This window comes from Alteromonas sp. S015 (assembly GCF_036864485.1).
GTDB lineage: Bacteria > Pseudomonadota > Gammaproteobacteria > Enterobacterales > Alteromonadaceae > Alteromonas.
This window is the reverse complement of record NZ_JAZETO010000005.1, coordinates 115,344-173,014: the sequence shown is the minus strand read 5'-3', so window position 1 is coordinate 173,014 and position 57,671 is coordinate 115,344. Positions and strand designations below refer to the sequence as shown.

51 protein-coding genes (2 of these 51 cut by a window edge) are annotated in these 57,671 nt (G+C 43.9%); 24 read left to right on the top strand and 27 right to left on the bottom strand.

Annotated features, from left to right (window positions below):
* The 7 genes from V7R42_RS11270 to V7R42_RS11240 all read left to right on the top strand — a co-directional run.
* Positions 1 to 916: the 3' portion of a glyceraldehyde-3-phosphate dehydrogenase gene (locus V7R42_RS11270; RefSeq protein ID WP_334020311.1), read on the top strand. Its footprint begins 530 nt before the window's first position; only the last 916 of its 1,446 coding nucleotides appear in the window; the start codon falls outside the window, past its left edge; its stop codon occupies positions 914 to 916.
* Positions 917 to 1,083: 167 nt separating this feature from the next.
* Positions 1,084 to 2,223, top strand: a complete 1,140-nt coding sequence (locus tag V7R42_RS11265; protein ID WP_334020310.1) for a M14 family metallopeptidase — start codon at positions 1,084 to 1,086, stop codon at positions 2,221 to 2,223.
* Between the two features lie 109 nt (positions 2,224 to 2,332).
* Positions 2,333 to 3,991: an alanine/glycine:cation symporter family protein gene (locus tag V7R42_RS11260; protein ID WP_334020309.1), complete on the top strand. Its 1,659-nt coding sequence runs from the start codon at positions 2,333 to 2,335 to the stop codon at positions 3,989 to 3,991.
* Between the two features lie 254 nt (positions 3,992 to 4,245).
* The gene (locus V7R42_RS11255) at positions 4,246 to 4,572 is read left to right on the top strand and encodes a zinc ribbon domain-containing protein (protein WP_014949837.1); all 327 of its coding nucleotides are present in this window, start codon (positions 4,246 to 4,248) and stop codon (positions 4,570 to 4,572) included.
* On the top strand, positions 4,573 to 4,866 hold the full coding sequence (locus tag V7R42_RS11250) for a YeaC family protein (RefSeq protein ID WP_334020308.1): 294 nt from the start codon (positions 4,573 to 4,575) through the stop codon (positions 4,864 to 4,866).
* A complete protein-coding gene (locus tag V7R42_RS11245) occupies positions 4,856 to 7,798 on the top strand; it encodes a DUF349 domain-containing protein (protein ID WP_334020307.1) in 2,943 nt (980 codons plus the stop codon). The genes V7R42_RS11250 and V7R42_RS11245 overlap by 11 nt, the downstream gene beginning before the upstream one ends.
* Positions 7,799 to 7,811: 13 nt before the next feature.
* On the top strand, positions 7,812 to 8,030 hold the full coding sequence (locus V7R42_RS11240) for a hypothetical protein (protein ID WP_334020306.1): 219 nt from the start codon (positions 7,812 to 7,814) through the stop codon (positions 8,028 to 8,030).
* A gap of 84 nt (positions 8,031 to 8,114) precedes the next feature.
* On the opposite strand, the gene V7R42_RS11235 is transcribed toward V7R42_RS11240, so the two are convergent.
* From V7R42_RS11235 to V7R42_RS11180, 12 genes are all read right to left on the bottom strand, one after another.
* On the bottom strand, positions 8,115 to 8,309 hold the full coding sequence (locus V7R42_RS11235; RefSeq protein ID WP_014949833.1) for a hypothetical protein: 195 nt from the start codon (positions 8,307 to 8,309) through the stop codon (positions 8,115 to 8,117).
* A 38-nt stretch (positions 8,310 to 8,347) separates the two neighbouring features.
* Positions 8,348 to 8,524: a DUF1328 domain-containing protein gene (locus V7R42_RS11230; protein ID WP_025255564.1), complete on the bottom strand. Its 177-nt coding sequence runs from the start codon at positions 8,522 to 8,524 to the stop codon at positions 8,348 to 8,350.
* A 431-nt stretch (positions 8,525 to 8,955) separates the two neighbouring features.
* Complete coding sequence (locus V7R42_RS11225; protein ID WP_334020305.1) at positions 8,956 to 9,600, bottom strand: phosphoribosyl-AMP cyclohydrolase; 645 nt, start codon at positions 9,598 to 9,600, stop codon at positions 8,956 to 8,958.
* 733 nt (positions 9,601 to 10,333) lie between these two features.
* The gene (locus tag V7R42_RS11220) at positions 10,334 to 10,912 is read right to left on the bottom strand and encodes a CC0125/CC1285 family lipoprotein (RefSeq protein WP_334020304.1); all 579 of its coding nucleotides are present in this window, start codon (positions 10,910 to 10,912) and stop codon (positions 10,334 to 10,336) included.
* Between the two features lie 24 nt (positions 10,913 to 10,936).
* Positions 10,937 to 11,194: a hypothetical protein gene (locus V7R42_RS11215; RefSeq protein ID WP_334020303.1), complete on the bottom strand. Its 258-nt coding sequence runs from the start codon at positions 11,192 to 11,194 to the stop codon at positions 10,937 to 10,939.
* 48 nt (positions 11,195 to 11,242) lie between these two features.
* Positions 11,243 to 11,782 (bottom strand): hypothetical protein, encoded by a 540-nt coding sequence (locus V7R42_RS11210; RefSeq protein ID WP_334020302.1) that lies wholly within the window; start codon positions 11,780 to 11,782, stop codon positions 11,243 to 11,245.
* 4 nt (positions 11,783 to 11,786) lie between these two features.
* The gene (locus V7R42_RS11205; RefSeq protein WP_334020301.1) at positions 11,787 to 12,116 is read right to left on the bottom strand and encodes a DUF883 domain-containing protein; all 330 of its coding nucleotides are present in this window, start codon (positions 12,114 to 12,116) and stop codon (positions 11,787 to 11,789) included.
* 231 nt (positions 12,117 to 12,347) lie between these two features.
* Positions 12,348 to 14,432 (bottom strand): response regulator, encoded by a 2,085-nt coding sequence (locus tag V7R42_RS11200; RefSeq protein ID WP_334020300.1) that lies wholly within the window; start codon positions 14,430 to 14,432, stop codon positions 12,348 to 12,350.
* Positions 14,433 to 14,520: 88 nt separating this feature from the next.
* Positions 14,521 to 14,973, bottom strand: a complete 453-nt coding sequence (locus V7R42_RS11195) for a response regulator (protein ID WP_014949823.1) — start codon at positions 14,971 to 14,973, stop codon at positions 14,521 to 14,523.
* Positions 14,963 to 16,477 (bottom strand): sensor histidine kinase, encoded by a 1,515-nt coding sequence (locus V7R42_RS11190; protein WP_334020299.1) that lies wholly within the window; start codon positions 16,475 to 16,477, stop codon positions 14,963 to 14,965. The genes V7R42_RS11195 and V7R42_RS11190 overlap by 11 nt, the downstream gene beginning before the upstream one ends.
* Before the next feature lie 4 nt (positions 16,478 to 16,481).
* Positions 16,482 to 16,706, bottom strand: coding sequence for a hypothetical protein (locus tag V7R42_RS11185; protein WP_014979579.1), 225 nt, complete (start codon positions 16,704 to 16,706; stop codon positions 16,482 to 16,484).
* Positions 16,707 to 16,722: 16 nt separating this feature from the next.
* On the bottom strand, positions 16,723 to 18,054 hold the full coding sequence (locus tag V7R42_RS11180) for a sigma-54-dependent transcriptional regulator (protein ID WP_334020297.1): 1,332 nt from the start codon (positions 18,052 to 18,054) through the stop codon (positions 16,723 to 16,725).
* A gap of 546 nt (positions 18,055 to 18,600) precedes the next feature.
* On the opposite strand from V7R42_RS11180, the gene V7R42_RS11175 reads away from it, so the two are divergent.
* A complete protein-coding gene (locus V7R42_RS11175; RefSeq protein WP_334020296.1) occupies positions 18,601 to 19,209 on the top strand; it encodes an exopolysaccharide biosynthesis protein in 609 nt (202 codons plus the stop codon).
* 5 nt (positions 19,210 to 19,214) lie between these two features.
* On the opposite strand, the gene V7R42_RS11170 is transcribed toward V7R42_RS11175, so the two are convergent.
* Both V7R42_RS11170 and V7R42_RS11165 read right to left on the bottom strand, forming a co-directional pair.
* On the bottom strand, positions 19,215 to 20,138 hold the full coding sequence (locus V7R42_RS11170) for a LysR family transcriptional regulator (protein WP_334020294.1): 924 nt from the start codon (positions 20,136 to 20,138) through the stop codon (positions 19,215 to 19,217).
* A gap of 56 nt (positions 20,139 to 20,194) precedes the next feature.
* Positions 20,195 to 20,545, bottom strand: a complete 351-nt coding sequence (locus V7R42_RS11165; RefSeq protein WP_334020292.1) for a rhodanese-like domain-containing protein — start codon at positions 20,543 to 20,545, stop codon at positions 20,195 to 20,197.
* 195 nt (positions 20,546 to 20,740) lie between these two features.
* Here V7R42_RS11165 and V7R42_RS11160 point away from each other — a divergent pair, with 195 nt between their 5' ends.
* Positions 20,741 to 21,052, top strand: a complete 312-nt coding sequence (locus tag V7R42_RS11160) for an ArsR/SmtB family transcription factor (RefSeq protein ID WP_334020291.1) — start codon at positions 20,741 to 20,743, stop codon at positions 21,050 to 21,052.
* Between the two features lie 101 nt (positions 21,053 to 21,153).
* On the opposite strand, the gene V7R42_RS11155 is transcribed toward V7R42_RS11160, so the two are convergent.
* Together V7R42_RS11155 and maoP are read right to left on the bottom strand one after the other, a co-directional pair.
* A complete protein-coding gene (locus V7R42_RS11155) occupies positions 21,154 to 21,897 on the bottom strand; it encodes a PRC-barrel domain-containing protein (protein WP_334020289.1) in 744 nt (247 codons plus the stop codon).
* Between the two features lie 192 nt (positions 21,898 to 22,089).
* Positions 22,090 to 22,446, bottom strand: a complete 357-nt coding sequence (gene maoP / locus V7R42_RS11150; protein ID WP_334020288.1) for a DUF413 domain-containing protein — start codon at positions 22,444 to 22,446, stop codon at positions 22,090 to 22,092.
* A gap of 399 nt (positions 22,447 to 22,845) precedes the next feature.
* Here maoP and V7R42_RS11145 point away from each other — a divergent pair, with 399 nt between their 5' ends.
* The 7 genes from V7R42_RS11145 (at position 22,846) to V7R42_RS11115 (ending at position 32,472) form a co-directional block, all read left to right on the top strand.
* On the top strand, positions 22,846 to 23,013 hold the full coding sequence (locus V7R42_RS11145) for a hypothetical protein (RefSeq protein WP_014949813.1): 168 nt from the start codon (positions 22,846 to 22,848) through the stop codon (positions 23,011 to 23,013).
* Between the two features lie 126 nt (positions 23,014 to 23,139).
* A complete protein-coding gene (locus tag V7R42_RS11140) occupies positions 23,140 to 23,970 on the top strand; it encodes a LysR family transcriptional regulator (protein ID WP_334020287.1) in 831 nt (276 codons plus the stop codon).
* Positions 23,971 to 24,043: 73 nt separating this feature from the next.
* Positions 24,044 to 24,394: a DUF2750 domain-containing protein gene (locus tag V7R42_RS11135; RefSeq protein ID WP_334020286.1), complete on the top strand. Its 351-nt coding sequence runs from the start codon at positions 24,044 to 24,046 to the stop codon at positions 24,392 to 24,394.
* A 125-nt stretch (positions 24,395 to 24,519) separates the two neighbouring features.
* Positions 24,520 to 24,753, top strand: a complete 234-nt coding sequence (locus V7R42_RS11130) for a DUF2789 domain-containing protein (RefSeq protein ID WP_014949810.1) — start codon at positions 24,520 to 24,522, stop codon at positions 24,751 to 24,753.
* A 68-nt stretch (positions 24,754 to 24,821) separates the two neighbouring features.
* Entirely contained in the window at positions 24,822 to 26,210 is a 1,389-nt protein-coding gene (locus V7R42_RS11125) for a ribonuclease J (RefSeq protein ID WP_334020285.1), read from the top strand.
* Between the two features lie 216 nt (positions 26,211 to 26,426).
* Positions 26,427 to 30,599, top strand: coding sequence for an EAL domain-containing protein (locus V7R42_RS11120; RefSeq protein WP_334020284.1), 4,173 nt, complete (start codon positions 26,427 to 26,429; stop codon positions 30,597 to 30,599).
* A gap of 193 nt (positions 30,600 to 30,792) precedes the next feature.
* A complete protein-coding gene (locus tag V7R42_RS11115; RefSeq protein ID WP_334020283.1) occupies positions 30,793 to 32,472 on the top strand; it encodes an AMP-binding protein in 1,680 nt (559 codons plus the stop codon).
* A 182-nt stretch (positions 32,473 to 32,654) separates the two neighbouring features.
* On the opposite strand, the gene V7R42_RS11110 is transcribed toward V7R42_RS11115, so the two are convergent.
* Positions 32,655 to 33,308, bottom strand: a complete 654-nt coding sequence (locus V7R42_RS11110; RefSeq protein ID WP_334020282.1) for a dUTP diphosphatase — start codon at positions 33,306 to 33,308, stop codon at positions 32,655 to 32,657.
* A gap of 620 nt (positions 33,309 to 33,928) precedes the next feature.
* Between V7R42_RS11110 and recC the strand changes: the two genes are divergently transcribed.
* From recC to recD, 3 genes are read left to right on the top strand one after another with little or no spacing between them, the layout of a single operon-like run.
* A complete protein-coding gene (recC, locus tag V7R42_RS11105; protein WP_334020281.1) occupies positions 33,929 to 37,573 on the top strand; it encodes an exodeoxyribonuclease V subunit gamma in 3,645 nt (1,214 codons plus the stop codon).
* On the top strand, positions 37,570 to 41,628 hold the full coding sequence (recB, locus tag V7R42_RS11100; protein WP_334020280.1) for an exodeoxyribonuclease V subunit beta: 4,059 nt from the start codon (positions 37,570 to 37,572) through the stop codon (positions 41,626 to 41,628). The genes recC and recB overlap by 4 nt, the downstream gene beginning before the upstream one ends.
* Before the next feature lie 33 nt (positions 41,629 to 41,661).
* Positions 41,662 to 43,887: an exodeoxyribonuclease V subunit alpha gene (gene recD, locus V7R42_RS11095; protein WP_334020279.1), complete on the top strand. Its 2,226-nt coding sequence runs from the start codon at positions 41,662 to 41,664 to the stop codon at positions 43,885 to 43,887.
* 52 nt (positions 43,888 to 43,939) lie between these two features.
* Here the strand turns inward: recD and V7R42_RS11090 are convergent, their stop codons facing one another.
* Both V7R42_RS11090 and V7R42_RS11085 read right to left on the bottom strand, forming a co-directional pair.
* Entirely contained in the window at positions 43,940 to 44,347 is a 408-nt protein-coding gene (locus tag V7R42_RS11090; RefSeq protein ID WP_334020278.1) for a hypothetical protein, read from the bottom strand.
* 106 nt (positions 44,348 to 44,453) lie between these two features.
* The gene (locus tag V7R42_RS11085) at positions 44,454 to 45,977 is read right to left on the bottom strand and encodes an aminotransferase-like domain-containing protein (protein WP_334020277.1); all 1,524 of its coding nucleotides are present in this window, start codon (positions 45,975 to 45,977) and stop codon (positions 44,454 to 44,456) included.
* Between the two features lie 162 nt (positions 45,978 to 46,139).
* On the opposite strand from V7R42_RS11085, the gene V7R42_RS11080 reads away from it, so the two are divergent.
* The 3 genes from V7R42_RS11080 to V7R42_RS11070 all read left to right on the top strand — a co-directional run bounded on the left by V7R42_RS11080 (position 46,140) and on the right by V7R42_RS11070 (position 47,601).
* Entirely contained in the window at positions 46,140 to 46,760 is a 621-nt protein-coding gene (locus V7R42_RS11080; RefSeq protein WP_334020276.1) for a LysE family translocator, read from the top strand.
* An 85-nt stretch (positions 46,761 to 46,845) separates the two neighbouring features.
* A complete protein-coding gene (locus tag V7R42_RS11075) occupies positions 46,846 to 47,226 on the top strand; it encodes a VOC family protein (RefSeq protein WP_334020274.1) in 381 nt (126 codons plus the stop codon).
* A gap of 39 nt (positions 47,227 to 47,265) precedes the next feature.
* Complete coding sequence (locus V7R42_RS11070) at positions 47,266 to 47,601, top strand: hypothetical protein (protein ID WP_334020273.1); 336 nt, start codon at positions 47,266 to 47,268, stop codon at positions 47,599 to 47,601.
* A gap of 15 nt (positions 47,602 to 47,616) precedes the next feature.
* Here V7R42_RS11070 and V7R42_RS11065 read toward each other — a convergent pair whose 3' ends face one another.
* The 3 genes from V7R42_RS11065 to V7R42_RS11055 form a co-directional block, all read right to left on the bottom strand.
* Positions 47,617 to 48,216, bottom strand: coding sequence for a DNA-3-methyladenine glycosylase (locus V7R42_RS11065; RefSeq protein ID WP_334020272.1), 600 nt, complete (start codon positions 48,214 to 48,216; stop codon positions 47,617 to 47,619).
* A 27-nt stretch (positions 48,217 to 48,243) separates the two neighbouring features.
* Positions 48,244 to 48,462: a DUF2945 domain-containing protein gene (locus tag V7R42_RS11060; protein WP_334020271.1), complete on the bottom strand. Its 219-nt coding sequence runs from the start codon at positions 48,460 to 48,462 to the stop codon at positions 48,244 to 48,246.
* Between the two features lie 118 nt (positions 48,463 to 48,580).
* Positions 48,581 to 49,465, bottom strand: a complete 885-nt coding sequence (locus V7R42_RS11055; RefSeq protein ID WP_334020270.1) for an EamA family transporter — start codon at positions 49,463 to 49,465, stop codon at positions 48,581 to 48,583.
* Between the two features lie 202 nt (positions 49,466 to 49,667).
* Here V7R42_RS11055 and V7R42_RS11050 point away from each other — a divergent pair, with 202 nt between their 5' ends.
* A complete protein-coding gene (locus V7R42_RS11050) occupies positions 49,668 to 50,129 on the top strand; it encodes a GyrI-like domain-containing protein (protein ID WP_334020269.1) in 462 nt (153 codons plus the stop codon).
* 272 nt (positions 50,130 to 50,401) lie between these two features.
* Here the strand turns inward: V7R42_RS11050 and V7R42_RS11045 are convergent, their stop codons facing one another.
* From V7R42_RS11045 to V7R42_RS11035, 3 genes are all read right to left on the bottom strand, one after another.
* A complete protein-coding gene (locus V7R42_RS11045) occupies positions 50,402 to 51,442 on the bottom strand; it encodes a methionine synthase (RefSeq protein WP_334020268.1) in 1,041 nt (346 codons plus the stop codon).
* 138 nt (positions 51,443 to 51,580) lie between these two features.
* A complete protein-coding gene (locus tag V7R42_RS11040) occupies positions 51,581 to 52,555 on the bottom strand; it encodes a DUF1852 domain-containing protein (RefSeq protein WP_438823652.1) in 975 nt (324 codons plus the stop codon).
* A 162-nt stretch (positions 52,556 to 52,717) separates the two neighbouring features.
* The gene (locus V7R42_RS11035; protein ID WP_334020266.1) at positions 52,718 to 53,296 is read right to left on the bottom strand and encodes a GrpB family protein; all 579 of its coding nucleotides are present in this window, start codon (positions 53,294 to 53,296) and stop codon (positions 52,718 to 52,720) included.
* Between the two features lie 175 nt (positions 53,297 to 53,471).
* Here V7R42_RS11035 and V7R42_RS11030 point away from each other — a divergent pair, with 175 nt between their 5' ends.
* Positions 53,472 to 53,681 (top strand): sterol desaturase family protein, encoded by a 210-nt coding sequence (locus V7R42_RS11030; RefSeq protein WP_334020265.1) that lies wholly within the window; start codon positions 53,472 to 53,474, stop codon positions 53,679 to 53,681.
* Positions 53,682 to 53,752: 71 nt separating this feature from the next.
* Here the strand turns inward: V7R42_RS11030 and V7R42_RS11025 are convergent, their stop codons facing one another.
* Positions 53,753 to 56,086: a CehA/McbA family metallohydrolase gene (locus V7R42_RS11025; protein WP_334020264.1), complete on the bottom strand. Its 2,334-nt coding sequence runs from the start codon at positions 56,084 to 56,086 to the stop codon at positions 53,753 to 53,755.
* A gap of 120 nt (positions 56,087 to 56,206) precedes the next feature.
* Positions 56,207 to 57,671 carry the 3' portion of a TonB-dependent receptor domain-containing protein gene (locus V7R42_RS11020; protein WP_334020263.1) on the bottom strand. It continues 899 nt past the right edge of the window, so 1,465 of the gene's 2,364 nt are visible here — the last part of the coding sequence; the start codon falls outside the window, past its right edge — the gene reads right to left on this strand; the stop codon is at positions 56,207 to 56,209.

Sequence of the window (57,671 nt, the reverse complement as noted above, 5' to 3'; positions counted from 1 at the left end):
CGCAAGCTTACTGCGCCGCGATTCTGTGCATGGGCCGTTCAACGGCAGCATCACCGTTGACCACGAGCGAAACGCGCTAAAAGCAAACGGTTCGTACATTCAAGTCATTTATGCCAACAGCCCAGATGAAGTGGATTACACTCAATATGGCATCGATAACGCCATCATTGTAGACAATACGGGTATTTGGCGTGACCGCGATGGCCTAGGCCTTCACCTCAAAGCTAAAGGCGCTGCGAAAGCCATTCTTACAGCCCCTGGTAAAGGAGACATTAAGAACATTGTGCACGGTGTAAACGACGAAGAAGTCACACCAGAAGATACAATTGTTTCTGCTGCAAGCTGTACGACTAACGCGATAACGCCGGTACTTAAAGCGCTAGACGAAGAATATGGCATTGAAAACGGTCACGTTGAAACCGTTCACTCTTACACCAACGACCAAAACCTTATTGATAACTACCACAAAGGTGACCGTCGAGGACGTAGCGCGCCACTTAATATGGTTATTACCGAAACGGGCGCTGCGAAAGCAGTTGCCAAAGCGTACCCGAAACTGGCAGGTAAACTTACCGGTAATGCTATCCGCGTACCTACGCCTAACGTATCGTTAGCGATTTTGAACCTAAATCTTAAAACGCAGGTAGATCGCATCGGGGTAAATGAGTTTTTGCGTGACACAGCGCTGTTTTCGAAGCTTCAACATCAAATTGACTACACCGCAAGTAAAGAGATTGTATCTACAGATTTAGTCGGCTCTCGCGCTGCGTCTGTGGTTGACTCTCAGGCAACCATCGCCGCAGATAACCGCCTGACACTATATGTGTGGTACGACAACGAGTTTGGTTACAGCTGTCAGGTATTGCGCGTAGTTCGTGATATGGCAGGGCTAAGCTTCCCTACGTTGCCGCTTTAAGTAATACGCATTTTAAGAATTGTATAAAAAACCGACCTAAGTGGTCGGTTTTTTGATGGTGTAAACATTTTGTATACTTTCGATAGTACAAAACCCGCTGTACGCGTGGAATTTGTGTTTACGTCTATGCTAAATTAGCGCTCAAATAATGAGGAAAACGACAGTCTATGCATATTTCCAGTCAATTCGACAGCGGTAACATTGAAGTTGTTAGCGCACAATCACCAGACGATATCCGTCTAACTATTCCCAACGACAACCAATCTGAATTTGCTCAGTGGTTCCATTTTCGTTTAGTGGGCGAAACTTTTGTAACTCACACAATGACCATTGGTAATTTGGCAAAATCAGCATATCCAGAAGGTTGGAAGGGATATAACGTTCTCGCGTCTTACGACCGTCAAACTTGGTTTAGAATTCCTAGTGAATTTGACGGTGACAACCTTACGTTCTCACTAACGCTAGAACAGCCAAGCGTGTACTTCGCGTATTTCATTCCTTACAGCTACGAACGTCACCTTGATCTCGTGCACGACGCGCAAATGTCACTACTTTGCGAGCACAAATTCTTAGGCCTTACCCTTGATGGCCGTGATATGTCTATGCTGGTTATCGGTGAAGAAACACCAGAGAAGAAAAAAGTCTGGATCACGGCACGTCAACACCCTGGCGAAACCATGGCCGAGTGGTGTGCAGAAGGTATTATTTACCGTCTGCTCGACGAGCAAGATGGTTTGGCGCGACAGTTGCTTGATAATGCTGTTTTCTACATTGTGCCAAACATGAACCCAGACGGCAGTGCACGTGGTCACCTGCGCACTAATGCTGTAGGAACCAATCTTAACCGCGAGTGGGCGACACCATCGCAAGAAAAAAGCCCCGAAGTACTTTACGTACTTAACGCAATGAGCGAAATTGGTGTAGACATGTATCTTGATTTGCACGGTGATGAGGCACTGCCCTACAACTTTGTCGCAGGAAGTGAGGGTAACCCAAGCTACAATGACACCATCAAAATGCTTGAAAATACGTTCAAAGATGCACTGTTAAGTGCAACGCCAGAGTTTCAAGACGAGTTTGGCTACGATAAAGACGAGCCGGGTAAGGCTAATCTGACTGTAGCGTCAAATGCGGTGGGTGAGAAGTTCAAGTGTATGGCGTACACAGTAGAAATGCCGTTTAAAGATAACGCTGATGTACCAGACGACATTTACGGTTGGTCGGTACAGCGCAGCCGTCAGCTAGGTGAAGATTTACTTATTGGTGTGAATGCAGTTGTTAAAAAGCTAAAAGCACCGGAGCAATAAAATAGAAATAAGGAAGCAAAAGCTTCCGCAAAAAAGGCCTCGACAATAAGAGGCCTTTTAATTATCAAAATAAAACAACAATTAAACATAATAAAAAAGGGGAATAACGTTGGAAGGGTTATATGGTTTTCTAACTATGCTCGATGGTTTCTTAGGGGGCGCGTTCTGGTTTCCTTATGTACTGTTAGGCGTAGGTCTTTTCTTTACGGTTTATCTTAAGTTTCCGCAAATTCGTTTCTTTAAACACGCTTGGCAGGTTGTTACTGGTAAGTTTGATAAGGAGAGCGACCCTGGTGACACCACGCACTTTCGCGCGCTAACTACCGCACTGTCTGGCACGGTAGGTACAGGTAATATATCAGGTGTTGCTTTTGCTATTTTCCTTGGCGGCCCCGCAGCACTATTTTGGATGTGGGTAACGGCCTTTTTGGGTATGACGACAAAGTTTGTAGAAGTTACCCTGTCGCATAAGTACCGCGTAAAAACGGAAGACGGCACCATGGCGGGTGGCCCCATGTATTATATGGACCGTCGCTTAAACATGAAGTGGTTAGCGGTTGCATTTGCTGTTGCAACGGTAGTCAGTTCATTTGGTACCGGCAACCTTCCTCAAAGTAACGGTATTGCGCAGAGTATTGAAGCCACTTTTGGTTTTGAACCGTGGGTAGTAGGTAGTGTACTGGGTATTCTTCTAGCCTTGGTCATTCTTGGTGGTATCCAACGCATTGCAGCGTTTACGGCGCGCGTTGTTCCAGTCATGGCTGTTATTTATCTTATTGGTGCCCTTGCCGTTATTTTCGCTAATCTAGAAAATATCGGTCCATCATTTGCGGCAGTTATTGGTGATGCGTTTACCGGTTCAGCAGCCGCAGGTGGCTTCTTAGGGGCGTCGTTAGCTTATGCATTTAACCGTGGTGTAAACCGCGGCCTGTTTTCAAACGAGGCGGGTCAAGGTTCTGCGCCTATTGCCCACGCAGCAGCAAAAACGAAAGAGCCTGCGTCAGAAGGTATGGTGTCACTGCTTGAACCCTTCATCGACACTATTTTAATTTGTACTGTAACGGGTTTGGTTATTCTGTCGTCAGGCGTGTGGAAAGAAAAACACGAAAACGTGTTCGATCGTTCCGATATGTATTTCGTGGCAGGAAAATACGACGATACCAACCAAGCTGATGTCGATAAATTATATGGCTATCTAAACGAGATTGAAGGTAACGTAGTTGAACCTTACACGGGTTCAATTACCGTTGTTAACGGCACGGCGGTAAGCGATGGTTTTACTCTGCTTAACGCTAGGTCTGTAGCAGAAGACGTAAAGTACGCAGTAGGCAGTGAAGACTTGTTTACCGGCACGCTTAAGATTGTCGACGGAAAACCGGTTAAAGAGAATCTTGAAGTAAGCGGTAAGTCGCTGGTTCACTCAGCAGCGCTTACTACCATTGCCTTTACCCGTGGTTTCTTTGGCGATTTTGGTCAATATATCGTGTCAATTGGCCTTATGTTGTTCGCTTTCTCAACCGCCATTGCCTGGTCATATTACGGTGACCGCGCCATGACCTATTTGTTTGGTCCACGTTCGGTAATGCCGTATCGCGTCATCTATGTCGCTGGTTTCGTTTGGGCAGCATTCTCTGACACCACATTAGTTTGGGCACTTTCAGCTGTGGCTATCGTGGTAATGACCTTGCCAAACCTGTTCGGCATCATGTTGCTTTGTAAAGAGATGAAGGAAACCGTCAACGACTACTGGTCTCGACATAAAAAATAAGGTGAGTATTGTCTTTTCTTGAGTTTTATTGAGAGAAAAGGCAAGTCGGTCACCAGATAAAAATGCGTAGCGGTGAACTTTGTACAAAAGTTAACACCCTGCGCATTTTTGTTTTATGGCGATAAGGTTAATCCACAGAATCGACTTCATTGTTGTGATGAACTTAAGTATGATACCCATCCGCGTAAAAATGCTTACTCGCTTAAAGGCGTATAGCGCATTTCCATTTCGCACCCAATAAATAGGAGCAACATATGGCATTAGTTGACTGTCCTTCATGTAACAAGAAAACGTCTGATAAAGCTAAGACGTGTCCTCACTGCGATTTTAAAATCGGAGATGCGACTTCAGAAGATATAGAGCGCAAACAAAGCTTACAAAGATTTAAAAAATTAGCCAGTATCCAGAACCAATCGCTTCTTGCTATGCTGATATTTGTTGCCAGTTTTGGTTTTATGTATTGGGGCGGAACTCGTCCAGGTGACTTGCAACATAATTTAGCTATTTTGGGCGCTGTGGTTGGCTTTGTATGGTACTTAGTAAACCGAGCGCGAATTGTTTACATAAAGCGTTTTTCCTAAATGAATATAGAAGCACTATTATCCAGTATGACGCCGGAGATATACGAGCGTCTGCGCCAGGCTGTTGAAACAGGTAGGTGGCCTGACGGTACGCCTTTAAACGAAGAGCAAAAAGCAAGCAGCATGCAGGCCGTAATGCTGTATCAAGCGAAAATAGAAAAATCCTCTGAGCATATGACAGTAGGTGAAAGCGGCGAGATTGTTCATAAGAGCAAAGCCGACTTTAAACGCTCGTTACGAGATGAGCAGGAAAATGAAAACACAATAGCGCGGTTTAAACAGGATGATATTTAGTCGTATATTTGCGCCTTCACACCAAAGCCCAAAGCCTGAAAAACGGATGCAGGCGATCGAGAGTCTTTCTCCCGACAAGGCACAGGAAAAAACAATTCTTCACGAACTGGCATTTAATGACGAAGATGCAAATGTCAGTTTGGCCGCACTTGAAAAGCTAAATAGCTTTGTGTTGTGGCTTAAAATGTCGCAAATTGCCAAGCAGTCTCGCGTTAAAAAAACCGCTGAAAAAAAGGTAAACGCCGCACTACTGGGTGAGGGTGATGTGACACTTTCCCGTCAAGAGAAGTTCTCTTTTTTAACTGAAACGGCCAGCGCTGATTTAGTGGTGCAGTTAACACCACAAATATTGAAAAAAGAGCCTACGCTTTTACAAGACGACGACTTAGCTAACGCACTAATTGAAAAAGTGGGGAAGCCGTCTTTTACTCAGTTTGTTTTCTTAGAAGGTGCGAGTACCCAACTGCAAACCCAGCTAATTAATGCTCATTCAGACGTATCGGACTTGCAGAAGCTTGCTAAGAAAGTGTCAGACGATGCGCTTACTACGCAAATTAGTGCGCGGATCGATGCTATCAAAGAGGCTGCAAAGCGCCCGGTAGAGCTCAAAAAACAGCTTACTTTGGTGCTGTCTAAATATCAGGCTTTACTCGACAAGTCAGATGTAGAGACTATTGATGAAAAACGCAATGAGCTGGAGAGCGAGTTGACAGGGCTGTTTGCTCAAATTGATTTACTCACTCCAGAAGACGGCGCTGAATACGAAGAAAAGCGCGCCCGTATAGGTGAGCAGCTTGAGCGATATTTAAGCCGTATTCGCCCTGCATGGGAAGAAAAGCAACAAGCGTCGCAACGTGCCAATACCAAAGCTTTGTGCGAGCAGCAGCTGACTTACGCCAAAGAGCAGGTTGCCTGGCTGTATAATAACCGGCTTTGTGAAGCGACACTTGCTGATGTTGCAACGGTTAATGAAAGCGTACGTGGTGTTGAAGCAACCCTTGAGCAGCTAGCGCGTTTAGATAAAGAATCTGCTATCGATAAGCGAATTACGGAGATCAAGCGCGTTGTCGACGGACTAAATGCGCAGCTTGATCGCTTTTCTATGCAGCAACAATACGGTCAGAAGCTGTTAATTAAACTTCAGTTGCTTGAAGATATTGCCGCTAAGATCGTATCGGTAAACGATAGCGGGTCGGATAAAGGTACTCGTGACGTGAGTGTTGAAGAAGCTAGCGCATCGACTGAGGATTTAAGTCAAGTAAACGGTAGTGATGAAGCACAAAACAGCAGCGTAGTGGCTCTTAAAGCGGAGTTTGACGAAGCACGTCAAGCGTACAAAGCGCTTAGTCGCGAAGTCGATGCCATTCCTAAGGTGTTGTCTAAACGTTTTAACGCAGCGACAAGCAGTGTAAATGCCAAAGATCGTGCTCAAAAATCCAAAGAAAATGAGCAAGTAAAACACATTAGAAAGCACATTAGTGTTATCGACAACTTAATTGCCCAGGGTAAGTTTCGCGTTGCAATTTCTAAGTTTACAAAGCTTCAGGTAAGTTATTCTGCGCTGCCAGATTCAGCGAAAAAGTATGTGGAAAAGCGCTTTGAGAAAACGGCAGCTGATGTGTCGCGCCTAGAAGGGTGGCAGGATTACCTAGCTGCGCCGCGAAAGCCAGCGCTTGTGGAAGAAGCAATCGCGCTGGCAAATGCCGATGTCGATAACATAAAGCAGAGAAGTGAAGCTATTAAGTATCTGCGCAAGCAATGGTTATCTTTAACGTCGTCTTCGTCTGATAGTGAAGAAAGCAGTGAAGATATGTTGTTACAACAGCAATTTGATAATGCACTTGAAAAGGCCTTCGAGCCTTGTAGAGCGCATTACGCAAAGTTAGACGCACAGCGGGCCGCTGCGCGTGAACAGCGCATATCGATTATCGCTACGGTGAAGGCAATGGACATTAACATGCCGGAAGCTGAGTTAGTGAAGGCTTTTGATAGAGTTTCTAAACAGTGGCATGGTACTGGTCAAGTTGAGCGTGAAATATATGAGCAACTGAAGCAAGAGTGGAAGGCGGTGTCATCGCCAATTCAAGCTAAAGTGAATCAATGGCAGAATGACAACCAAACACAAAAGCGTGCGCTGGTTGCTCAGGCTCGTCAACTTTCGTTGCAAGATGATGTGGCTGACGCTGCCGACAAAGCTCAGCAACTGCAAAGTCAATGGAAGGAAGTAGGCCACGCAGGTAAACGCGAAGAAAGCAAGTTGTGGGCAGAATTTAAAGCCGCAAATGATACTGTGTTTGAACGTTTAAAAGCTGAGCGCAAAGTCCAGAACAATGCGTTTAATGCGTTAGTAGATTCGCTACTTAAGCAAGTGGAAGCTATTGACATAAACAGCGATAATATCACGTTCGGTCAATCAATAAATGACATTCGTGCTCAGTTTACCGACTTGCCTAGAGCGCAGCGTACACAAGTTGAGAAAAAGATAGATTCACTTGAAAGTAAGCGTGCTGCGCAAGTTAAAAATGCGCAATCTCAAGCCCTATTGGCGCGGGCTCAGGCTCTGATTTCTTTACTACAGCTTAGTGTAGGTGAGGGAAGTGGTGATGAGCAGTCTCTAGCTGAAACGTTAGGGAAGCGTTGGGCGAGCGTATTAGGTCAGTCTACTGGAAATGAAACAACTCAGCACGACAGACAATGGTTAACGGTAGCCTTGGAAGTCGCAACTGGTATGCCAAGCCCTGATGCAGATGCATCTATACGCTCTAGCGTACAGTTACAAATGATGACAGCTAAGTTGGAACAAGGTGAGGCAGCAGCGCCCCCCGACATTCTTGCAGACTGGTTATCGTACGATTCGATAAGCGAAGCAGATAACCATTACCTTCAACGGGTTATTTCAGTCATTGAAGCGCATCCTGAAATTGTCGCTTAAACGGAAAGCTTATATGGAAAACAGTGTTGAGTTTCAATTTGAAACAGAAATGTTTGCTTATCGGTTTTTTAATACCGTTAAGCATATTGATGCTGAAGGGCTAAAAGTGAAGTTTGGGCGCTCTGATCATCACGTGAGCGTAAAATACCGATATAGGCTTGGTGAGTTTGATTCCACGCTATCTTTACTCGACGATCTTGCCCGTGAGTTAGGTGGTGAGGAAGTGTCTTAACCAACACAGTCAGGTTAAGCGTTTTCGACGACAAATACAAAAAGGGCCAGACATTGTCTGACCCTTTTTTTGATAAAAACGTGATTAACAGTCTTTATCTTCAGCGTCTACGCCTTCTTTCACATCTTCACAAGCGTCTTCAACGGCATTGCCTGCATCGGTAACAATTTCGTCTAATTCTTCGCCTGCGTCTTCGGCTTCACCGTCACCGCATGCTGCTAGTGATAGTGCAAATGCTGATGCTACTAGTACCTTTGAAAGGTTCTTAAATGAAAACATATCCTTACTCCTTTTTCCTATTTAAATACTTTTTACTTTTATGCTCTTGGTGCTTTTCCACGTAGCGCATTTGCGATAAGTGAAATTACGAGCAACGCGATAAACACAAAGAACAGAAATTGTGCGATACCTGTTGCTGCACCTGCGATGCCACCGAAACCAAAAACTGCTGCAATAATGGCGATGATAAAAAATGTGATTGCCCAACCTAACATAACTTAATCCTCGAATTGCTTCCGTTACTTTCACATTAACTAATGCTATCTCCGTGCCTGTTTTATAAGTATTTGAAATATATCTATATATTCTGATTTTTCTATGGTTGCTAGACCGTATCTGCAGTTAATTAACGTCACGATTACACGTACGAATGCATTTTTTACATGATTGAGGCAGACCCTTGTCTCCCAATTTTATTCAAAGCGTATTAAGGGCCTTTTGTTTGGGTTCTTGTTTGGATCTTACCCGCTTCCGAAGAACGTGAGAGCGAGGTTGTGGTTCGTGATGGCGTCACAATTCGTTTGCGTACGTAGCTTTTCTCATTGAAAATAAAAAAGAGGCGAAGTGAAAGAGAAGGAACGCTTTGCCTGTAAAGGGAGAGTGTTATGCCCCTCTCACTTTTAAGAATTGAAGGGCTAAGGACTATTTAGTTACTGTTTGGTTTGTACGGCAATGAGGATTGGTGAGCAACAATACGCAGGTCGCCGTCACTATCTTTAACATAGGCAAAGGTATATTCCACTTTCGTTTCGCCACCTTTTGTGTCAGTAAAGAAGTAGTTACCCATGGCAACAGCCATTCGACAGCTGTTGTTGATAATACCCACATTGTCGAATTTCACATTCGTGTAAGGCTTTATTGCAAAGCCTTTGTCTTCTTCGTAAGCGTCATTACCACCAACAAAGTAAGAAAGTGCAGCGTCAAAGCTTGAGCGGAACTGGTCGTTGGCAGCAAGCGTTGGTTTAAACAGCACGCTGCTTAAGTCGTAACCGTACATAGCTTGTATGAAATCTGCGGCCTCGCCGGAGTAATCACCGTCGTTACTAAACACTGCACCAATTCGCACTATGCCATCACCCCACTTCTGTTGTGCGGCTACCACCTCTCGCTCAGTAATACATTCATCTGAATAAAGTAGTGCGTTGTCCAGCGCTTTAGCTTTTAACGCCGGTACATTAGGTTTAGCTGAATGCGTCATTTGTGGTTTTGCCACTGCACTGCAACCGGTTACTAACATGACGGTGGTTGCTACAAAGGTTGCTTTTGTTACTAACGTGTTTAGCTTTTTCATCGTCTGACTCCTTAGTCATATGCAAAATAAATATTTGTTATTTACTGATTCGTTTGCCTAGAGCAGAACCTGTATCACATTGTTGATAGAGGTCTATAAATCTGCTCTACAGTTCATGAACTTAATGATAGCTAGCTACGATGAAGGAGACTTTTGTACAGCATTAATAGAAGATTAACGGGTCATTAAAAGTGAAATGTCCCACGGTATGCTAGTTTAAGAGCTATGCACGTCTTATTTGTCATTTAAGTAAGCGCGCATTATTGTTGTATTACTTCATTGATATTGAGTGAGTTATGCCCAAACTTATGTGTTACTTGTATGCGAAGGAATGGAACCACTCAACTTTGCAGGTCCTTAATTGGCTTTTCTTGAGACGCTCAGTGTATGGAAGCTAGCCAAAAATTAAAGGTAGTGGTTTGGTAGCGGCAGTATCATCGACGCTTTTTAAAAGAAACTAATACGACACCGGCACAATTTGTAGAAAAGTAATGAGTGCAGCCAATCAGTGGCCTATAACTCACCACTGAAAAAGAAATAAAGACTATTGCACTGGTTATAGGCTTTGAATCATACCTCTGTTTCTCCATGCATTAGAGCGATGCTTTTCAGTAATGCCAACTAGGGCCTGTTGAACTTTGATGTACAACAAAAATCAACAGGCCCTAGGTACCGAAAAGCATTTCTATTAAAAAACTGGTGTTTTCGTGTAGGTGAGTAGGATGATGCTCACTTAGTTTCCATTTTTGGACGCTAGAGGCTCCGAAAGTATGTCTAAGACAGAGAAAGCGCTTTTGCCCAGTTGAATTTTATCATTCGCCATCTTTACATTAATAGTAAAGTAGATGTCGTTAATCTGAGTTTTCACGACATCGTTTGAGCTTGGGACTGCCATCGGCTGAGCGACTTCATCACAACCTGACATGGTGCACTGCGTATTTGTTTGAAATGCAGCAGGTTCTTCGTTATTTGCCATAATTTCACGAGCTAAAACTGGCTTTTTATCTACGTTGGTTTTAACAATAGCTAAATAAGTAAAACCTTGTTTTTGCGCAATTTCCGCTGCCCTGTAAAGGGTATATTGCTGAACTTTGTCAGCAGCCGTTTTATCTGTTGCTTTGAAAAGAATTTTGTATTCGTTTTCAGCTATCTTTTCGCTGGAATAGCCATAGGCCGCTTTAGTATTCGCCGACTTGTAAGGGGTAGGGGCTGCTACAGGGGTCGATGAACAACCTACTATTGCAAGGCTAAACGCCGTACTAACACAGGCTAGTATCGTACGACTTTTCTTCATATTCTTTTTGTTGTTCATCTCACATATTCCTTAGTACTGTGATCATTGAAATAGTGACAGTAACGCAGTTCTACCTAATGTTATTAAGGCTTGGTTACGTTTTGCTTTGGGTTTTGCGTCTACTGCACCTTTGTATGCGCCAATGGCCGCGATGCCAAGTAATGTATCGGGCTTACCCATCATGAGTTTACATTGCCTTTTCGCTTGCGTAAGCGCAACATCTGCATGATGTTTTTGCGAAAAATAAGCATGCTCTTTTTGCGCAATATCTTTTATGTTGGCTTTTAAAAAAATGTTCATTGCTTTTCTCACTATTGGCCGAAGCTTTGCGCAATGCTGAAACTTTCTTTATTCGAATACGCGTCGCCACGTTTGAATGAGTCTGCTAAAGCTCAGGTAATTGAATGAATTTTGGGCAAGTTTAAACAGTCCAAAAGCTACTAGGCTGTTTAATGCGAGCAACACAAGTGGGACTACTACATAGCTAACTCCTATACTGTAAAGTATAGCGCCAATGGCAATGTTTAAAATGAGCCAACATACTGTGCCCACGGCAAATGCCGCTAAACATGCGAATACTGTGACAAAGAAACTCTTCTTTATGAGCATTAACTCACTATTTGTGAGCTCCAAAAGTGCGAAAACCTGTGCTTTTCGCTGAGTAAACGCTTCGCCAAATGCCGAGAAAATATCCGAAAATGATGGATCGGGATAATTTTGTTCCGACGTATTCTGTTGCGCCGATTGCCCTGAGTCTGTCGATGCAGCGTTTGCATCGTCACCAATGCTTTTGACATAAAGATTCGCCTGCGCCGAGGGTGGCGTCAGGCGAAAGGGATTTTCTTCACACAAATTAAAATTTGCTCTTCGAAAATCTGGTGCTGTCATCGTATTACTTCTTACGTAAAAGTGATGTCACTAACATCCCTGCTGCGAAAGCGATACCCGCAGTCGCTACTGGGTTTTCAATGGCATATTTACGTACTTTTGAAGCTTGCCACTTCTGTTGCGCAAGACGCTTTCGTGCTGACATATTCTCTGCAGACGATGTTGCAGTGCGACGGATATTTTCCTCTGCAATGCTTGCACTATCTGCTAATTTGTCGACTGACGCATGAAGAGAATCTTTCAGTTGATCCGTTACTGGGTGATTCGGCTCAGCCACGCCATTTGCACCGTTAGTTTTAACTGTTTGCGATTTAGCTGAAGTTTGTGTAGCCATAATACTCTCCTTAATATTTTGGGTTCACAAGGAAAGCTGCAACTGGTATACCAAATTATTATCCCTTTGATTTATATGTTTTATTTTTGTTTTAATGTTGTTTGAATAGATATTTATGTGCAAGTCTCACACACTGTGATGTCTTGCGTCTGTAATATTTTCTTGGTCTTGATAATAAGCCGCTCAACCCCTCACTTTCTTTAATGGTTAGCAGCGACAAAATTAAAATTTCTAGCCTACCACAGACGCTAGATCATCTTTCGTGACAGGTTTGAGTAATGCGCTATTGATGCCTATGGATGTCATAGCTTCAGAGTCTGCCTCGTGACCACTTACAATAGTGAGAATGGCATCGGGTAGCTTTTGCCTGAGCTCAGTCGCCAAGTCGTAACCATCGTAGTCGGGAAGGGTGAGGTCCATTAGAATGTGATCGAAACTCTGGTTTTCTGCAGCCTGTAATGCTTCGGCACCGCTGTACTGAGTGATAACGCTATGACCCAAGTGTGAAAGAAACAATTGCAAAAGCTCTGCCGCATCCTCATCGTCTTCAACAACGAGTATGTGCTTTTTGGCAGATTCATCTGAATTATCGTTTGAATCGGGAGATTGTGCTTGTAGCTCAGCCGAAGTGTTAGCGGTATGCCCTTGATAAGAGGTCTCGTCTTCTGGCGCATGCGGCTTGTTGATTGGCATATCTGCAACTTGCGCTTCCACGTTGGTAAATGTTACGAGATTACCCGGCGGAAGGTATTGCGAAAGCAAGCTAGCGAGTGCAAAACGGTCAATCGGCTTTCCAATTACATCATTAAATCCTTCGCGAATTAACGATTCTCTTAACCCTTTACGACTTGCTGCTGTGACGGCGATCACTGGAATATTCTGCCCATGCCGTCTAATTGCATGAAGTGCTTCTATGCCATTCATCACTGGCATATGAATATCCATTAAAACCAGATCGAAGGGCTGATTGTGTTCATCTGCCTGCAATACCGCTTCCAACGCTTTTACGCCATTTTCAGCGTAGCTAATGTCAGCTTGAGATTGACTCACAAGGTGACCGGTTAGCCGTCGAATTTCTCGTAAGTCATCAACAATCAATACACGCCCAGTCACGTTCAAATCGATACTACTCGATTCGACAGGTTGAATTTGGCCCAGTTCAAGGTTTACACGAGGAAGTGTGGATACATCACCAGGGTTTATATTAAACGAAAACGTACTGCCTTCTCCTAAACGAGACGTAACATCAATGTCTCCGCCCAGTTTAGTAACAAGCTCTTTGCAAATAGCGAGTCCCAGTCCCGCACCGCCATGATTGGCGCGCATCACATCCTCTATTTGCTCAAAAGGCTGAAAAATATTGATGAGCTTATCAGGCGGCATACCAATACCTGTATCATCGACTGAAAATTGCAGCTGTGTTTGATTCGAATTGTTTTCAGTCGGCTCCTCTACAGAGATAGTCAGCGTGATACTGCCTTTATCCGTAAACTTCACGGCATTCGAAATTAGGTTCAGCAAAACCTGACGCAGACGGGTAGGGTCCGTGTGAATGAACTCAGGTATTTTTGTATTTGAAACGACGTGAAGGCTAAGCCCCTTGTCTTTAGCGTTCAAACGCATTAATGAATGTATGTCCGTTAAAAACGCGCTTAAGTTCACTTCTTTGATGTTGAGTTCAAGTTTGTCTGCCATTATCCTCGACATGTCTAGCAAATCATTGAGTAGGCTTAACAGGTGCTTGCCATTGGAGTGAATAATAGATAACTCTTGTTGAAAAGGGCTGTTTCGCGCGTCGTCTATAAGTAGTTCGGTGTAGCCAAGAATTGAGGTGAGGGGCGTACGAAGTTCGTGCCCCAAATGAGCAAGAAATTTATCTTTGGCCTTGTTCTTTTGCTCTACTTTGTTTCGCTCAATTCGCTCGTTCTCGATATCCCGGCGAACCATGGCGTATCTGATCGTGCGCATAAATCGCGGTGATTCAATTTCCGATTTTTGCAAATAGTCTGCGGCACCTGCTCGCATAACCATTTCATCGACGGTTGCATCCGACTGTCCGGTAAGTATCACCACGGGTAAATTAAATTGGTTAGATTTTAAAACGCCCAGTACATCAATCGCGTTCTCGGCACCCAGTAAATAATCTAACAAACACAGGTCGAAACTTTGTGTCTTTAATGCGTCTACGGCGTCCAAACTATTTGTCACCCACGTCAACTCGAATGTGGGCGACTCGCACTGCGCTAGATAATCAGAGGTCAAGAAGTAATCATCTTCATCATCCTCTACCAATAAAATCTTTATTACCTCTGACATCTAGTACCTCGTTTACCGATGCGGTATTTTTTAGCTTGATTGAGCAACGTTTTTTGGGTTGTCAAACATTCAACTACCCCAAATTTGTTTACTCGTGTGGTAATTCCACGAACTCTATCCAGTAACGCCCTAGCGCGCGCATTAGTTCAACCAATCCTTCAAAGTTCACGGGCTTTGTAATGTAAGATGCGCAACCTAGATCATAACCGCGAAGCATATCTTCTTCTTCTTTAGATGTGGTGAGAATTACCACCGGAATACTGCGAAGCTTGGGGTCGTTTTTCAACTCTTGCAGGGCCTCTCTACCGTCTTTTCTTGGCATATTTAAATCTAGCAAAATAAGACTAGGTCTGGGTGCCGATGCAGGATCTGTATATTTCCCTTCATGTCGAAGAAACTCTAATAATTCCACACCATCTTCAACACAAAACAGATTATTCAGAACGCGGCTCTCTTTCAGCGCGTCTACAGTAAGTAAGCGGTCGTCTTCGTCATCGTCCGCCATGAGTATATTAATAGGTTGAGTTTGTTTACGCGTCATTGTGTGTTTCTCCATTATTGTTGTTAGAACTAAACGGTTCACTATTTTTGGGCATTATTATCGAGAACGTTGCCCCGTTGCCGGGGGAACTAACTGCGGTTATTTGTCCATTGTGTCGTTCAACAATGCGACGACAAACGGCAAGCCCGATACCCGTACCTTTGTATTCACTTCTACCGTGGAGGCGTTGAAAAGGGGCAAATATTTTTTCTGCAAACGATTGTTCGAAACCTATGCCGTTGTCTGATACGGTTATTTTTGTCCAGTCATATTCTTCAGCAAGCAGAATGTCTTTCGATTCGTCTTCCGTTGCGTCCCTTGCAGATATCGTTACTTCTGGTCTCACTCCCTCGCTCTGAAATTTCAGTGCATTAGACACTAAGTTTAAAAACAGCTGCTCTAATTGAGATTTGTCACCGCGAATAGTCGGCATATCGCTAACATTTATTTGTGCGGACTTTTCGCCGATAGCGATTTCCAAATCATCTATGATGCTATCAACTACAGTGCCTAGATTAACGTCGTCAAACTCCTTACCTCGGGTGGAAACACGAGAGAAGGCGAGAAGGTCAGAAATCAGCATAGACATCCGCTCTGCTGCATTTAGCATGCGCGCAAGATAATCTTTGCCGCGTTCGTCTATCACATCGTTGTAGCCAGATTCCAAGCGGTTACCAAATGCCCGAATTTTTCTCAAGGGCTCTTGAAGATCGTGTGACGCCACAAAGGCAAAATCTTCCAGCTCTCTATTACTTCGCGCCAATTCGTCCGAATAAACACTTAACTCCTGCGTTCTATCTGCAATACGAGATTCTAGGGCTTCGTTAACGGACTCTAGATCGGCTTGATACTTCTCATGCTCACGGGAGTTTATTTTTAATAGTAAAAACACCGTAATGACCAGCAGTAGAGTTGTCGCAGAGGAAATAATTAGCGTGTTAACAGAGTCTCGCCTCAGGCTCATCAGGTTAGCTAAATGCGTACCTTGCAAATCCCTTTCAGAGTCGTCAATCTCTCTAAATAAGTCATCGAACTGCCTATATAAATTTATTCCTTTGTCACTGTTAACCAAAAGTATCGACTGTTGTTGTTTACCGCTTCTATACAGTTCAACAGCTTCAATTACTTCGTTAACTTTTTCTTTGCTTAGGGAAAGAAAATCCTCGATGCGCGCAGCTTGCTTTTCTATGCCTGACGAGAAGGAACTTACTTCAACTTCTTCCATTAGTTCGCTTAACACAGTCAGCGTATCATTGTAGTCAGCAAGATATTTTTCATCGCCTGTCAGCATGTAACCTCGTTGGCCGGACTCCACGCGAAGCACAGCAACATGGAGGCGGTTAACCGCATTGATGACACGATTAGTGGTGAAAAGTCGCGCCTCCAAAGCAGAAAGGTCATTTAGCGTACTAACCACATAGAAGGAATTAGCAGTAATTACAAGAATAACCAATACAACTAAAATTATCCAACTGTATATTGAAGACAATACTTTAGTAATCATTTACTTAATCCGAAACATTGCCACTTAACTCTGAAGTCATTTCAGCAAGTGTATGGCTGCAGTCTTTTGCACTGCTTATTATTTTATCCAACGCAACTAATGCCTTTTCAGGAGCAACGTCGCCGTTTAAGGCCATTTTTACTAGCTCGGCTTGCATTGATATTCTGTTTAACGGTTTGCGTGCGTCATGTACATAAACGCTAAGCCGAGAAAACTCTTCGCTAGTCATGCCGAATACCTCTTATTTAGTCATCTTTACTTAAATCACCATATGCATGAAGGCGGTTGTAAAGCGTCTTTGTACTAATTCCCAGCATCTCTGCTGCCGTTGTTTTATTGCCATTCACTTTTTCCAACGTGGCATAAATTAGCTCTTTTTCTACGTCTTCTATGGTTCTACCGGCTTGAAGTGCTGGTGTGGTGCTCTGTTTTTGCGCAAAAGGAGATTCTATAGTTTTTGGTAGTTCAATCTCACTTTTTTCGGGGTCGCTCATAATGGCAGCGCGATGCACAAAGTGTCTTAATTCACGCACGTTACCAGGCCAGTCATAGGCTTGTAACGTATCGAGTTGATTATCTTCCCATTTAAATTTCGATCCATTATCTTTATTGAATTCTGCAATAAAGGTTTTTGCTAGTAACGGAATATCTTCCTTCCTTTCACGTAGCGGAGGAATAGTGATTGGGAATACCGCAAGTCTGAAGTAGATGTCTTCGCGCAATACTTTACTTTGCGCAATTTCTTCCATTGTTCGGTTCGTGGCAGATACAACGCGACAATTTACTGGAATTGTCTTCGTTCCACCCACACGAATAACTACCTTGTTTTCCAAAACCCGAAGTAAGTTAGGCTGCATGTCAATTGGCATTTCTGTAATTTCATCTAAAAAGAGAGTGCCGCCCTCAGCTTGTTCGAAAACACCTTCTTTACGCCCTACGGCGCCGGTAAATGCCCCTTTTTCGTGACCGAAAAGTTCGCTACCTATCAATTCTTTTGAAAACGCACCACAGTTCGTCGCAATGTAAGGGCCTTCGCTTTCTGAAGCGCGATGAATGGCTGCGGCTACCACTTCTTTACCCACACCACTTTCACCAAGTAACATCACGTTTGCGCTGGTTTTACTCACTCGAGAAATCAGCTTGTAGAGCTCTTTCATAATTGGCGATTCACCAATCAACAAATCAAAATGCTTCTCTATTTTTTCTTCCGCAGGAGTCTTTTGCTTTGGTTTTTTACTTAAAACGGCCTCTATTTCTTCCCGTTGAATTGGCTTAACGAGGTAGTCGACCGTGGGGCCACAAAGACCCTTGATCACGCTCTTAACTGAAGGATGGCCGGTTATCAGAGTTACTCGGGGTCGCTTGGGCAGTGCATCTAGTTCATTGAATAAGTGTGCACCGCTTCCATCGGGTAGCATAAAATCAAGCAGTACATGGTCGAAGGTTTCTTTCTCTAACCAATCGCGGGCTTCTTTAAGTGTGGCAGCGGTGAGTACTTCGTGTCCGAGAAATTCGATGATAGTACAAGCTACTTCTGTGAATTCGGCGTCGTCATCAACTAAAAGTACGGTAAGCACGTGGGTGTCCCTCTCTTTTTTCGTTTCCTATTCAGAAAAAAATATGGAATAGAATCAATGTTATAGTTTTATCATACGCTATTAGCAATCGAATACTGAAGCGTATCTTTAACGTTTATGTGCACGCTGATCTAATTTGGCCTGGCGTAAGCGTACCGGAAATTATCTCAACATCTTAAGCAACCTGGCGATCGTTAATTTTCGACTTGTAGCTAGGTGTCAACATGGCACTATCTTTTCTAAGTGTTTAGCTTTCATAGCGACTGTCGGTACACATTGTATTAAAGTACACAACGTATACACCTGTCTTTGTTTTATTAACAATTTTATTTTACTTATCAAGAGCATTTGCAAAAAGTATTCCTGTCTTTAAAACACCATCGCATGTAGACGATGGCATATTTTTCGCACATTTTTCCTACCTAAGGTTACTTGCAGTCTCACTTTCGCAAGTCCGACAGGTGGAAGATATGCGTATAAATTAGGCGTGGTACCCGTCCAGCCAGCGTGACGTTCACCCGGAATTTAATATCAAAGGAATTGAAGATGTGGGGAAAAACAGCTGTAAGATCAATGACCTTATATGAGTTGTTGGGCAAGATGCAGCCGCGTGAAAGTCAAGATACGTTCGAATTTGCAGAATTTTGGGATGTAATGGAGAAAAGGGGATTTGGGCCAATGTTGGCGCTACCATCTTTTATCGCTTGCACGCCCGTTGGTGCCATCCCTGGAGTCCCGTCGTTAGCGGGTGGGACAATTTTACTCATTGCGTTGCAAATTTTACTCGGTCGAAGGCATCCTTGGTTACCGCAAAAAATAATGTCGTTAAACTGTGATGCCGAACAGCTTCGGTACATTGTCGAAAAGGTAAAACCGTATGCAATACGTGTAGATCGCTTTTTAGTTCCTCGCTGCTTTTTCATGCGCCAGCCTGTGTTTAGGTCTCTTATTGCGCTAAACTGCGCTGGTTGTGGGTTTGTAATGATCCCACTGGAACTTATTCCCTTTATGGGGCTTGTTCCCGCTTTTGCCGTGTTTATTATGGCAATTGGCATGGCCACAGACGACGGTGCTGTGGCACTCGTTGGTGTCTCAATGTCGTTATTTGGCTTTGTACTGGGATTTGAACGCCTTGCAGCTGCCCTAAGCGGATGATGTGTCTACTCAGTACACGAATCAATCATAAAATCTGACGATGGAAGGTTCATGGTTTGATATCGCAGCTCGCCAATAAAGGTCCGGGCGGCTGGCCCCAACGTATCGCCGTCTTCGAAAGACAAATAAAGGAGCGCCTTGCGCAATGCGGCATTGTTATCGAGGGGAAGCGGGACGAGTGTCCCGTCTTCCAACTCGTCTTTAATTATTGCTATAGGCAGCCACGCAAAACCCAACCCCTGAGCAATAATATCTAATGAGGTTCTAACGTGGCTTACGGTCCAGCGTTGCTCAGCACCCAACCAGCCCACATCAGCTTTGCGTTCCGCGGATGAATCCCGTACAACAATTTGACGATGCGCTTTTAGATCTTCTAGCGTAAGTGTTCTTTTTAACTGATGTAAGGGGTGGTCAGCATGAGCCACAGCTGCAAATTCAATTTCGCACAAATCTTCACTAAATCCATTGGGAAACACGAAAGGAGAGATGCCTAAATCGACCTTGCCGTTGCTTAAAAGTGAATTTGCGCCACTGAGCACAGTTTCTTCTATCTCGATACGAAGAAGCGGGAACTCAGCTGAAACTTTCGCTAGCACGTTATACAATAGCTCAGATGGAAAGATAATATCCACCGCAATGCGAAGTGTCGTTTCTGTACCGGTTTGAAGGCTACTAGCGACAGCCTCAAGCTTGTGTGCTTCGCTAAGCAAGAACGAAGCGCGGCGATACATGAGTTCGCCTTGTGGCGATAACTGAACTTTACGTCCAATATTCTCAAATAATGGTATTCCTATGGCGTTTTCAAGCTTTTGAACCGCGTGGTGAACGCTCGATTGACTTTTGTGAACTTCAGCAGCAGCTTGATTAAAACCGCCTGCATCGACGACAGCTTTGAACATTCGCCACTGTTCTAACGTGGATTTCAGCATACAGCGCCCTAAAACTCTTCATTAACGCTACTTATAGCATACACATTGTGAAAAAGTCATTTCTCGTTTGCTTGATTTATACTAGGTATTGGGCATGTAACAACGGATACATTCTCATAGCCCATCTTTATTAGCTGTTCTGCTGCGAGCTTTGCCCTTACGCCTGACGCGCAGTGAATGTAAAGTGGTGCTGAAGCATCTTTAAACTGTTCCAGTGCTTTCATTTCAAGAACGCCGCGTGGAATATGAAGCGCAGACGGAACGGGCTGATCGGCAACTTCGGCATTTTCTCGTACATCTATCAGTGTACCATTATTATATCGACACTCACTGGCGGCTTGCTCCGCAGATACAGTACGCAAGTTCACGTCAATGTTTTCTATTCGTGTTTTGATGTCTATAAGCATATTTTTCTCTGTAACCTTAATTTGGTTAAGCTAAACTATAAATAAGGTAAATCTAATTTATGGGCGTAGGCGTAATAATACAATGTAAAATACAGGAGTTCGTCGCATAAATTGGCAGGTCGGCAAAATGTTTTATACTTTAGTATAGTAAATGGCTAAATTGGTGCCGAAATACTTTACAAATAGAGAGTGCTTATGTCCGAGGATATGGTAATAGGTTCAGATGATATAATGGAACACGCTGCGGAAGCCGAAATCTTCCTGAAGCAGTTCGCGAATAAAACGCGCCTCATGGTGCTTTGTTCGTTACTAAAGGAGGAAAAATCGGTAACCGAACTTCTCGAAGTTATTAGCGTTTCGCAGCCAGTAATTTCTCAGCACCTTGCGCTACTGCGAGAATCAAAGATGGTAGCTACAAGAAGGGAAGGTCAAACTATTTACTACCGCTTAGCAGACGAGCGCGTTAAGCGTCTAATTGCTTTGATGTACGAATTTTTCTGCGAGTAATCTTTTCTTTGTATCTTCAGTTACAATGTCCGCCTTTATCAACGGACATTGTAAAGTTTCTTACCAAAAATCGCCAACAGTGGCATTTTTCGGTTGTTAATTTACGTTTTTTTCAATTGCTCGCAAAGCATAGACACGTACCCTTCTTCAGATATTTTTTCACTTTCCACTTCAGGTCTATCAACCAATTCGTCGTGACTTAAATTCACGACTACGCTGTGCGCCGCCCAGTCGATACTCTTAATATCACTAGGTAGAAGCGCGAGGTGTTTACCACCCGGAAGCCAGTTGTTGGTATCTACCACTAACATAATTATCTCCCAGCTCTCGGTATCAATAACGAAGTTACTAATGTGGCCCACGTTATCAGTGGTTGTAGCTACCTCATATCCACCGACTTCGCCTACTGCTCTTAGGTGGTTGGTGTTTTTTTTCGGGTGTTCAGTTTCAGACTCTTCAGCGTGTTGTAGTTCGACCAGTTCATTCGGATGAGCGAACTCCCCCCATGCTCCTGGTCCAATCCAATAGTATCCGTAACCAAAATATTTGAAGAGATTTTCTTCGTATTCACGTGACACAGGTTTATGTTCATCAATAGAGGGGCTGTTTTTTAATGTATCAACTGTCATATTGATATGAACAGACTCACTATCTTCATCTAGTTGCGTGACAGATATAGGTGATATTACTACTTTGCGGCTAAGTGGTAGCCACGTATTGGTATCTGCGACCAGGTAGCGAACTGTGAAGGTTTCATCGTCGAAAAGGATATCGCGGATGCCGCCCACTTTGTCATCAATGGCATGTATAGAAAAGTGAGTAAGCTGTTTTGAACTAATTATCATCGTTGCGCCTCCTTTGCATGGGCTTGTTATTCAGAATGAAATGCATGATTCACTGCACATCGCTCTGTATTACTACTAAGTGTAGACAGTCCTTAATATTTCTTCATTTTGTTCTTGTCTGACGTTGATTGAGATCATTTGTTCAATTACTAAAAAGCTCGCCGGAGCGAGCTTTTTAGCAATGATGTAGCATTATGCTACATCGAATTCTTCATCAGTATAATCTTCATCATAGTCTGACTGGTTACTTGCACTGCTGTGAAGGGTGTAGAAGTGTTTTTTGCCCCTAGCTAATCTCACGTATTTCGCCCAGGCTTTTTCTAGGTTATTGCTAGCCTCAACTTTACCAGTAACGAATTCGACAAAATGTCTCTCATCATCACTTTCAGGCGATAGCTCGCCGTTTTCTAGTCCTAGCAATGTTTTGCCGTAGTGGGTTAAAAGATCGGCTTCAGTAATGCTGAAGTCACCTGATTTACGAAAACCGTATGGAAACTTCTGACGGTCAATGTAAGGTTTTGCAGATTGTCGAATAGCTAAACTTTTCATGTTGTACCCAACGTAATGTTTTGTTCAGCGCACTTTTAAGATAATTAAAAACGAAGATAAAACAAAAGATTTTTCTCTTATCAATAAAAAATTTTTAACGGGTAAAAAAACTATGAGGCCTCTTGGGTTTTATTTGAGAATTATCCTAGCGAATGACATTACTGGAATTGCATTAACCTTTCCTAAATATTTGTAAATAATTGATATATTTTTTTATTTTGGTATTACTATCTGAAACCGTATCGCGGCGACATGGGCGTTAGGCAGAAGTATGCAGAGAATCTATGAAATCGTTGTTCGGAATAATCAAAAATTCTTATCGCTACGATGATTAAAATTCGTTTTCTATTTTTTCGCTTACGTTAATAATTAAAGTGTGTTAACAACCTAGAGAAGTCAATGAGTAAAGACTATCGTTACCAGCGTGATGAATGGGACTCGGTAGAAGAGGAAGATTTTCACGCTAAAAAGCCAAATTCCAAACGTCAAAGTACAGTAAAGGAAAAACAGAAGCGTGACCTGCAACGCCGTGATAAACAGCGTCGCCTGCACCAAGAAGAGTATTAATTCAACGAGTTGGTGAAATTTTAGTAAAGCGTACCGTTTATAGCGGTGCGCTTCTGTGCTTTTGTGTTTACTTGCCGTATTATCTGTGTCAATTTAGAGCTACTTTGATTCGGTTGTACAACAAGCATGGATATACGCTTTCTCACCACCTTTATAGAGGTGGCTAAAACTCGTCACTTTGGTAAAGCGGCAGAAAACCTTTACCTCACTCAATCAGCCGTCAGTGCGCGCATTAAGCTACTTGAAGAGTATTTTCATACCACGCTTTTTATCAGGCAACGCAACAGTATACAGCTCACGCAATCTGGTGAGAAACTTCTGCCTTACGCCAAACAATTGTGCGCAACGCTAAACGAAGCAAAGCAAGAACTTCAAATTCAATCCTCTGAATACGTGGTTTGCGGCGCAACACAGTTAGCGAGCGAATTGCTATTGCCTCAGATGCTCAGTCATTTACACAATACGTTTCCAGATTGGTCAGTAAAGGCTGAAGTACTCACCTTAGACACGCTGTCTAGACAATTGCACGAACGAGTGACCGACCTGTCTTTCTCCACTGAACCATTGAAATCTGAAGAAGTAAACAGCGATGTGCTGCTTGAGCAAGATTTAGCGCTATATAAAATTGGGCAGATATCAGAGACAATTGATGCGGCCGATTTTGTGGCTATCGATTGGGGAACAAAAGCAAGAGATTGGTTGCTTACTGCTTATCCTCAACTTCGAGATGCAAAGTTAAGAACCAATTCGTTGAATCTTGCACTTAATAATTTGCAAAGCGAGGGTGGTATTGCCGTATTACCTACCAATGTTGAGAGTCAGCTGCCTGATAGTGTGAAAGTGACCAAAATTGAAACGTTAGAAAACGTATCGTTTAAGGTTTATGTGCACAGCATGAAGCAAGTCAGACGAGTGGGTCTAGCGGAGATAATAGAAAGCGTTTCTAAAGCATGTTAACCGCTTCCAATAAATGTACCCACTGTGCCTAATTTTAAAGGCATGTAAATAGCAAAATTTAAGAGAGAATTTTATGTCACAATTACATCCTTTATTGGAGAAAAACGCATTTCAACGATTAGAAGCTAGCCTTGCAACGATAAAAACTGAAGAGAAACTCTTCATTCTTAAAGACGAGCACGGCTGCGTTATGCTAACTACCGATGAGGAAGATGGGGTCCCAGTTTGGCCTGATGCTGAGCTTGCACTACTATGGGCAACCGAAGACTGGGCGCACTGTGAAGCGATGGAATTAAGTACTGAAGAGTTTCTTAGCAAGTGGGTACCAGGCATGACGCAAGATGAATTAATGGTCATTGTATGTCCTGTGCCCGCTGAAGAAGGAGAGGTGATAACGCCAGAAGAGTTTGCTGAGTACCTTTAACATGTGATCTCAAGGGCAGTGCCAGGGGTAACTATTCATTAAGCCGATAGGGCACAAAAGCGTTAGGTAAGTATGACGTATATGGCGTTTTGCCTTGCCCTTAATTAATAACCCAAGGAGGCGTTATGTTTACTGAGCAACCCACAATGAATAGTCTATTTAGCCAACTCGGTTTAGGTAGTTCAGACGAAGAAATTGCTGAATTTTTTGAAACACATCGAGGGCTGAATAAGAGCCAACATCTTCATGAAGCGCCTTATTGGAATGAAAGTCAGTCTGCATTTTTAAAGGATGCCATTGTTGAAGACGCTGCGTGGGCCGAAGTGATAGACCAACTTAATGCTGAATTGCACGAATGATGTCACCTCCTTTGTAGAGTAAAATACCAAGATCCTTTTCAACGCTTTGAGATAAGGTAATAGCCATTTTGTTACAGCCATCTGCTGATGATTTGTGGTTTGTTCCGTTAGGCGGAACAGGCGAAATCGGTATGAACCTCAACTTATACGGTCACAATGGTGAATGGTTAATGGTTGATTGTGGTGTTTCTTTTGATGAACCCCTTGTTCCAGATTATAAAAACGGCACCCAAGCTTCGGACGAGAGTGCATTCAAAGCGACTACGCATCGTGTTGTTGCTCCAGATCCTTCATTTATAGTTAAGCAAAAAGATGCACTGGCTGGCATTGTTATTACTCACGCTCATGAAGATCATGTTGGCGCTATCCCTTATCTTTGGGAGCGCTTCCAAGCGCCAATTTATACCACGTCTTTTACAGCCGAAGTGTTAAGACGAAAGTTAGCAAAAAGCAAACTGGCAAACCGCATTGCTATTATTGAGGTAGATTCAGGTGATACCAAGCAAATTGGACCTTTTAACGTTAACTGGTTTGCAATAACTCATTCGCTTCCAGAACCCTTTGCACTAAAAATTAACACACCAGTAGGTACTGTTCTGCACACAGCAGACTGGAAAATTGATGCCAACCCAATAACGGGTTTACCTTTTGACGTTAGTTTGTATAAGCAGCTTGGGAGCGAGAATATTCTGGCAATGGTGGGGGATTCTACCAACGCACTAAAATCGGGCTTTTCAATTTCAGAAAGAAACTGTTATGACGGCCTTTTGAGCACTATTGCGCCTTTAAAAGGGAGGGTGGTTGTAGGTTGCTTTGGTAGCAATATAGCACGGCTCATTTCACTAGCTAAAGTAGCAAAGAAAACTCAGCGCTACATGGCATTATACGGTCGTTCGTTAATGAATATGTATGGCATTGCAAAGCAGCAGGGAATTTGGCCAGATGATCTACCTGTGACCGACCCCCATCATTTAGGTTACCTACCCGCTCATGAAGTGTTAGCTGTTGCGACAGGCAGCCAGGGTGAGAAAAATGCTGCACTGGCGCGTTTTGCAAAAGACACTCACCCTCACCTTAGCTTAGGGAAGGGCGATACTGTGTTATTTTCTTCGATAGTTATCCCTGGGAATGAAGAAAGCGTGGGTCGATTAAGTAATGCGTTGTTGGCAAAAGGAGTGGCGGTTATTCACAGTGAAGATAGCGCGCTGCCAATTCACGCCAGCGGCCACCCTTGTAAAGAAGAGTTGAAGCTTATGTATCACTGGGTGAAACCTACCATTGCTATTCCTGTTCATGGTGAACATCAACACCTGCAAGCGCATGCAGATATTGCCAAATCATGTGGCGTAAAAAAGCACTATGTGGGGCAGAACGGTGATTTGTACAGGTTAGCTCCACAGCCAAGCATTCGCCGGCAAGTTGTTCCAGTGGGTCGCATTCCCGTGCAGCAAGATTAGAGTAGAAATATCCAAAATGCTTTAAATACGTCGAGTTGGTCGCGCTTTCTGTCCTTGTGTATATCGTGCGTTTTATAAAAATTAAATTTTATTTATCAAAGTGATAGATGTCCTTTCCACATTTCTGAAATCCTTATTTTAGAAGCTGCCCAAGTTTCAAACATTCTGTTACACTTAGGTTTATAATAAAAATTTCAAACGTGCGACCCATTTTTGATGAGATATTTCAACTATCTTTTACTGCTGGTTTTAGTTGTAAGCCTACAAGCGGTGGCATCTCCACGACTGTCGAATCCAGTATTTCAATCTTTATCAACCAAAAATGGCCTTCCGCAAGACATCGTCAATGACATTGTTATAAACGAAGATGGTTTTGTGTGGATAGCAACAGAAGGTGGCTTGGTCCGTTGGGACGGAGTAAGAACCAAACGAGTAGCGGGTCCAGACAATTCTCTTATCGACTCATCCATTTATCGACTTGCACTTCAAGGTTCCGAAGCGCTATGGTTTAGCGTGTATGGCAGAGGTGTTTATTATCTCGATTTGGTCACTCAAGATGTGGTGCAATTGGAACCGACGTATTACCACGACTTTGAAGGTTTTGTTCAACATGCGGAAACCTTTCATTGGCATGATGATACGCACCTTATCATCGCACTGACAGAAGAAGTGCACAAATTTAACACCCAAACTAAAACACTTGAGCAGGTAGCTAAACTCCCTGAAGCGCTGTTGGCTAACAGTCAGAGTATTCGAGCGGCAATTACAATTGAAGACACCTTACTCGTTGCTACTACATCGGGTGTATACACAAAAAATATCAAAAATTTGGAACAGCCGTTACGTCGACTTGATTATTTAGGTGATATTCCAGAAAACCTCGATAACGCCAATGCAAAGTTTTTATTGTTAGACAACAAAGACAGAGTGTGGATTTCAACGGTGCTCGGCGTTTTTGTTGCGCAGAAACAAGACTTTCTCAAGCAGGTACAAGGCGAAAATGAGAGTGTCTTTACACAAGTCATAGCTGACAGAAACGTATGGACCCTAGTTCAGTATAAAGATGATGCGTTTTGGATGGGCACCAATAAAGGGCTGTATCAGCTTAGAAAAAAAGCCGGTGGCTGGGAGTATGAACACATACTCGAACCGCACAACGGGTTCATCGATATTTCGAACAAGAAAATCAACGCGATAGCGAAAGATGAATCAGATAACCTCTGGTTAAGCTCAGTCTATGCTGGTGCACTGTATTTTGGTGTAAAAAGCGCGGATATCTTTGCGATTCAGAATGAACGCGCTGGTGAGGGGAGCGCTTTGACTAGTCATGTAGTGTGGTCATTCGCCGAGACTGAGCCCAATAAAATTTGGATAGGTACAGAAAATGGGCTTAATCATTATGATTTCAAAACAAAGCAGTCGGAAAAATACCTATATTCAAACAGTGAAAGAGCGGTCATTGGTGAAGGAGCAGTAGACAAAATTCTGCCAACAAAAAGTGGCGAACTTTTTCTCAATACTTACAACGGAATACGCTTATTTGATATGAAAACAGGGAAAGCAAATCGGCCCAAAGTATTAAAAGGTGGCGACGACACTGTATTTGATGCTTACGGCACGGGAATGATGCTTTCAAATGAGGGAGATTTATACTTTATTGGTAATGAAGATTTCTTAAAGTATGATGTGGACGAAAAAGAAATTTCTTCCTTAGGGCTGGACCCCCGTGTTTTTGATATCAACTTCTCACAAGGTTTTCTCGGGCAATCTGACTATCACAACGATCGGTTGTTTCTGGCAACCGAAGGCGGTTTGTGGCTACTAGATCCAGACACTTACCAGCATGAATTAGTCTATCGATTCCCCGAGTTACAGCGCGGCCGAGATCGCTCTATTTCGTCTTGGGTCATAGACAATATGGGCGTGCTATGGCTGGCTTATAGCGGAGTTGGGCTAGTGGGAATAGATGCAGACACATTTGAACCCCTATACAATCTTAATGAATCGAATATCTTGCTATCAAATATTGTGTACGGCCTGCAAAAAGACGAAGCAGGTAGTATTTGGTTTAGCTCACATAAAGGGTTACACAATTACGATCCGTCTACTGGCCAAATTAAGAATTTTATCTACGGTCGCGAGTTAAGTGTTTCAGAGTTTAATCAAGGCGCTTCTCTTAAGCTAAATGACGGCCGACTGGCCTACGGCTCTACAAGTGGCGCTGTGGTTTTCTCGGCATCACAACTAGAAAACTTGGATGTTGGCAAAAGTTTACTAAGTAAGCAAACTGCTATAACGGAAGTAGCTGTAGATAATAGAGTACTAAGCCAACCGCTTAAAAACCTGAGCGGGCACCATTTCGATTTAGATCATGAAGATTATGGGTTAACCATTCACTTTTCTTCCTTGGCGATGTCAGGGGTCGGAAAAGTAAAATACTACTATAAATTGTTGAATGGCGATCGCATCGTCACTGAAGGCGTTACTGGCGACGCTAAAATGACTTTTACCAATATTGAACCGGGTGACTATGTGTTCTCTGTTGCTCCTACGCCAGGTAGCTTCGATTACAATGTTTTACCTGCTGAAATTACCCTCTCTATACCATATGCGCCTTTGCGTTCACCACTCGCTTATACTATTTATGCCGCGCTCGTTGTAAGCTTGTTCGTAGCTTATTTGCTATCTCGTCAACGCCAACTGTTTAGGCTGCAAAAGGCACAGCAGCAGGTAACTCTATTCAGTGATGCGTTTAGACAAACGCGCGACTGGGTTTTGATTTTTGATAAAGAAAAGCGTTTAGTTGCTGCGAATCCAGCTTTTGAACATGTGTTCGGCTTCAATAATAAGGAGGCGTTGCCCAAGCAGTTAGCACGACTTTATTTGCGTTACCCAACTTTAAATAGACATCTGTCTGGTAAGCTGCCTGAAATGCAGGGTGGGGATTTTTGGAAAGACGAGACCTCGATTGATGGTGCTGACGGAAAGCGCTACGACGTGCTTATTGATATAACCGCGGTAAGTGGTGAGAGCAATACTCCAGAGCACTACCTAATTGTTATATCTGACATAACAGAACAGAAAAATGCCGAACGCAAACTATTGAAAATTGCCACTTATGACGGTTTGACAGGGTTGGTTAACAGAACATTATTACTAGATAGATTGGAGCATGCTATCGGTCTTGCCCGTCACAATGAGCATCGTGTGGCGGTGATGTTTGTTGACCTTGATAGATTTAAAGGTATCAACGATTCTCTAGGTCATGATTATGGCGATAAGTTGTTGCGCATTGTTGCTAACCGAATGCGAAATCTTGTGGCTGAATCGGGTACCGTTGCGCGATTAGGCGGCGATGAATTCGTTATTGTTGTCGAGGAAGTTGCTGCGAACGATGACTTAAGCTCATTTGTGGCGCAAATTATTGAATCGGTTGAAACCCCTATATCCCTAGCAGAAGAAGTGCTTCGGGTTTCATGTAGCATTGGTGTGGCGTTTTATCCTGAAGATGCGTCAGAGCCTGCAGAGCTAATCAAGCAAGCCGATGTGGCGATGTATACGGCGAAGAAAGACGCGTTGAGCGGCTTTACCTACTTTACCACAGACATGAATGAACGTGCCAAAACGCGTTTACAGCTTGAAAATAAAGTAAAGCGAGCATATTCAGATGACTGTTTCTACAACCACTATCAACCAATCATAGATGCCAGGGCTAACGCCACTATTGGGGTTGAATTACTATTGCGAGGAAAGTTGGACAACGAACCTCTTTTCCCCGATCAGTTCATTCCGGTACTTGAAGAATTGAAATACATAATAGAAGTCACACGGCAGGCAATGCGAAGAGCTGCAGAGGACTTGTCTTCATGGTACAGCCAAGGCTTTACTGGGTTTGTGTCTATTAACCTATCTGCGCTTCACTTCAAAACCGAATTTGACTTAAATGGCGTGTTGGCCTTACTTGATGAGTTCAATTTGCCTAAAGAAGCGTTTCGGTTTGAGATTACCGAGGGCGTATTGATGGATGATAGTGACAACGCATTAAGACAGATAAATCGATTCGTTAAAGAGGGTTTTGTATTAGCCCTAGACGATTTTGGTACAGGGTACTCGTCTTTAAGTTACTTAAAGCGTTATCCGCTGTCTGTATTAAAAATCGACAAGAGCTTTGTTAATGAAATGACACCAGGTAATGCTAACGAAGCCCTGGTAACGACGACCATTACGTTAGCGAATAATTTGAATATGAGTTGTGTTGCAGAAGGCGTTGAAACAAAAGCGCAAGCTGACGAGCTGATTGGGAAATCGTGTTATTTCCACCAAGGCTATTTTTACGCCAAGCCTTGTACCGGTGAGGAAGTCACGCCACTGTTATTTAAAGCGTGGTAACAGATACGACCATAAAAATTCAAAAGCCGAATCTATAAGAAAACTAAATTCTGCCTCTCAAGCCTTGTTATTCGTCGCATAGAATGTAAACGCTTGTTTAAAAAGCTTGTTTTTCAATAAAAAATAGGGCTTATTAGAAGTCTGTGAAATCATTGTAAAAATGAGCTACATTATAACAACATATGAGTGACCTATGCCGCTAGACATGACAGCAAACGCAAATACCACGGAAGTAATTACATCTCCATTAAGTATGTTGTACCACTGGGAACAAAGCCGTGGGAACGACGTATTTCTTACGCAGCCTATTAACGGCGAATACCACGACTACACGTGGAAACAAGTCGCGGAGCAAGCCAGAAAAGTGGCGGCACGTTTACGAGAGTTTGATTTTCCACAAGGCAGCCGTATTGGCATCTTTTCAAAAAACTGTGCAGAGTGGTTCATCGTTGACCTGGGTATTATGATGGCAGGTCACGTGTCTGTACCTATTTTCTCTACTGCCGGTCCAGACACAGTCCAGTATGTGTTGAAACATGCTGATGTACAGCTGCTCTTTGTTGGAAAACTAGATAATACCGCCGAGCAAGTTGCATCAATTCCTTCTGAATATTTAACGGTTGCCTTCCCCTACCCAAACATTGCTACTAAACAGCAGTGGAAAGCGTTTATGGATATAGCGCCAATTACTGACTCGCCTGTGCCCGATATGGATGATTTGATGACAATCATTTATACGTCTGGCAGTACCGGCCAGCCTAAGGGGGTGGTGCACAGTTACAATACGGCTTGTTGGGCAGCGCGTCGCTCGCTTGATCAATTGGGTATTAACCAAAATGATCGCACAATGAGCTATCTGCCACTTGCGCATATTACAGAGCGTGTATTAGTGGAACTATCTAGTTTTTATAGCGGTGGAAAAATTCACTTTGTTGAAGATTTAACGACATTCCAACGAGATGTGGGTCACTGTCAGCCGACGCTATTTATATCGGTACCTCGCTTATGGACAAAGTTCCAAATGGGCGTGTTAGCGAAAATGCCACAGAAGAAATTAGATACGTTGCTCAAAATTCCGATTTTAAACAAAATTGTTGCGAAGAAAATTCGCAATGGCCTAGGTATTAATAACGCACGCTTGTGGGCTAGTGGTTCAGCACCACTTGCACCCGCGGTCATTGAATGGTTCGCAAAAATTGGTATCTATATTTCTGAGGGGTGGGGGATGACCGAGAATAGCGCCTACGGCACGGGCAGTGTTCCTTTTCGTCACGATAAAATCGGTTGCATTGGTAAGCCGTACGAAGGCGTCGACATCCGTACTTCAGAAGAAGGCGAAATTCAGGTGAAATCACCGTGCAATATGTTGGAATATTACCTAGAGCCGGATAAAACCGCTGAAGTCTTTACCGAAGACGGTTATTTACGCACGGGTGACAAAGGCATTATTGATGCCGATGGCTACGTTAAGATCACAGGTCGTCTTAAAGATATCTTCAAAACAGCGAAAGGCAAGTACGTTACACCCGCGCCGATTGAAGCTAAATTTATGGAAAATCCCATTGTGGAGCAAGTATGTGTAACGGGAACGAATTTGCCTCAACCTGTGGCTCTGCTTGTGCTTAGCGAAGAAGCGCAGAAAAAAGATAAAGCAGGTATTGAAGCAAGCCTTAAGAAAACATTTGAAACCATCAATGCAAAACTGGAGAGCCATCAGGTGATGGATCGGGTTGTTGTAATGAAGAACGAATGGAGCATCGAGAACGATTTACTAACGCCTACGCTTAAGGTTAAGCGCCATGTATTAGAAGACCGTTTCGTTGATATTATCCAAGGTAGCTATAGCGACAAACTGGTTTGGGTTGACGCGTAAAACTCTTACTGAACCTTTCGTTTAGGGAATAGTTAAAAAGCTCTGTTCATGACAGAGCTTTTTGTTATTAGCAGAAGCCCCGTAAGCATTGAAACAACTGCGAGCCTTTCTGTGATCGCTATTAGCCTTACGCTAGAGGTATACTAGCAAACTCAATTACGCCTGCTGCGCGTATTGCCCAATTAAGCAGGGTAGCGAGTGCGTAAACCTTCATAGACCAAGTCGCTAAACTCAGGCTTTGTTAAATCTAATGCATCCATTACTTCTACTAGGTGCTCGTTATCTTCACGACCGTCCCACACTTTTACATATGTGCCTTTTTTATAGCCATTATCTTGGCGGAAAAAATTAAGCACATTTTTACCCACGTACTGACGATACAGTTCGTCAGCCGACATTTCGCATTGGCTCACAATAAACATAAACAGCGGAACGCTGAAGCGTTTGGCGGCGCAAAGGCCCGTCATTAGCTCTAAGTTATCAAGGAGTGACAGGTTTGACGCGTCGTAGTCTTTTCCGTCGAACGTCACTGAAGTGTTGCCACTTGCTAGCTCAGAAGAAATACTTTTTGCGGACTCGTCAATATCACCTTTATATTCGATGATGCAGGCGCTTAGTGCAAAGTGCCAAATATCTACTAATTCCATTTGAAGCTGTGGCAAGTCTTTTTGCTGCGCTTTCCACCATTTCCAGCCGTGATGTTCAATTGCTTCAACAGACTCAACCATTGCTGCGCGTAAGTATCCGTAACCAGCGTTAAGCCAATCAGGGTTTACTTTGGCGTTCATTTTATCCTGTAGAGAAAGCATAGTGGCGAGTTGTTGCGCGGTTAACATTGTTGCTCCTGACCGTGAAATTGTATTGCGTTTTATAAAGGGGAAATTGTACTTGAATGACGCTTGAGGAGAAACTGCTAAATTGGGGCGGATGATAGTGATGTACATTCTTTACTATGTGCCTGCTTGTGGTGCACTTGCACCACAGTAAAACTGTGACCTAATATTCATGTTTTTCGATATTTAATAAATCTTTGATTTATATGGTTTTAAAAGTTGGCACTCAACCTGCAAAACATAAAGCGTTAACAGTGCTGCCCAGTAGCGTTAACGTGAATGAGTGCCAGGCAACGCTTATTCACGTTGTTACTGGGAAGACCGTAAACCTTACCCACACAGATTTTTCGTGTCCTGAGGTCTGTGTGGGTTTTTTTTAATTAAAAAATATCCCCATTGCTCTTCTCTTCATTAGATTGTCAGCTACTAACTCCACTTCATCAAAAATTAACAGACCCTAGTATTACTGTTCTAAAGTGACTCCGATAATTGTTTTGTCTATGTAAGACCTTTGCTTATCGAAATTTAGGAGAAATAACTTAACTACTGAGCCCAATGCGATACACTAAATATACTAGTCTTTGTACAGTATCTAAAAGCACGTTCTACAAAGGATTTTTCGATTGCTTGCGCTATATCCCTCTAATAAATTAGAACACTTAAGTTTTCTTCTTACCACGCTTTTACGTCAGCAGCCCATGGGCGTATTTACGCCAGAAACCATCTTGGTTGAAAGCCCAGGCATGCAGCACTGGATCAGTATGCAGCTTGCCACTGAACAGGGTGTAGCAATGAATATTGATTATCCTTTGCCAGTGCGCTTTATGTGGAATACAGCACGTACGGTATTGGGGCAAGACAAAGTGCCAAAACAGTCGCCGTATCGTCGTGAAGTTTTGACTTGGCGCATCGATAATATTCTCCAAGATGGCTCGCTGATGAGCGGTGATGCCTTCGAGCAAGTTAACCGGTATTGGCAAAGTGCAGGGAGTGAACAAGAGCAGGGGCTACAGCGCCTTCAGCTTGCTACCGCTCTGGCTGACGTGTACGAGCAATATTTGTTGTATCGCCCAGACTGGTTGTTTAAATGGGAAGCTAACGAACGGGCAGTGTTTGACGATATGGAAATATGGCAAAGCGAAATTTGGCGTATACTGGCCAAAGAGCAACCACTGCATCCTGCGCGCTTGCATCAAATGACCCTTGATGCGTTAGAGGCGGGTCATATACCGAATCGGCATCCAACGAGTAATCTACCTAAGCGTGTCATAGTGTTTGCCATCAATACTATGGCGCCGCAATTGATAGCATTCTTTGACGCACTCGCACAGCACATTGATATTCATATATTTCATCTGAACCCTAGCGTAAATTACTGGGGAGAGGCAAAGAGCAGCAGTGAACAAGCAAAGTTATTGCGCTTAGAAGGTCTTAAAAAATGGATGGAAGAAGATCAGTCCAACCCGTTGCTTGGCAATCTAGGTAAGCAAGGCCGAGAGCTTTTCAATTTACTGACCGAACTCGACACCTTTGAAATAAGTGCGTTTGATTCACCGAGTTTTGAAGAGGCTTCTAACAGTGGTGAGAACGTCCATCGTTATGGTCTACTTGAGTACATTCACAACGATATCTTGCAAGCCACTCAACCTAAACCACTTACTCGTGATTTGAGAGAAAACGACGATAGTATCACTATAATGTGCACTCATTCCGCGCTTCGCGAAGTGCAAGTGTTACACGACCACTTACTACACTGGTTATCTCAAGAAAAAACGCGCACTCCATCAGATATTCTTGTAATGTGCCCAGCCATCGAAAACTACGCGCCATTTGTAGATGCCGTATTTCACAGAGTAGGCACTAAGTCTTTGGCTGGCACTGGACAGGTTAAGCTTCCTTGTACCATTGCAGATAGAAGCCCTATGGACGCAGAACCGCTGATTGCGGCCTTTATGGCGCTGTTACAGCTTCCCGATAGCCGGTTTGGCGTGTCGGACATTATGGATTACCTGCAGCTAGATTCAGTGCAAAAGCGTTTCTTAGTGTCTCAAGATGACATAGAGCAAATGGTGGTCTGGCTAAAGCAAGCTCATATTCATTGGGGCCTTAATAGCGCGCACAAAACTGCCGTTTCAGAAGGCGTTGAACTGGACGAAACCTACAGCTGGTGGTGGGGAATTCGCCGGTTACTTATGGGTATGCTTGCACCAGATAGTGAAGTTATTGTTAGTGACTTACTAACCATTCCCGATGTTGAAGGACAAAGTGCGCTTACGCTAGGCAAGCTTATCGACGTTGTGGCGCTGTTAGGTGAGTTTGCCCAAGCATTAACAGCCCGAAGGACACCCTCGCAGTGGTCTAAAGCCTTAATATCGCTTAGAGATGCGTGTTTTATGCCGATAAAAGAGCAGCAACAAAGTTGGGATCTTATTGCCAAGGTTGCAGCTGACCTTGCCGCTCGATGCGAAGAGGCAGGGTATGAACACGAACTCACCCTTCGCCAGGTACGCGACCTGCTACTTAATCGGTTTTCGTCGCCAGATGCCGGAAATCACTTTATGACCGGTCAGGTTACGGTGTGTTCTATGCTGCCAATGCGAAGCATACCGTTTAAAAAAGTATGTATTTTGGGGCTAAACGACAGTGAATTCCCCAGAAAATCCAGCCCGCTAGGTCTCGATTTAATGGCGAGCGCTGGCCGCCAGATTGGTGATCGCTCACGGCGTTTGGAAGACAGGTATTTATTCCTCGAAGCCATTATTTCCACCAGAGAGAGCTTATATTTGAGTTATCAAGGGAACAACGTTACTAATAACAGTGAGCGGCAACCCAGTCTGGTGTTGGCTGAGTTCATGGATATGTTAGCAAACAGCTACGCACTTGATTTATCAAAATACAGCGTTAATGCGCCGCTACATCCTTTCAGTGAAGCGGGGTTTACGGGGCAAATTCCAAGTTACGAAACAGGGTGGCTACGGCTAGCCGACGCGCTACAAAAAACGAAATCACATCTCGATAGCCCAGATAATGAGTCTGCCGATGGTGGTAATAGGGCAATGTTAGCGCCATCAGCCGATACGCTATCAACGCAAACGCTTCGTTTATCAGGTATTCAAATTGCGAGAGCTTTCAAAGATCCGCTGGAATATTTTTCCGTCCAACGGCTTGGCGTGAATCTGTCTCAATCGTTTACGCTACTTGAAAATAGCGAGCCGTTTGAGACCAATGCGCTGCTGCGTTATCAGGTGCTCGACGCTATTTTTTCGTCTGCAGAGCGCAATTTTTCAGAAGAGCACAACTTGTCAGAAGAGCACGACGCCACCCGTCTTTCCTATGGTGAACAAGTGATCACCTATGCTTCACTTAGGGGAGATATTCCCAATAACCCCTTTGCCAGAGATGAAGTTGATATGTGGAAAGAGGGGGCATTGGCACTAAGTCAGGCCATGGGCCCTCACGACGCGGAACCTAAAAATGCGCACTTTCAGGGCAAATACATCAGCTTTACTTCATCGGCTTTATTAGGCAGTGACGCTTTAGTCGAGCTCTGTGCTGGAAAGGTCGACGCACATCGCGCCTTAGGTTTCTTAATCTCCCAACTCGTTTTTTCAAGCAGCGATGAAGCAACTAGCTACAGCAATTATCCGCTTGATATTTATTCGTGCGCTTGGGAAAAGGGCGAAACCATTTTGAAAAAGCAGCGTTTTCCCGCTTACGACCGGGAAACTGCTGTACGGTTACTTTTATTTATTGAACAGCTTTATATGGCAGTTTACACGGCGCCGACACCTATTCATTTAAGTTTGTTCGGTACCTTTATGCCCGGAACCAGAAATTCAGACACCAAGCCTGTAGTGGAAAGCGTAACACCTGAGATGTTTATCGACATACTGCGTGCGCTACTAGAGAGTGCGGACGATACTAGTGAAACCGACAAAGCGATACTTCGCCAAGTTCAACAGGCAGTAGATGAAGTGTGTCCGTTCGTTGATAAGGAAAATGACGGAGCTAGCGAAACGACAAGTGAAAAACACGAAAAAGCGAAACAGACAGTGGACCAAGCCGCTGCACTTTTTGATTCGCTAGAATTACAGCGAGCGTTAACCGACTGGCAGCAAAGTAGCGGACAATTTAGCGCTGATATGGCAAACAACCCTTATCTTAACTGGCTGTTTCCACATGGCGTTAGTTGGAACGATGTGCCGCATTTAAGTGCTTTTGTACTGCTTGCCATGGTCAACAATGCGTCTCAGGAGGAGAAGCTATGAGTTACAATCCTACATCCTCTGACGATCCAATGAGCAAGCAAGTTCAGCCGCAAACCGACGACCACAGCGGCACAGAAGCGCAATTGCTCGATGTAGTCGCTATGCCGTTAAAAGGGCGCCACCTTATTGAAGCCAGCGCTGGCACAGGTAAAACCTTTAATATTACGCGTTTGTATCTACGTTTATTGCTTGAAAAAAAACTCACCGTTAAAGAAATATTGGTGATGACCTTCACCAAAGCGGCTACCGAAGAAATAAAGGGGCGCATTGCGGCAACGCTTAGAGAAGCCCTACTTATTTGGCAGCAAGCGAAAGACAATGCCAACGAAATAGACAGTGGCTGCGACCCGGTTTATCAGCATTTATTTAATAGCTGTGAAACTGATGAGAGTTTGGCCCTTTTAAAAGCAGCACAGCTCGAACTTGATGAAGCCTCTGTGTTCACTATTCACGGCTTCTGTCAGCATGTTATTACCCAGTTAGCGTTTAACAGTGGCTTTGCCATGTCGCTTAACTTGGGCAACGACACCAGCGACTTATACCTTGAAGCTGCCGAAGACTTTATTCGGAAAATAAGCAAAAGCGAGGACGAGTTTAGACTGCTGGCAGAGTCAGGCTGGCATACACCCGACAAACTGCTGCGAGAGTTCAACGCCAGCATTAAAAGTACTCTGACCCCAATATTGCTTAGCGAAGAGGATATTGAAGCGGCGTGTACAATGCAGCTAGATGAAGCGCCGCACACGTCTTTAGCCTACGTCAAATCTCTTCTTCAAAGCGTAGAAGACAATGAAGGGCTATTGGTAGAACAACTCATCAAAACACCGGCACATAAAAAAGAACGGCCGCAGGAATTGGCTGCACTTAAAGCTTGGTTGCATGCTTGTGTAGATGAACAAAGTTATTATCTTCCACCACCGGAAGCGGAGGCCTTCGTTAAAGGTAACCGATATGCGCGGAATTCATCTGGCGTAAAAGAGATCTTAACGCCTATAAAGGACTTTGCAGGGGCGCTTAAAAAAGCATTTGGCGAGAAAGAAAAGGCGCTTGGTAAAGTGCCCGTATTCAAGCTAGTAGTTGAAGCCATTGCGTTCATCAAATCCCGCGTTGAAAAGCAGAAAAAACAGATTGGCGTTATCGACTTCGATGACCTTATTCGCATGCTCGCCGACGAAGTGGTGAAGCCAGACAATACGCTTGTGCCTGAGCTTCGTAAGAAGTTTCCCGTAGCGCTAATTGACGAATTTCAAGATACCGATGCAAAGCAGTACGCGATTTTAGACGCAATTTATCCTAATCTTGCGGATGCTAACGAAAGTGCGTTGTTAATGATAGGTGATCCCAAGCAGGCTATCTATCGCTTTCGCGGTGGCGATATCTTTACCTATTTAAAGGCGGGTAGGCAGGCCGATTACCGCTGGGTGATGAATACCAACTGGCGCTCGGTAGAGGGAATGGTTAAAGCCTATAACCGGTTATTTTACGGTGCGCCTGTGGCATCAAATAAACCCACCGATGTGTTTGGCTTTAACATCAAATACAACCCTGTGGAATTTACGCCTAAAGCGGCCGCGGCAAAAACGCCACTTATTGACCCTGCCGAACAAGATAGTGTAATGAAAAGCGGTGTAATGAAACGCAGCGCAATGAACTACGTTAGCATGTGTTTGGAAGACAAAGAAAACACCAACATTATGCGTCGCAAAATGGCGCAGTGGATTGCGCAGGAGATCTACCGCTTATTGAACGAAGCGCACTTCCAATCAGCCAACGGTAGCACCGCGCCGGTGAAGCCTCAGGATATCGCTATCTTGGTGAAAGACAGGACCGAAGCTGGCGCTATCAAAAGCGTACTGCAGCAAAAAGGTTTGGCGTGCGTTTATTTAAGCGATCGCAGTAACTTATTTGCCAGTGCCGAAGCCAAAGATGTTCTGAGGCTGCTTAACGGTATTTGGCATGCGAACGACACCAGTAAAGTGGCGTCGAGCTTGGCGTCGCCGCTTTGGGGATATAGCGCACAAACACTCATTGAACTGCTGTACCATGAAGATGACGCGCAGTGGGATGCTGCTATCGACAAAGTATTATCGTTGCGCGACATGTGGCTGCAAAAAGGGTGCATGAGTGTGCTGCTGTATTTAATGCAAGACGGCTACATGCAAGACAGCAACCAACCTCATGCTGACAGTGTGGAACGCGCCCTTACTAACTATCAACACCTAGCCGAAGTGCTGCAAAAAGCCAGCACTACTCACCAGCGCCCAGAACAGCTACTCGACTGGTTGAATAAGCAAATTCATAAGCCTGAAAGTGATGAAGAGCTTACTTTACGTCTTGAAAGTGACAGCCAGCTTATTCGACTTATTACGCAGCACGGCTCGAAAGGGCTAGAGTATCCCATCGTGTTTGTTCCTTTTGCTACCGGCTACAGAGACGCCGCTAAAAACGGCAACACTACGTCGCAAATATTTACCTATTACGACGAAGAAAAACAAGATTTGCAAATGCAACTAGGGCAGACGCCACAGGCCATAGCTCGCGTTCAAAGCGAGAGCGAAGCGGAAGACATGCGACTGGCCTATGTGGCGGTAACACGAGCTGCCCATCGCTGTTACATGGGCGTTGTACCGCTGACTAACAATGAAAGAAGCGCATTAGCACGAGCCCTTGGCGTAGGTGGCGATGGCAGCAACAACGATTGGTCAAGCGTGTTAAACCGCGTTGCTGAAGAAGATGCGTCCCATGCCAGCCATATCGACGGTGATGAGTTTGAGGAAGTGTATACTGGCTTTGAACAAGAAGATGAGTTACCTCAGCTTACCGCGTTGCAATTTACCGGCACGGCAAGCGAAGAATGGCGACTGTATTCATTTTCAGCAATGAGCCGCTTAACCACGGTTGGTGCTAACCAAAGCGTTGAAACAGGCACAGCAGCACAGTCAGGCGCAACAACAGAGCCCTTGAGTCAACCCCTTCCTAGTGTGCCCGTACTTCAAACCATTCGAGATGAAGAAGTGTATGCAAGCGAGACGCTTGTAGATGAACAGGGTTCAGTTTATGCAGACATCAAATCTTCGGTAGGTTTAGCCAGTACGGTTAGTAAAAGTGATCTGCGTTTCACCCTTGAAAAAGGTGCGAGTGCAGGTAATTTACTTCACGATATTCTAGAGCACAGTGACTTTAGTGCACCCGATTGGGAAGAAACGGGTAAGGAACTGGTTAACCGCTTCGGGTTAGATGAAAAGCGAACGCCGCTACTTTATGAATGGTTAGAAGAAGCGCTACAGACGCCTCTGTATCCCAATATGCAGTTAAGTATGAGTGATTTGCCCTTAGCGCAAACCCTGCGCGAAGCAGAATTCTATTTTCCAATGAACGACACACAATGGACTCAGCTTCGTGAAGTACTCGCGACTCATCGAAAAAACGTGGCTGACGTTATTGGTGGTGAAGTGGAAACAGCGCCACAACTAATTACTGCAAAATTACAGGGAATGATGCACGGGTTTATTGACTTGATTTTTGAGAATGACGGTCAGTTTTATGTGGCAGACTACAAGTCAACTTGGCTTGGCGATACATTAGATAGCTACACTCCAACAGCGCTGTTTCACAATAACCAGCATCACCTTTATGACCTTCAGTACTTAATTTACTGCTTGGCGCTACACCGTTATCTAAAAAATACGCTGCCAAATTACGACCCTGATATGGATTTTGGTGGTGTGTATTACCTGTATCTACGCGGTATGCACCCAGAAAACGAGCGTGGTGAAGGAGTGTTTTATACTGATATTCCATCGTCTGTACTCAATCGATTAGACGGGATATTTGCGAGCAAAGATGAGGCTCTACAAAGTGATAGTTCAAAGAATGAAAGTTCGGGAAATGAGCCTTCATCAAGCGGCGTGAATACTGCGGCGATAAGTGCTAGCGAAACAAGCACATCTGCAAAGGCTTCGACAAAGGCAAGTTCAAAAAAAGCAGGCAGTTCTCGCCAACCATTAGAGCAACAACCTTCTGGTCAGCAGCAGTTTAGTTTCGATGACGAGTAGTCAACATCAAAGAAGCTAGAGCAAAGGAAAATAATGAATAACAATCAAGATTCTGTATCATCATTTTTTGATAATTTGTTTGGCATCGAGGCTATCGACAAGTTTGTCGCAAAAGAATTTGGCTTTGTTGATGAACTAGAAAAAGAAGAACAGTTTATCTGGGCTGGGGTCTTAGCGTACTTGTCTTATATGCAGCGCAATGGCCACAGCTGTATCTATCTTAAAGACATAGCGGGTACGACGCTTTTTAAAGAGCTAGTAGCTGAACAAGAGGCGGCCTTGGCGGCCGAAACAAGTGAGCATAGCAGTAACGGGGTGGCTGCTGCATCACTGACGCTGGTCGAACAATCAGAACAGGAAAAAGCGCCCAAAACAGGTGTCGACGTGCCACAACTAACGCCGTTACTTAGCATTGTAAAAAGCGCGCTGAGTAACGAGCAGGTGGCTCAACTATTTGTTTATAACAACGGCAAATTGTATAGCCGCCGCTACTATGAATTTGAACAAGAAGTGGCGCGCAATGTAGTAAAACGAGCGACGCTTACGCCGTTAAGTGATGACGCAAGCGAAAAAGTAAAGCAACTTTGGCCTGCAATATTTCCCATCCAAAAAACCAATCAGCAAGACTGGCAACAAGTTGCGGTAGCAAAAAGCTTGATGCAGCGCTTTTGTGTTATAAACGGTGGTCCAGGTACAGGTAAAACCTATACCGTATTGCGCTTATTACTGGCGTTACAGGCATGTGATGAAAACTTGAAAATTGTGCTGGCTGCACCTACAGGCAAAGCGCAACAGCGTATGACCGAATCTATCATGAACAGTATAGATGGGCTTCGCGGCAAGGTGGACGACACAGTGCTTAACAACGGGCCTACCGATGCTGTGACGCTACATAGATTACTAGGATTGCGCGAGCACGGTGTATCGACTAAGTACAACCAGCATAATCAGTTGTCTGCAGATGTACTCATTGTCGATGAGGCAAGTATGGTCGACCTAGCGTTAATGACGCGCATAGTACGAGCGTTGCCAGACCACGCACGGCTCTATTTTATCGGTGATGCTGACCAGCTTCCTGCGGTTGAACTTGGTAACGTGCTAGAGCAGCTCGTTAGTGACGGGGCAGCAAGTTTTGATGAAAACGAGAATGCGTCAAATGGCACAAACAGCGCACATAGCTCACCTAGTTTAAACATTCATGACGAGGCGCTTTCTCTAGGTAGCGTGCCAGCGCTGATGCGACAGCATATCGTAACCCTATGCCCGCATCTACCCTTGTTACCGGTTGATGAGCAGGCAAAAAGTTATGTAGCAACTCTGCAAGCACCTCAGCGCTTCAAGGGGCAGGTGGCTAAAGTTGCAACGGCCATACAGCGAGGTGATGCAAGCGGTGCACTTGCCGCTATTACCGACAAGGCTGGCGACAATAACGAAAGTGCGGGTCTTAGTTCAAAATTCGAGTCTAACCCTGTTTCAAATACGGCAGCACGCCTACAATCAGGCGTTCAGCTTTGGCCTGAGCGCCAAGTTAGCGGCCGTGATTTACACAAGTTGGCCAAAGAAAGCTTCTTGCCCATTTTTGACTCGGGCAGCGCTGAAGAGGCGCTTAACCACTTGAATGTTGTGAGGTGGCTAACACCAGTTCGCAGGGGCGCAATGGGCGTAGAAGGGCTGAATAATTTGGTGTTCGATGCCATCAAGCACAAAATAAAAAGGCGGGAAGGGCATTTCTATCAAGGTCAGCCCATTATGATTGTAAAGAACCATCACCCTCAGCGACTATCGAACGGCGAGGTTGGTGTAATCTGGCCTGACAGCAAGGGAAAGCTATATGCGTGGTTTTACCAAGATAGCCAAGCTTCAGGTCACAAAGGTTCAGGTCAAAAAGCTTCGGCAAATGCGGGAGACAGTGCTAACAAGGCGTTAGAGCAAAAACAAGCGTTGCGCAGCATATCGCTATCAAGGATACCGCAGTTTGAAACTGTGTACGCCATGACCATACATAAATCGCAGGGCTCTGAGTTTAACCATGTTGTACTTATTCTACCTAAGCCTGATAGTGAGAAAGCCGCCAATTTATTTCATCGAGGCTTAGTGTACACAGGGTTAACCCGAGCCAAAGATGGCTGCTTAATCATTTCTGATAACGCTACATTTAGCCACATGATTCAACGGGTGGATAAGCGGTATTCCGGGCTGTCTGAAGCGATCAGCCAGCGCCTAGAGAGCAGTTCAAACGCTACCACAGAAATCGAATAGAGGAAAATGTACTCTGACCCCAAATTTGGGGTCAGAGTACATTTCTGTGTGTTTATTTTACTGGCGTAAAAAGGCACAGACCACGCTTATTTATATCAATGGGGGTTTTACTTATTACATAAATCCGCATAGGCGATGTGACGCGTAAAATACCGCCTTCAGCCTTTAGAAATTGAGAAGGCAAAAGCACAGATGTATCAGTGGCGTCTGTGTTATTTGTTTCTGGTTTTATGACAAAGTGAGACAAACCGAAGTGATCCAGCCAACCCAAAATATTGTCTGGCGTTGCCACAAAATTATCGTGCTTCAATACACTGCTGTGTAGCGTAATGTTAGCGCCGAAAACGGGCTTGGCCTCTATTGCTATTTGGGTGTTTGGTTTTAAGTGTAGCCTGTATAACCCATGTGCTTCAGGCACAATGTCATCATTTGTATCTGTATTATTCACTAGCGTAAGCATACAAAGTTTCGCATGGTAGTTCTGATGCTTTTATTTTGGTGGACTTATGGCAAGGATGCGTTGATGTGGATCAACTGCTCTATGGTTTATACGTCCTACCTCTTATTTAGACTTCTTGCGCTAAAAGCAACTCGCCAAGGCGCTTGATAGCTCCGGTGCGTGCAGCCTGCGTACTATCAATGAAATTAAAACGCAGGCAATGTCGATACTTACCCGTTGCCGAAAACAGCTGCCCCGGCGCGATGTAAATGCCTAGTTGCTTGGCCTCATCAGCTAGCTTCACGGAGTCATACCGGCTGTGTAGCTCTACCCAAAGCACATAACCCCCTTGAGGATAGCTAATACAGGTGTCGGCGGGAAAGTAACGCTTAATGTCTGAACGCAATGCATCTCGTGCACTTAGGTAATGGTGACGCATAGCCCGAATATGTTTGTCATAACCGCCTTGCTCAATGAAACTGGCAATAGCTAATTGGGGCAGAGTAGGGCACATAGAGCTACTGACATATTTAACGTGGAGTACCTTATTTCTATAGCTTCCCGGCGCTATCCAACCCACGCGAAAACCAGGAGCCAGCGTTTTTGAAAACGAGGAACACAGCAAAACGCGCCCATCTTTATCAAACGATTTAATGGTTTTTGGACGAGGGTAAGCATAGGCAATATCGCCGTAAATGTCGTCCTCAATAATGGCTACGTCGTACTCTCTGGCCAGTTCATATAACGCTTTCTTTTTCGCCTCAGGCATAACGAAGCCCTGAGGGTTATTTACCGTTGGGGCGACTAAAATGGCCTTTATCGGCCATTGATCAAGCGCTAGCTTTAATGCCTCTAAACTTAGTCCGGTTTCAGAGTCTGTTGGGATCTCTAACGCTTTTAATTCAGCGCCCTTGATAGCTTGCATAGCACCGTAGAATCCGGGGGATTCTACCGCTATCACATCGCCAGCACTTGCCACTGCACGAAGGCACACTGATAAGGCTTCCTGGCAGCCAGAAGTCACAATGAACTCATCGCTTTGCAGCACACAGCCCGATGCTGCGGCCAATCGGCTTAGCTGTTTTCGCAGAGTTTCATCACCTTTTACGTCACCGTATATCATGCCGTCCAAGGCTCGATGTTTGGTGAGTTCATGCAGGCGTTTTATAAGCGGTTTAAGGGTTTTGGCAGTCATGTTGGGCATGGCATGCTGAAACTGGCACAGGGTTTTAGCGTCATGATCTTTATTGAAGGTATTAAGTAAAGTGTCTAGCACATCTTCCCATTGAGACACATCCATAGGGCGTTGCGGAGGCTTCGTCATGCTAGGGGTGTTATCTATTAATATACTACGGGCGACAAAATAACCTGATTTAGGTTTTGCCTCTACCAGTTGCTGCGCTTCTAACACTCGATATGCTTCCTGCACAGTAGCTATACTTACTTTATGCTCCGTTGACAGCTGCCTAACCGAAGGTAACTTGTTCCCCACCTCAAAAACACCACGCTCGATTTGGGCTTTAAGTTCATTGGCTAATGTTTCGTAAAGCGTCATCGCAATATTTATTTTTATGAAGTCATCTGCATACAGATAACTATATCTTAATTGACAGGAGCTTTTAACCATACAGATTGGTAAAATAACTACCATACAGACGTTACCATGACTAAACTGTATGGTTGTTTTTGAGTGTATTTGGGTATGATGCATACAAAAATATGATTGTATTGTGTTGGTGAAAACAAGCGTTTGGTTAACCGACCCCTTTCTTTGAAAGAAACGCATTGCTCACCTCAACACATAAGGATTGTCATGGAAACATCTTTGCTCATCGCGCTTGCGACATTCGCATTCATCAGTACGGTAACGCCTGGCCCGAATAATATGATGCTATTGGCTTCTGGGGCACAATACGGTTATAAACGTTCGCTGCCGCACATGGTGGGTATTGTAATTGGTGTTGCAGGTCTAATGATAAGCACGCTGCTGGGCATTGGTGCGCTGTTCAACATAATTCCCGTACTGTACAGTGTGCTAAAAGTACTTGGCGTGGCATACCTGTTATGGTTAGCATTTAAAATTGCCACTGGCCCAGTAGATGAACCAGTAGATGAGATTGAAATCAAAATTAAATCGACCAAACGTCAAGGGCCGCTCAAGTGGTGGGAAGGGGCATTATTTCAGTTAATTAACCCTAAAGCATGGATGATGGCGTTAGCAAGCGTAGGCACGTTTTCACTGCCTGGCGAGCACTACACCCAATCTGGCATTGCAATTGTTACCGCTTTTGCCGTGATTGGTTTTCCAAGCATCTCGCTTTGGGCGGCGGTAGGCGCAAAAATACGCGTGTGGTTGAGTTCGCCAATGCGAAGACGGCAGTTTAACCTCACAATGGGCGCGGCCACAGCAGCGACATTATTTTTGATAGTGTGACGATTATATTGACTGGATGCTGGCCTTTTGGGTGCAAACCGCTAGGCTGGTGTCTTTTAAAATTTTACAAAAGGAGCAAGCTTTCATGGAATTGAATCAAGTTACATTACCCGTTACCAATATGGTCGAAGCGGTGGAGTTTTACCTTACACTTGGGTTCACTCAAATTGTAGATACACCGCATTATGCCAGATTTACGTGCCCTAAAGGCTCGTCTACTTTTTCGCTCTCTTTAGAAAACGAAAGTGCTCAAAATCATAGTGTGATCTATTTCGAACACGAGGCGTTAGACGAGCTGTATACCTCTCTTGTGGAAAAAGGTATTCGTTTTGAGCAGCCGCCAACTGAGCAACGCTACCTGTGGACAGAAGCCATTTTAAAAGATCCATCTGGCAACAAGATAAAGCTGTACTGGGCAGGAGAGAATAGAGTGAACCCGCCTTGGAAAGTAGAAATAAAGCAGTAATTATTTGAATAAACATCCCAAGAATAACCGAGATCACCAGTGACAGAACCCCAAATAAGCGTGCACTTTCGCTTACCAACGTTAGATGCCATGCAAGCATACACGCTAAAGCGTGAAATAGAAGGAGCTTACTTTATTAAGCGTGATGAATGTGTTGATGAAAAAAGCTCAGATGTGTTCGTTGGCATGGTGCCTTTAAAAGAAAGCCTGTTCGACGAACTTAATGACTACGTTATTCGCCAGCAAATTCAATATGATGACTGCGATATTTTTGTCGAAGCAAAAAATGTTAACGGTGATATCGCTGTGCCGAGGGTGGTAAACAAATTGCTCAAATACATCGACTGCAAGCTGACTTTCGCTTTTGCGAACTAGTCTCAATTAACTGGGCTACTTGAGCGTGAACCGCCAAGGCAAGGTTGTGTCATCCCGTGCACCTTGCTTACCGGTTTGATCGTCTTTTGCGTAGTCTATGCCAATGCGAGGCGAACTAGTGATGTGTTCACTAGCAATAGTATGGTTACTTTCCTCAATCCAAATCAAAGTGTTATTCAACACAGGCTCACCGTTAAGCGCAGGTGTTATCGCCAGAGACTGTGTCAGCTTAGCTGGACCGTCACATAGGTTACGCAATGGTGTGCTCACTCCACGACGCTCACGCATTTTGTCGACACCTTCTGTAGGCTTGATTACTCGGATCAGAACTGAATCAGTATGGTCAGCTTCATTTGTGACAATATTCAACATGCTGTGAGAACCATAAATGGTATAGATGTAAGCAATGCCGCCTTGCTTTTTAAGTGTTGTTAATGAGGAAGGGCGTCGCAAAAGGTGTTTTTGCATGGCTAAGTCTCGGTGACCACGATAGGCTTCAGTTTCCGCAATCATTCCCCCGGTTAGTACGCCGTCGACCTTACTAAAAAGGAAGCAACCAATAAGCGATTTCGCTACATTGACGACATCGCTACCTGTGCAAAAAGAACGCTGCATTTTTGTTTAGGCGTATCAATAAACAGATTAAGACGATTTCGTAATTTCACTGTGAGATTTCAGCACTTTACTGCCGTCGTCCTGTTCAATGAGATAGGCAGGGTCGCTATCGCTTGCCTCTCGTTTTACCGATGAACCTTTAATTGTGCGCTCCACATCGCTAGTAAATTTTTCTCTGATATTGCCCGTGGCACTGCCGTTACCCCATTTCCACTCCACTTCTGTGTTCACCGCGTAATGTTTCATCGTTACTCCTTGTGCCGTTAATTTAACAGTTTACATAGTAGTTAAACGAGACGGCTAGGGTAAGGGTTCACAAAGAGGGATAATGTGAATGGGGACAACGTAAGGTAAGCTTGAAACCCTAAGATAGGGTTTCAATTTGTTTTTCTTTCGGTACTTGCTTTTGCGTAGTAGAACTTCCTGCGGTTGCAATAACAACTAAAGCTACGGCAAACCATTGTGAAAGCGTAAGAGTTTCATCAATAATGATAAACGCTGCTATGGCTGCAACAGCAGGCTCAACACTCATCATAATACTGAAGGTTTGCTTTGGCATGTTGCGCATAGCGCTCATCTCTAAGGTATAAGGGATAGCCGATGAAAAAATACCTACAGCGCAGCCTATTAAAATGACGTCTGAAGATAGTAAAGCACTACCTTGGCTAAATGCGCCAATGGGAACCACACAAATAGCTGCCACTAGCATGCCTAAGGTTACCGTAATACCGCCAGAACCTTCGCTGCCTGTTTTGTTTCCAAATACGATATAACCGGCCCAAAACGCGCCAGCTGTAAGGGCAAGAATAACGCCTACCGGATTTAAGCTTTCAGCTGATGCGCCGCCAATATCTGGAAGCAATAAACAAACACCAGCAACAGCTAAAATCGCCCACGCAACGTCTCGCTTTTTTCTGGCACTAAAAAACGCCACAGCCAATGGCCCAGTGAACTCAAGCGCAACACCTATGCCAAGGGGAATGCGCTCAATCGCAAGATAGAAGATGATATTCATTGCACCTAAGCAAGTTCCGTAGAAGACAACGTTACGCCATCCTTTCGCACTTAAACGTGCTCGCCAAGGCCTAAAAATTATCGTTAACACCAATGCGGCGAAAAACGCACGTAGCGCGCTGGTGCCCTCTGGTCCAACGATAGGAAAGAGTTGCTTCGCAAACGATGCACCAGATTGAATGGTCATCATCGCTAAAAGTACGGCGACGATAGCGAGTAAAAAACGTTGATTCACAATGTATTACAACTTGGATAAGGCAAAATTAAATTATATTGGTTCTAAGAACGAAATGCGCGTTGAAAAGTGAAAATTGCCAAATTTTACATTTAATTACCGCGTGTTATTCGTTAAACGAAAGGTGTTAAATAATAGGCAGATGTGTACTATTACTAAAATTCAGAACAAGGTTCTCTATTTTAGTAATGGGATTAAACATATGGAAGTTAAATACCTGTCTTCACCAATAGAAATTCAAGGCTTTTCGGTGGTGACGAATAACCACGCTGAATTCTCTTCACAGGGTAAGATCCCTGCGCTTTGGCAACGATTTGATAATGCGATACCTGTTAATTATAAAGGCGGCGAGCGTGTATATGGCGTGTATTTTAACTACGAATCAGATCACACCGGTGACTTTTCGGTACTAGCAGGATTTGATGGTAGTTCGGTTCCCGAAAGTCTAGCGATTGAACGAATCACCATTCCTTCAGGAAAGTACCTTGTTTTTTCGAAACAAGGTGACATGCCTCAAATTGCTATTGATGCTTGGAGTGATGTTTGGTCCTATTTTGTGCAAGAAGATACCCAAAGAAGGGCTGAATACGAAAGGGCATTCACAGTAGATTTCGAGCACTACGTGAACGGCAATCATATTGATGTGTACATAGCGATAAAGTAGTGTTTTGAATAAAGGCTAGGGGATCTTTCGCAACAGCCAGATCTTCAGTACCCGTAATTAGTCCTGATTGGTCTGTCGAAAATGTGTTAGCCAGCGACGCTAAGCGTAGCTAACGCTGCCTCTAAAATCTTACTGACCGCTTCGACATCGTCAGATAGTGTAAATATACTTAGTTCTCTAAACTAGCGATAACTGTGAAGATAGCAAGCCCGCATATGCAGGCTTGACTTTTCATTATGAGCGGTAGAAAACGGAGGTGGCAAACAATAGGGCTAAGCAGAACGCTTGAGCGCTAATTCCTGTCTCACTAATTCAGCGCCTGCGCTGAGCGCTTCAAGCTTGCCTCGAGCAACCTTTCGTGAGAGGGGAGCCATACCACAATTTGTACAAGGGTAGAGCTTGTCGGCATCCACGTACTTTAATGCTTCACGCAATGTAACAGCTACTTCTTCTGGCGTCTCTATCTTGTCAGTTGCAACATCAATAGCGCCCACCATCACTTTTTTGCCTTTAAGAAGCGAAATTAGTTCAATTGGCACGTGGGAGTTGTGGCACTCCAGCGAAACCATATCAATATTCGACTTTGCTAGCTTAGGAAAGCTCTCTTCATATTGTCGCCACTCAGAGCCTAGCGTTTTCTTCCAATCCGTATTGGCTTTAATGCCATATCCATAGCAAATGTGAACAGCAGTTTCACATTTTAGCCCTTCAATAGCACGCTCTAATGCGGCAATACCCCATTCATTAACTTCATCGAAGAATACGTTAAACGAAGGTTCATCAAACTGGATAATGTCAACACCAGCCGCCTCAAGTTCCTTCGCCTCTTGGTTTAAAATTTTAGCGAATTCCCACGCGAGCTTTTCGCGACTTTTATAGTGGTCGTCGTACAAAGTATCAACCATGGTCATTGGCCCGGGTAACGCCCATTTAATAGGCTGGTCGGTTTGGCTTCTTAAAAACTTAGCATCCTCAACAAACACCGATTGTGGTCGAGTAACTGCTTGGGTTACAACAGGCACACTAGCGTCGTAACGATTGCGAATTCGAACGGTTTTACGATTTTCAAAATCAACACCGTCAAGGTGTTCAATAAATGTGGTTACAAAGTGCTGACGGGTTTGCTCTCCGTCACACACGATATCGATACCTGATACTGTTTGTTCTTGAAGCGTAACGCGAAGCGCGTCTTTTTTACCTTCATCAAGTGCTTCATCTTCTAACTTCCACGGCGACCATAAGGTTTCAGGCTGGGCCAGCCAAGATGGTTTTGGAAGACTGCCGGCAATAGAGGTGGGGAGTAATTTTTTCATGTGATGTGTTTCTTTTAATCAGTAATTCGTTTGGATGCATTAAGGGCAGGTCGCGCTGCCCTTATCATAATTGTTCTAGCTTACACTTGAGCTATTTAAATATGGCGAGCACAAGTTGCTAGTACCACGGTGAACTTATCAGGCGTAGCTTGCCGTGAATTGCGCTAACTTGTGTTCATAAGGCTTGATAAAGTTTTCTTCTACAAACTTGCCTTGCTCAATGGCCAGCTGAGTACGCTCTTCTCGGTCATACACGACGCGAGTTACTGAGTGGTCGCTATTGTTTAAATTCGGTTTGTAGCTTAAACCTGCTTGCGCGTTAGCGTTATAGATTTCAGGGCGATAGATCTTCTGAAACGTTTCCATCGTCGCGATAGTGCTTATAAGTTCTAGGTTTGTGTAGTCGTTGAGTAAGTCGCCGAAGAAATAAAATGCGAAAGGCGCAGCACTGTTAGGCGGCATAAAATAACGCACATTCAAGCCCATCTTTTTAAAATACTGCTCGGTTAACGACGACTCGTTAGGTTGATATTCTACACCTAGAACCGGGTGCTGATTTTCTGTTCTACGGTAGGTTTTATTATCGGAAACACTCAAACAAATTACCGGAAGCTTTGAGAAATGTGCTTTATAGGCTTCTGAGTTTACGAAATACTGGAACAGCTTACCGTGTAAATCGCCAAAGTCGTTAGGTACACTGAAGGACGACTGGCCGCGGTTATGATTAGATAGACGGACGCTAAAATCATAGTCGCGAACATAAGATGAGAAGTTGTTGCCCACAATACCTTGGGTACGCTTTCCCGTTTGTTTATCGATTATGTTGGTTTGCAATATTTCGATAGTAGGGAAGGTGTTGCCGTTACCCTCTACATCAATATCAACTGATACAATTTCTAGTTCAACGGCATAGCGATCGCCACGTTCATTGTCCCAGCTAGCTAAGGCGTTAAAGCGGTTGTTTATCATGCTCAGTGCATCGCGCAAATTTTCCTTGCGGCGTTGACCGCGGGCCAAGTTAGCAAAGTTAGTGGTGATGCGCGTGTTGTCTGAAGGGCGATAATCTTCATTAAACTGAACGCTGTTAATAGTAAAAGAGAAATTTGTGTCCACGTTATTGTTCATGAGAATGCGCTTCTATTCCTAAGATTAAACCGAGTATCATAATTGCTGTAAAAGCTATACATACGTTATACGTGGGTTTAACTATGAACAAAAATGACTTATTTTCATTTTGTTATGAAAATTTTTCATGCATGAGGCGTTAGTGAGGTTTTACTTAGTGGTGTCTGCCCAACGCTTAGCACTAATCATAATGAGGTCACAGACGGGATCTTTCAGTTGTGAATATAAATCTCTATCGTCAGGAATTTGAGAGGCAAGGGTTTGCTTAAAGGTCGCATAAGCCTTTGCAGCGCTGTTATCAATTCTGAGGTAATCTCTGAACAGCAGTGCATACTTAAAGTTTTTTGCGCCTACTTTTCGAATATGAATATTGGCTTTGAACGACCATTTTTCAGTTTTTCCGGGCAGGTAAATTTTTTGCCAGTCTGCCTGATGCGTTTCGTTGGGTGGTAAATGGTCTTCACTCATGTAAGCGTTAGGTAAATTTAGGTTACCTATTTGCTGATTTATCGTGTTGCAGATAGCAGAGGATATTTCAGTAACCCCAATTTGAATATCGATACGATCTTTCGCTGGCATGCGGGGAATAGACGTGGAGCCAATATGATCTATACAAATGCTGATATCGCCTAAAGCAGCAGATAAACCGTGCTTAGCGATTTCAAACTGTTCAAGCCATGCTTTTTTATAGGGCACAATTTTAACTTCATCTCGCTCTCGGTGTTTCATAGTGCACCCCTTATGCAGGAATTAATAAGCTTCGTAGTTTTCTATTTTAGAAACAAGAAGGTAGCAAATTGTAACAACTTAAACCATTTCGCATGTTTATTAATCAAATTCGCTCTAGTAAGGTGCGATAACCTAGAGCGGTGTGTGATGCAAGTACACACAACGAATTTCGCAGATGGAAGTGAATTATAAAACAACTAATCGTTACCATATTCATCATCACTCTCGCGTTATCAGTGAAAGCAACACTAACTATGGCTGCGTATGCATTGTATGGGATCGTTTATTTGGCACATTCAAAGACGCAGATACAAAAGATACTGGCATTGATGATGTTCAGCCGAGTTATACATCGCTTATTCTTATGCCCTTTAAACGCCGATAAAGAGTTACCAAAGCCGCAGCAACGATAAGCGCTAGGCGGCTTTCACTATCACATTCAAGAAAATTTAAAAGCTAAAACTGGTTTTCTTCCACCATTTTTAACCAAATTGGGTTTGAGTAAGCTTTTCTTCCTTTCATATCTTCTAACTCAATGGCAACCCAACCAGACATCATTGGAAGGGAAAAGGTCACTGTTTTGTGTTTGCCAGTTAAGTCCCGTTGTTCAATGATACTAGCACCTTCAGGCGTCTCAGACTTTTCATCGATAAATGTACTACCGATAAGTTTTATGTTTTTAAGCCCGTTCACTGCGGCTACATCGAGCGCTATAGATTGCGAATGACGTTGTGCTAGTTTAAGCGTATCACCGAACATGAAATTTTGTGGATACATAATAGGACCAAATGACACGTAAGCTTTACCACTTTTTAATGCGTCGGCATAACTCTTTGCACTTGGCTTATCGACAGTATGAGCGAACATTCGATTTAACCCACTCGTTTCGTTTAATACGTCGTGGGTATCGGACCCGGCAGTTAGGTAATAGGGGAGCCCTTCAGACCAAAGTGCGTAAGCTTTGTTTAGTGTTGGCTCGTTAGGCACAACAGCATTGATTTCAAGCAAATCAATAGTAGGGTTAAAACCACCCGGCGCAGTTCCTTTACCTAAACTACTAAAGTAGCCGTAGGGAATGAAAGGGTGGTTCGATGCGATAACCGTTGCTCCCATACGTCGAGCGTCTTCAATAATACTGTGAATATCATCTTTTCCTGGATCTATCGATAACTCAGCGCCTTCATCAATAGGAAAGGCATTAAAGTGGCCCCATGATGGTGAAATTTCTATAGAAGGAATAAACGGCACGGCTCTTTTATCAGCAAGAATTTGTATCGCTTTGTTGTTCTTGGTCGAGTCGTGATCGCTTACAAACAGTACGTCTAAGCCAGACGCAAGTTGTGATCTAACAAGGTATTCAGGTGATGTAGACCCTTCTAGTACATCTGCATGGTGATGTAAATCAGCGGAATACCAGCCTTTAAGAGTAGGGTAGGTCATTACATCAATAGCGGTATTAAGCATTATAGTCTCACGGGCCAGAACTTTAGCTGATACCAACTGGGCTGAAGCGTTAAATTCATCTCCATATGACACTCTAAGTTGGTAATTGCCGGGCGCTAAAGTAAATTCAGCGTGTCCTTTATTGTTTAGCTCGGTAAAAAATGAAGGCGCACCCAAGTATTGAATAAGTGGCTGCTTGCCTTTTGCAATGGTTATTTTGGCGTCTAACGGAGACTTATTGTTTTCATCAGTTACTTTAAGACTTACTGTACCTGGCTCTTCTAATTCATTAAAAGATAATGATGTGGTTTCATTTTCGGTAATTGTTATGGTGTGGGTAGGGCTATCGGAATAATGCTTACCTGTAGCGTACACTTCATATTCGCCTACGGGTAAATCAAATTTATAGTTCCCTTTTTCTGCTAGACCCCACATGTACGGCACGTTATCTTTGTGCACTACAACGGCAGCCGATGTAACATGTTTACCAGACGCTGATGAAATTGTGCCACTAATGGTGCCTTTTATCATTTTTTCACGTGCTATTTCGGCTGCCATCACGGGAGCTAGGTCACCGCTACTAAGCACTTGATAGGCGCCAGAAAACGTAATGCTTTCGTTGCTTTTTAGACTATGTTTCGCATAGAGATCACGGGATTGGTTATGCGCTTCGTTCATGTAAGGCGCATGCAGCGCGATGGCCCAATCTTCGTTATAGCCTACGAAGCGATCAGACATCCACTTATTACTGGCAGAGCTTGACGCTTTTTTGCTTTGTTGTTTTTCTCTATTCTCAAATTTAGGTACGCCAAACTTGAAGCCGGAATCAGGCCACAACGTATAGCCCGAGGTTAAAGTTACAGCGCTATCACCTGAATTGGTCATAGTTGTTGAAACCTGTATTAAGTCTGAACCTGAGGTGAGCGTGTATTGGGTGTTAATGGTAACGTCTGAAAAATCCCGCGTAATATTAACTATCGCTTCATCGTTACTGTCTTTGATTATCTCAACATTGTGATAAGTATTAGGCCAGCTCGACCAAGCGTTAGGGATAAAGTCAGCGAATGCTACGCGGTCGTTACTTAATGAGCCATCGGGCAATACGTTGGCGATATCGACAATACAGCCGGGAGCTACACCCCATGGAGGCGCAGAACCTATCGAGATAGAAAAAGCCAGCTTATCGTTTTTTATCGTTAAATCGTTTGGTGCACTCGCATTTCCGTGTGGAATACTCGTTATACCTTTTTCAATACTTACTGAGGCGAAAGATACGGGGGCGAAGACAGTGTTGGAGAGAAACGTAAATGTAAATAAAAGAAGTGAATTGAGCGAAGTTTTTTGCACGAACCTTACCTTACGCAGGCAATAGCGCCTGGCTTTGTTTGTTAGGGTATGACGATATAGAGCTTAAGAAATCAAAAGGCCACGATCAGTAAGCTAACCGCGGCCGTAATTATTGTTACGTTACATCACAAATTTAGCATTTAGTGCTGCAATACGAGGCGCGCCGATCCACCCGGCGTTTGGTGCGATTGAACCAAGGTACTTTTCATCAAATACATTGTTTATTGTGAAACTAAGCTCAATGCTATCTAAGCCACCGCCTATGTCATAAATTGTCTTTCCTAAATATAGGTCACTGACAACATAGGAATCAGTTTCTTGCGTATTGGCCTGGTCTAGGAAGCGCTCACCCACATATTTGGTGCTGATACCTGCGTAAAAATCGTTTTTCGCGTAGTCGAAACTCACTACAATCATATCTTCTGGTGTACCAATTACGGTATTACCACTGAACTCATCATCGGTATAAGTTGAGTCGTTCTTAGTGTAAGAAACGTAAAGGCCCAGATTATCGGTGATGCTATAGTCGATAGAGGCTTCGATACCATCTGATTCAATACCGCCGTCATTGATATAGCCACCTGCTGCCGCTTCTAAGAAATCAATACCAGATACGTCTTCATTACTTACAAAAGTAATTCGGTTTTCGAACTTGATGTTGTAGTAGGTCAAGCTGGCGTTAAAACCTGGTGTAGAATATCGAAGACCAATATCGATGTTATCAGCGGTTTCAGGCTCTACTGCACTCACGTCGGTATCGTCACGTTCCAGTACAGCGTCTTTTACCGCAGCAAAGTTTTCAGCATAACCACCAAAAAGCTCTAATCCACGTATTGGAAGTGGGGCTACAAAGCCGGCAGAAAGCAATACGTCAGAGTCAGAAGAAACATTTAAGTCGTTCTCAGGAACAAACTGGTCTTCTTTCGACACATCGACATTAAATTGTTTAGCACCTAAACGTACTTTAACAAAACCAGCATCAAGCTCGTTTTCGATATAGTACATGAGTGTTTCTACAGGGAATTCACGGTCGTATTGGATCCAATAGGGCGTGTTTTCGGCACGAGGGCCTGTAGCTGCATCAATAGTTTTATGCCAGTCACGGTATTCAGAACGCTCATAGTCTTCGTACCAGAAACCACCACGTAGCATGTTATCCATATCAGAAACAGTGGTGTACCAAACGAAGTCACCATTTACCCCGTAACGCTTTTTATCGTAGTGGGTGTGGCGTTGCGAGCTGACTGGGATTGCTCCCTGCTCATAGCAACCTGGGTCCATTTCTGGTCCTCCGCCACCATATGGAAAACTAATTGAGCTTGCACAACCTTCTAAAGGAGAAAGGGTCTCACCGTCACGATTTACGAAGTAAATAAAGCCTTGCGAAGAGCCACCATAGGCGGTAGTTGATGTATCTAACTCAGAATTTGGGTTGCCAATTCCGTCGTCTGTAACATCGGCAATGTAGTAGGGGATCCATTTACCAGCACCTTCATTTTCGTGATAGTAAACATTCGTGCTGAAATCTACGTTGCCTAGAGTAAAATCTGCTTTTAGATAAGTGAAGAAGTTTTCGCGCTCTGTA

Coding starts and splice junctions, on each gene's coding strand:
- V7R42_RS11265 (WP_334020310.1), top strand. CDS start 1,084: ATGCATATTTCCAGTCAATTCGACAGCGGTAACATTGAAGTTGTTAGC.
- V7R42_RS11255 (WP_014949837.1), top strand. CDS start 4,246: ATGGCATTAGTTGACTGTCCTTCATGTAACAAGAAAACGTCTGATAAA.
- V7R42_RS11250 (WP_334020308.1), top strand. CDS start 4,573: ATGAATATAGAAGCACTATTATCCAGTATGACGCCGGAGATATACGAG.
- V7R42_RS11245 (WP_334020307.1), top strand. CDS start 4,856: ATGATATTTAGTCGTATATTTGCGCCTTCACACCAAAGCCCAAAGCCT.
- V7R42_RS11240 (WP_334020306.1), top strand. CDS start 7,812: ATGGAAAACAGTGTTGAGTTTCAATTTGAAACAGAAATGTTTGCTTAT.
- V7R42_RS11235 (WP_014949833.1), bottom strand. CDS start 8,309: ATGTTTTCATTTAAGAACCTTTCAAAGGTACTAGTAGCATCAGCATTT.
- V7R42_RS11230 (WP_025255564.1), bottom strand. CDS start 8,524: ATGTTAGGTTGGGCAATCACATTTTTTATCATCGCCATTATTGCAGCA.
- V7R42_RS11225 (WP_334020305.1), bottom strand. CDS start 9,600: ATGAAAAAGCTAAACACGTTAGTAACAAAAGCAACCTTTGTAGCAACC.
- V7R42_RS11220 (WP_334020304.1), bottom strand. CDS start 10,912: ATGAACAACAAAAAGAATATGAAGAAAAGTCGTACGATACTAGCCTGT.
- V7R42_RS11215 (WP_334020303.1), bottom strand. CDS start 11,194: ATGAACATTTTTTTAAAAGCCAACATAAAAGATATTGCGCAAAAAGAG.
- V7R42_RS11210 (WP_334020302.1), bottom strand. CDS start 11,782: ATGACAGCACCAGATTTTCGAAGAGCAAATTTTAATTTGTGTGAAGAA.
- V7R42_RS11205 (WP_334020301.1), bottom strand. CDS start 12,116: ATGGCTACACAAACTTCAGCTAAATCGCAAACAGTTAAAACTAACGGT.
- V7R42_RS11200 (WP_334020300.1), bottom strand. CDS start 14,432: ATGTCAGAGGTAATAAAGATTTTATTGGTAGAGGATGATGAAGATGAT.
- V7R42_RS11195 (WP_014949823.1), bottom strand. CDS start 14,973: ATGACGCGTAAACAAACTCAACCTATTAATATACTCATGGCGGACGAT.
- V7R42_RS11190 (WP_334020299.1), bottom strand. CDS start 16,477: ATGATTACTAAAGTATTGTCTTCAATATACAGTTGGATAATTTTAGTT.
- V7R42_RS11185 (WP_014979579.1), bottom strand. CDS start 16,706: ATGACTAGCGAAGAGTTTTCTCGGCTTAGCGTTTATGTACATGACGCA.
- V7R42_RS11175 (WP_334020296.1), top strand. CDS start 18,601: ATGTGGGGAAAAACAGCTGTAAGATCAATGACCTTATATGAGTTGTTG.
- V7R42_RS11170 (WP_334020294.1), bottom strand. CDS start 20,138: ATGCTGAAATCCACGTTAGAACAGTGGCGAATGTTCAAAGCTGTCGTC.
- V7R42_RS11165 (WP_334020292.1), bottom strand. CDS start 20,545: ATGCTTATAGACATCAAAACACGAATAGAAAACATTGACGTGAACTTG.
- V7R42_RS11160 (WP_334020291.1), top strand. CDS start 20,741: ATGTCCGAGGATATGGTAATAGGTTCAGATGATATAATGGAACACGCT.
- V7R42_RS11155 (WP_334020289.1), bottom strand. CDS start 21,897: ATGATAATTAGTTCAAAACAGCTTACTCACTTTTCTATACATGCCATT.
- maoP (WP_334020288.1), bottom strand. CDS start 22,446: ATGAAAAGTTTAGCTATTCGACAATCTGCAAAACCTTACATTGACCGT.
- V7R42_RS11145 (WP_014949813.1), top strand. CDS start 22,846: ATGAGTAAAGACTATCGTTACCAGCGTGATGAATGGGACTCGGTAGAA.
- V7R42_RS11140 (WP_334020287.1), top strand. CDS start 23,140: ATGGATATACGCTTTCTCACCACCTTTATAGAGGTGGCTAAAACTCGT.
- V7R42_RS11135 (WP_334020286.1), top strand. CDS start 24,044: ATGTCACAATTACATCCTTTATTGGAGAAAAACGCATTTCAACGATTA.
- V7R42_RS11130 (WP_014949810.1), top strand. CDS start 24,520: ATGTTTACTGAGCAACCCACAATGAATAGTCTATTTAGCCAACTCGGT.
- V7R42_RS11120 (WP_334020284.1), top strand. CDS start 26,427: ATGAGATATTTCAACTATCTTTTACTGCTGGTTTTAGTTGTAAGCCTA.
- V7R42_RS11115 (WP_334020283.1), top strand. CDS start 30,793: ATGCCGCTAGACATGACAGCAAACGCAAATACCACGGAAGTAATTACA.
- V7R42_RS11110 (WP_334020282.1), bottom strand. CDS start 33,308: ATGTTAACCGCGCAACAACTCGCCACTATGCTTTCTCTACAGGATAAA.
- recB (WP_334020280.1), top strand. CDS start 37,570: ATGAGTTACAATCCTACATCCTCTGACGATCCAATGAGCAAGCAAGTT.
- recD (WP_334020279.1), top strand. CDS start 41,662: ATGAATAACAATCAAGATTCTGTATCATCATTTTTTGATAATTTGTTT.
- V7R42_RS11090 (WP_334020278.1), bottom strand. CDS start 44,347: ATGCTTACGCTAGTGAATAATACAGATACAAATGATGACATTGTGCCT.
- V7R42_RS11085 (WP_334020277.1), bottom strand. CDS start 45,977: ATGGTAGTTATTTTACCAATCTGTATGGTTAAAAGCTCCTGTCAATTA.
- V7R42_RS11080 (WP_334020276.1), top strand. CDS start 46,140: ATGGAAACATCTTTGCTCATCGCGCTTGCGACATTCGCATTCATCAGT.
- V7R42_RS11075 (WP_334020274.1), top strand. CDS start 46,846: ATGGAATTGAATCAAGTTACATTACCCGTTACCAATATGGTCGAAGCG.
- V7R42_RS11065 (WP_334020272.1), bottom strand. CDS start 48,216: ATGCAGCGTTCTTTTTGCACAGGTAGCGATGTCGTCAATGTAGCGAAA.
- V7R42_RS11060 (WP_334020271.1), bottom strand. CDS start 48,462: ATGAAACATTACGCGGTGAACACAGAAGTGGAGTGGAAATGGGGTAAC.
- V7R42_RS11050 (WP_334020269.1), top strand. CDS start 49,668: ATGGAAGTTAAATACCTGTCTTCACCAATAGAAATTCAAGGCTTTTCG.
- V7R42_RS11045 (WP_334020268.1), bottom strand. CDS start 51,442: ATGAAAAAATTACTCCCCACCTCTATTGCCGGCAGTCTTCCAAAACCA.
- V7R42_RS11035 (WP_334020266.1), bottom strand. CDS start 53,296: ATGAAACACCGAGAGCGAGATGAAGTTAAAATTGTGCCCTATAAAAAA.
- V7R42_RS11030 (WP_334020265.1), top strand. CDS start 53,472: ATGGAAGTGAATTATAAAACAACTAATCGTTACCATATTCATCATCAC.